This window comes from Bifidobacterium tissieri, assembly GCF_002259645.1.
GTDB classification, from domain to species: domain Bacteria; phylum Actinomycetota; class Actinomycetes; order Actinomycetales; family Bifidobacteriaceae; genus Galliscardovia; species Galliscardovia tissieri.
In genome coordinates, this window is sequence record NZ_MWWV01000004.1 from 288,358 (window position 1) to 346,028 (window position 57,671).

At 58.1% G+C, this 57,671-nt stretch carries 46 protein-coding genes and 2 pseudogenes (2 of these 48 only partly in view); 25 read left to right on the forward strand and 23 right to left on the reverse strand.

What is annotated here, in order from left to right; genetic code table 11:
• The 3 genes from BTIS_RS04080 to BTIS_RS12035 form a co-directional block, all read left to right on the forward strand.
• Positions 1-428: the final stretch of an AEC family transporter gene (locus BTIS_RS04080; protein WP_094662884.1), read on the forward strand. It extends 520 nt beyond the left edge of the window; the window shows 428 of its 948 coding nt (coding positions 521-948); its start codon lies off the left edge, out of view; it ends in the stop codon at positions 426-428.
• A 95-nt stretch (positions 429-523) separates the two neighbouring features.
• Positions 524-2,758: a hypothetical protein gene (locus tag BTIS_RS04085; protein ID WP_143248861.1), complete on the forward strand. Its 2,235-nt coding sequence runs from the start codon at positions 524-526 to the stop codon at positions 2,756-2,758.
• A gap of 85 nt (positions 2,759-2,843) precedes the next feature.
• Positions 2,844-3,551 (forward strand): cupin domain-containing protein, encoded by a 708-nt coding sequence (locus BTIS_RS12035; RefSeq protein ID WP_245819266.1) that lies wholly within the window; start codon positions 2,844-2,846, stop codon positions 3,549-3,551.
• 704 nt (positions 3,552-4,255) lie between these two features.
• Here BTIS_RS12035 and BTIS_RS12040 read toward each other — a convergent pair.
• Both BTIS_RS12040 and BTIS_RS12285 read right to left on the reverse strand, forming a co-directional pair.
• On the reverse strand, positions 4,256-5,485 hold the full coding sequence (locus BTIS_RS12040) for an HNH endonuclease family protein (RefSeq protein ID WP_245819297.1): 1,230 nt from the start codon (positions 5,483-5,485) through the stop codon (positions 4,256-4,258).
• Positions 5,486-5,521: 36 nt separating this feature from the next.
• A pseudogene (locus BTIS_RS12285) lies at positions 5,522-6,208 on the reverse strand (DUF262 domain-containing protein); the annotation flags it as partial.
• A gap of 819 nt (positions 6,209-7,027) precedes the next feature.
• On the opposite strand from BTIS_RS12285, the gene BTIS_RS04115 reads away from it, so the two are divergent.
• The 5 genes from BTIS_RS04115 (at position 7,028) to BTIS_RS04135 (ending at position 13,606) form a co-directional block, all read left to right on the forward strand.
• On the forward strand, positions 7,028-7,345 hold the full coding sequence (locus BTIS_RS04115; RefSeq protein ID WP_094662894.1) for a hypothetical protein: 318 nt from the start codon (positions 7,028-7,030) through the stop codon (positions 7,343-7,345).
• Between the two features lie 142 nt (positions 7,346-7,487).
• Positions 7,488-7,856, forward strand: a complete 369-nt coding sequence (locus BTIS_RS04120; protein ID WP_094662896.1) for a hypothetical protein — start codon at positions 7,488-7,490, stop codon at positions 7,854-7,856.
• 634 nt (positions 7,857-8,490) lie between these two features.
• On the forward strand, positions 8,491-11,529 hold the full coding sequence (locus BTIS_RS04125) for a type I restriction endonuclease subunit R (protein WP_420807009.1): 3,039 nt from the start codon (positions 8,491-8,493) through the stop codon (positions 11,527-11,529).
• 3 nt (positions 11,530-11,532) lie between these two features.
• The gene (locus BTIS_RS04130; RefSeq protein WP_094662900.1) at positions 11,533-13,038 is read left to right on the forward strand and encodes a class I SAM-dependent DNA methyltransferase; all 1,506 of its coding nucleotides are present in this window, start codon (positions 11,533-11,535) and stop codon (positions 13,036-13,038) included.
• 118 nt (positions 13,039-13,156) lie between these two features.
• Positions 13,157-13,606 (forward strand): restriction endonuclease subunit S domain-containing protein, encoded by a 450-nt coding sequence (locus BTIS_RS04135; RefSeq protein WP_143248862.1) that lies wholly within the window; start codon positions 13,157-13,159, stop codon positions 13,604-13,606.
• Here BTIS_RS04135 and BTIS_RS04140 read toward each other — a convergent pair.
• Positions 13,575-14,705 (reverse strand): restriction endonuclease subunit S, encoded by a 1,131-nt coding sequence (locus BTIS_RS04140; RefSeq protein WP_094662904.1) that lies wholly within the window; start codon positions 14,703-14,705, stop codon positions 13,575-13,577. The two genes, BTIS_RS04135 and BTIS_RS04140, sit on opposite strands and share 32 nt — an antisense overlap.
• Positions 14,702-16,360: a tyrosine-type recombinase/integrase gene (locus tag BTIS_RS12345; protein ID WP_245819271.1), complete on the reverse strand. Its 1,659-nt coding sequence runs from the start codon at positions 16,358-16,360 to the stop codon at positions 14,702-14,704. Before BTIS_RS12345 ends, BTIS_RS04140 begins: the two co-directional genes overlap by 4 nt.
• Before the next feature lie 233 nt (positions 16,361-16,593).
• On the opposite strand from BTIS_RS12345, the pseudogene BTIS_RS12055 reads away from it, so the two are divergent.
• The 9 genes and pseudogenes from BTIS_RS12055 to BTIS_RS04185 all read left to right on the forward strand — a co-directional run.
• A pseudogene (locus tag BTIS_RS12055) lies at positions 16,594-16,789 on the forward strand (IS256 family transposase); the annotation flags it as partial.
• 791 nt (positions 16,790-17,580) lie between these two features.
• On the forward strand, positions 17,581-18,672 hold the full coding sequence (locus BTIS_RS04150; protein ID WP_245819273.1) for a LacI family DNA-binding transcriptional regulator: 1,092 nt from the start codon (positions 17,581-17,583) through the stop codon (positions 18,670-18,672).
• A 302-nt stretch (positions 18,673-18,974) separates the two neighbouring features.
• The gene (locus tag BTIS_RS04155) at positions 18,975-20,279 is read left to right on the forward strand and encodes an ABC transporter substrate-binding protein (protein ID WP_094662906.1); all 1,305 of its coding nucleotides are present in this window, start codon (positions 18,975-18,977) and stop codon (positions 20,277-20,279) included.
• Positions 20,280-20,385: 106 nt separating this feature from the next.
• Positions 20,386-21,327 (forward strand): carbohydrate ABC transporter permease, encoded by a 942-nt coding sequence (locus tag BTIS_RS04160; protein WP_094662908.1) that lies wholly within the window; start codon positions 20,386-20,388, stop codon positions 21,325-21,327.
• 42 nt (positions 21,328-21,369) lie between these two features.
• The gene (locus tag BTIS_RS04165; protein ID WP_094662910.1) at positions 21,370-22,248 is read left to right on the forward strand and encodes a carbohydrate ABC transporter permease; all 879 of its coding nucleotides are present in this window, start codon (positions 21,370-21,372) and stop codon (positions 22,246-22,248) included.
• Between the two features lie 141 nt (positions 22,249-22,389).
• Complete coding sequence (locus tag BTIS_RS04170) at positions 22,390-23,511, forward strand: glycoside hydrolase family 172 protein (RefSeq protein WP_420807010.1); 1,122 nt, start codon at positions 22,390-22,392, stop codon at positions 23,509-23,511.
• Positions 23,512-23,743: 232 nt separating this feature from the next.
• Complete coding sequence (locus tag BTIS_RS04175) at positions 23,744-24,880, forward strand: hypothetical protein (protein WP_094662913.1); 1,137 nt, start codon at positions 23,744-23,746, stop codon at positions 24,878-24,880.
• 211 nt (positions 24,881-25,091) lie between these two features.
• Positions 25,092-25,547, forward strand: coding sequence for a hypothetical protein (locus BTIS_RS04180; RefSeq protein ID WP_143248863.1), 456 nt, complete (start codon positions 25,092-25,094; stop codon positions 25,545-25,547).
• A 114-nt stretch (positions 25,548-25,661) separates the two neighbouring features.
• A complete protein-coding gene (locus BTIS_RS04185; protein ID WP_094662917.1) occupies positions 25,662-26,399 on the forward strand; it encodes a DUF559 domain-containing protein in 738 nt (245 codons plus the stop codon).
• 313 nt (positions 26,400-26,712) lie between these two features.
• Here BTIS_RS04185 and BTIS_RS04190 read toward each other — a convergent pair whose 3' ends face one another.
• Both BTIS_RS04190 and BTIS_RS04195 read right to left on the reverse strand, forming a co-directional pair.
• Positions 26,713-27,750 (reverse strand): hypothetical protein, encoded by a 1,038-nt coding sequence (locus tag BTIS_RS04190; RefSeq protein ID WP_094662919.1) that lies wholly within the window; start codon positions 27,748-27,750, stop codon positions 26,713-26,715.
• The gene (locus BTIS_RS04195; RefSeq protein WP_245819275.1) at positions 27,734-29,179 is read right to left on the reverse strand and encodes an SWIM zinc finger family protein; all 1,446 of its coding nucleotides are present in this window, start codon (positions 29,177-29,179) and stop codon (positions 27,734-27,736) included. Before BTIS_RS04195 ends, BTIS_RS04190 begins: the two co-directional genes overlap by 17 nt.
• A 156-nt stretch (positions 29,180-29,335) precedes the next feature.
• On the opposite strand from BTIS_RS04195, the gene BTIS_RS04200 reads away from it, so the two are divergent.
• The gene (locus BTIS_RS04200) at positions 29,336-29,782 is read left to right on the forward strand and encodes a hypothetical protein (RefSeq protein WP_094662921.1); all 447 of its coding nucleotides are present in this window, start codon (positions 29,336-29,338) and stop codon (positions 29,780-29,782) included.
• 450 nt (positions 29,783-30,232) lie between these two features.
• Here BTIS_RS04200 and BTIS_RS04205 read toward each other — a convergent pair whose 3' ends face one another.
• The 4 genes from BTIS_RS04205 to BTIS_RS04220 form a co-directional block, all read right to left on the reverse strand.
• A complete protein-coding gene (locus BTIS_RS04205; RefSeq protein WP_094662923.1) occupies positions 30,233-30,820 on the reverse strand; it encodes a GAD-like domain-containing protein in 588 nt (195 codons plus the stop codon).
• Between the two features lie 47 nt (positions 30,821-30,867).
• Positions 30,868-31,770: a nitrilase-related carbon-nitrogen hydrolase gene (locus tag BTIS_RS04210; RefSeq protein WP_245819277.1), complete on the reverse strand. Its 903-nt coding sequence runs from the start codon at positions 31,768-31,770 to the stop codon at positions 30,868-30,870.
• Between the two features lie 71 nt (positions 31,771-31,841).
• Positions 31,842-32,738, reverse strand: a complete 897-nt coding sequence (locus BTIS_RS04215; protein WP_094662927.1) for a serine/threonine protein kinase — start codon at positions 32,736-32,738, stop codon at positions 31,842-31,844.
• A gap of 38 nt (positions 32,739-32,776) precedes the next feature.
• Entirely contained in the window at positions 32,777-33,274 is a 498-nt protein-coding gene (locus BTIS_RS04220) for a zinc ribbon domain-containing protein (protein ID WP_094662929.1), read from the reverse strand.
• A 535-nt stretch (positions 33,275-33,809) separates the two neighbouring features.
• On the opposite strand from BTIS_RS04220, the gene BTIS_RS04230 reads away from it, so the two are divergent.
• The 4 genes from BTIS_RS04230 (at position 33,810) to BTIS_RS11670 (ending at position 38,309) form a co-directional block, all read left to right on the forward strand.
• Complete coding sequence (locus BTIS_RS04230; RefSeq protein WP_094662932.1) at positions 33,810-34,592, forward strand: radical SAM protein; 783 nt, start codon at positions 33,810-33,812, stop codon at positions 34,590-34,592.
• 279 nt (positions 34,593-34,871) lie between these two features.
• Entirely contained in the window at positions 34,872-35,045 is a 174-nt protein-coding gene (locus BTIS_RS11845; protein ID WP_158216834.1) for a hypothetical protein, read from the forward strand.
• A gap of 355 nt (positions 35,046-35,400) precedes the next feature.
• The gene (gene hypD, locus BTIS_RS04235) at positions 35,401-37,827 is read left to right on the forward strand and encodes a trans-4-hydroxy-L-proline dehydratase (RefSeq protein ID WP_094662934.1); all 2,427 of its coding nucleotides are present in this window, start codon (positions 35,401-35,403) and stop codon (positions 37,825-37,827) included.
• A gap of 137 nt (positions 37,828-37,964) precedes the next feature.
• Positions 37,965-38,309, forward strand: coding sequence for a hypothetical protein (locus BTIS_RS11670; RefSeq protein ID WP_143248864.1), 345 nt, complete (start codon positions 37,965-37,967; stop codon positions 38,307-38,309).
• A gap of 433 nt (positions 38,310-38,742) precedes the next feature.
• Here the strand turns inward: BTIS_RS11670 and BTIS_RS04240 are convergent, their stop codons facing one another.
• The 13 genes from BTIS_RS04240 to BTIS_RS04300 form a co-directional block, all read right to left on the reverse strand.
• Positions 38,743-39,621 (reverse strand): DUF559 domain-containing protein, encoded by an 879-nt coding sequence (locus BTIS_RS04240; RefSeq protein WP_158216835.1) that lies wholly within the window; start codon positions 39,619-39,621, stop codon positions 38,743-38,745.
• Between the two features lie 234 nt (positions 39,622-39,855).
• Positions 39,856-40,986, reverse strand: coding sequence for a proline racemase family protein (locus BTIS_RS04245; protein WP_094662938.1), 1,131 nt, complete (start codon positions 40,984-40,986; stop codon positions 39,856-39,858).
• A 186-nt stretch (positions 40,987-41,172) separates the two neighbouring features.
• A complete protein-coding gene (locus tag BTIS_RS04250; RefSeq protein WP_094662939.1) occupies positions 41,173-41,751 on the reverse strand; it encodes a TetR/AcrR family transcriptional regulator in 579 nt (192 codons plus the stop codon).
• A 317-nt stretch (positions 41,752-42,068) separates the two neighbouring features.
• Positions 42,069-42,806 (reverse strand): D-proline reductase (dithiol) protein PrdB, encoded by a 738-nt coding sequence (gene prdB, locus BTIS_RS04255; RefSeq protein ID WP_094662941.1) that lies wholly within the window; start codon positions 42,804-42,806, stop codon positions 42,069-42,071.
• A 73-nt stretch (positions 42,807-42,879) separates the two neighbouring features.
• On the reverse strand, positions 42,880-43,068 hold the full coding sequence (locus tag BTIS_RS04260) for a CBO2463/CBO2479 domain-containing protein (RefSeq protein ID WP_094662943.1): 189 nt from the start codon (positions 43,066-43,068) through the stop codon (positions 42,880-42,882).
• A gap of 58 nt (positions 43,069-43,126) precedes the next feature.
• Positions 43,127-44,953 (reverse strand): D-proline reductase (dithiol) proprotein PrdA, encoded by a 1,827-nt coding sequence (gene prdA / locus BTIS_RS04265; RefSeq protein WP_094662945.1) that lies wholly within the window; start codon positions 44,951-44,953, stop codon positions 43,127-43,129.
• A gap of 79 nt (positions 44,954-45,032) precedes the next feature.
• The gene (locus tag BTIS_RS04270) at positions 45,033-46,238 is read right to left on the reverse strand and encodes a proline reductase-associated electron transfer protein PrdC (protein WP_094662947.1); all 1,206 of its coding nucleotides are present in this window, start codon (positions 46,236-46,238) and stop codon (positions 45,033-45,035) included.
• A gap of 238 nt (positions 46,239-46,476) precedes the next feature.
• Positions 46,477-47,280: an amino acid ABC transporter ATP-binding protein gene (locus tag BTIS_RS04275; protein WP_275542042.1), complete on the reverse strand. Its 804-nt coding sequence runs from the start codon at positions 47,278-47,280 to the stop codon at positions 46,477-46,479.
• Between the two features lie 209 nt (positions 47,281-47,489).
• The gene (locus BTIS_RS04280; protein WP_094662949.1) at positions 47,490-48,389 is read right to left on the reverse strand and encodes a substrate-binding periplasmic protein; all 900 of its coding nucleotides are present in this window, start codon (positions 48,387-48,389) and stop codon (positions 47,490-47,492) included.
• A gap of 142 nt (positions 48,390-48,531) precedes the next feature.
• Positions 48,532-49,197 carry an amino acid ABC transporter permease gene (locus BTIS_RS04285; protein ID WP_094662951.1) on the reverse strand — a complete coding sequence of 222 codons (666 nt, stop codon included), beginning with the start codon at positions 49,195-49,197 and terminating at the stop codon, positions 48,532-48,534.
• 1 nt (position 49,198) lies between these two features.
• Positions 49,199-49,843 (reverse strand): amino acid ABC transporter permease, encoded by a 645-nt coding sequence (locus tag BTIS_RS04290; RefSeq protein WP_094662953.1) that lies wholly within the window; start codon positions 49,841-49,843, stop codon positions 49,199-49,201.
• A gap of 331 nt (positions 49,844-50,174) precedes the next feature.
• Positions 50,175-50,882: an oligoribonuclease gene (gene orn, locus BTIS_RS04295; RefSeq protein ID WP_094662955.1), complete on the reverse strand. Its 708-nt coding sequence runs from the start codon at positions 50,880-50,882 to the stop codon at positions 50,175-50,177.
• 55 nt (positions 50,883-50,937) lie between these two features.
• The gene (locus BTIS_RS04300) at positions 50,938-51,978 is read right to left on the reverse strand and encodes a LacI family DNA-binding transcriptional regulator (RefSeq protein ID WP_094662957.1); all 1,041 of its coding nucleotides are present in this window, start codon (positions 51,976-51,978) and stop codon (positions 50,938-50,940) included.
• 530 nt (positions 51,979-52,508) lie between these two features.
• Between BTIS_RS04300 and BTIS_RS04305 the strand changes: the two genes are divergently transcribed.
• The 3 genes from BTIS_RS04305 to BTIS_RS04315 form a co-directional block, all read left to right on the forward strand.
• Positions 52,509-54,266: a glycoside hydrolase family 13 protein gene (locus BTIS_RS04305; RefSeq protein ID WP_094662959.1), complete on the forward strand. Its 1,758-nt coding sequence runs from the start codon at positions 52,509-52,511 to the stop codon at positions 54,264-54,266.
• Between the two features lie 168 nt (positions 54,267-54,434).
• Positions 54,435-55,700 (forward strand): MFS transporter, encoded by a 1,266-nt coding sequence (locus BTIS_RS04310; protein WP_094662961.1) that lies wholly within the window; start codon positions 54,435-54,437, stop codon positions 55,698-55,700.
• Between the two features lie 395 nt (positions 55,701-56,095).
• Positions 56,096-57,671, forward strand: partial view of an aryl-sulfate sulfotransferase gene (locus tag BTIS_RS04315; RefSeq protein ID WP_094662963.1) — the 5' portion only. It continues 77 nt past the right edge of the window; 1,576 of the gene's 1,653 nt are visible here — the first part of the coding sequence; it begins with the start codon at positions 56,096-56,098; its stop codon lies beyond the right edge, outside the window.

Here is a 57,671-nt window from a genome sequence, read left to right on the forward strand (position 1 = left end):
TCGGCATCGTCACGTCGGCCGTCAGCGATGCCGTGGGCTGGTTCGTGGTACCGAGTTATATCTACGATCCGATCAACATCGTGGGCAATTCCGCGGTTCCGTTGATCCTCATGGCGTTCGGCATGTCGTTGCGCGGGTCCAAGCCGCTGGGCAAGGACACGAACCGTGCGGCAACGATCACCGCGGCGCTGCTGAAGAATGCGGTGATGCCGATGGTGGCGTTCCTGATCGCGTATTTCCTGATGGGATTCCGCGGCCCGGAACTGTATTCATGCGTGGTTCTCGCCGCACTGCCCACCGCGCAGAACGTATACAATTACGCGGCCCGCTACGATGCCGGTACCACATTCGCCCGCGACGGCATCCTGCTGAGTACGCTGTCGTCGCCGATCTTCATTTTCGTGATCGCCGGACTGCTGGGATCGTGACACCACACGCACCCCGGATTCCTCTACGATGGAAGTCGTCATACGACTGACAGAGAGCCCCACCACCATCAGCGAGCAGAAGCGGCACAGGAACCATGGTCAACGACAGGGATGAACAACGATCGACAGCGAAACCACAGCAATGGAGACAACCATATAACTATTACGGGCTCCGCAACATCACCGCCCAATTCCACGACGACAGTCAACTGGAATTAGGACATAAATGTGCCATGCTGTTGCTGGGCATGCACCAGTGGATTAACCAGCAGACCACTGAGGTCACGTTCACTCCGGATGGCAATCTCACGTATCGAATCGAAGTCCGTACAACGTTGGATCCCACCAAACATATTCTGTGGGGCAACGACGAAAATGCGGATAACCCCTATATCGCGGTCCCGGTCTGTTACCTGGACAACGGCTATCACACCAACCGCGATCTCACGGATGGGGACGGTCGCAGACTGGTGACCTCCTCATACTCCGAAACCAACTTCATCACCGTTCAGGCGCTCAATTACTGCTGGCATCAGATATCAGCTCCGTGTCGGGAACAGCTTCAGCAGCATATTCGTAAGTGGACTGACACCATCATCACCGTTGATTTTACGAATGCAAAAGGCGAATTCGATTTCACCAGAATGCAGGAAACCATATGGAAGAGTATTACGTCCGATAATCCCAGGAAGGATATCGACGAATCCGACCAACCCAGTATCCAGCATTGGCAAAACGAACGGCTGGCCGAGTTGGCGTACATGCTGGTGGATCCCCAAGTGGCCGATATTACCCTGACACGGGATTATGCAAAAGCACTCAGGACGGCCTGCGAACGCAAGCTCAAGAAGTATTCCGCCAAAGTCAAAGCCTCTCCCGCTACGGACAGCAACGCCGAGCAGAACCGTACCAATCTCGATGGTACGCGTACAAAGCACACGAAACGTGAGGAAAACTTCACCATACTGACGTTCGCCTATTTCCTTGGCATCGCCGATTGCATCACGTCGAATCCCGAGTTGCGTCTTCCGCCGGACAAGAGAACTCATTGGCACTACGAGGAGACCACGAGCAACAACGACACCCAAGCCCTGCTGGCCCTATTGTTGCTGCTGTCGAATCTGTGCGAACAGTATCCGCTGATCGCCTATGTTCCGGCGGACGAGATACAGCAGAAGATGATCTTCGACGTTCGTTTTGACGAACGATACGCCAATGCCGATCGTGGACGAGTCCTTCCCTTGTACGAACGTCTGGGCCGTCACCTGATCGGACCGACTCGGTTGGAGGACCATATCGATCTGGCATTCCAATCCTACGTGTCACGATCCGCAACTCTGGAAATCGCGCCCATCGAGCATGCCGATATCGCCGAGATCAAGGAAATCACCTCGCTCGGCACGGTTGATGAGAAGCATAAAATCAGGGCAAGGGCAGTGGCCGGCCGTATCCAATGCACGCGCAACATCATGCAGCACGAACCGGTCAGCCGTATTCGACTCACCGTTCTTCCCGACTGGAGAACATTGCGGTATTCGTTCCATTGGTCGTTACTGCTGGCACTGCTTTCCATGCTCAATATCGTTGCGTTGTTTGCGAATTCCCCATTATCGAAGCACTTCTCCGAAGATAATCCGATCACGCAATTATCTTCCGCGTTATCGTCGCTGTTCACCGGCGATAATCTGATCGCCGGATTATCCATGATCTTCACGCTGTGGCTTGCCAAAACGTTGTCCGGCATCAACAATTCGATCGGCGATCATATTCGGCAAAAACTGGACGACACGATTTCGAGAGAATTGATCCTGTATTCAGCGTCCTATGCGGCGACGTTTTTGGCAGTCGGATTCCAGAACCAGTCCGATCATTCCAAGGACGCCCCCTCGCCAATCACAACCGTATTGGGCATCGGGTCTGCGTCCATTGCAGTGATTGTTTCCGCGCTGGCTATCGCGATATGGGTCAAACTGATCGTGTGGCGTCATCAATGGAAGGATCTGGACAGGACGGGGAAGGACGGGACGAGTGAGACGAACCCGAAGGAGGGAACGAACCCGTTCATCAACGATGGGGATTGTACGATTGATTCTCTTCCCTCTTCTGGTACGGCTTCCGGTACGGCTTCCGGTACGGCTTCCGGTACGGCTTCCGGTTCTTCCGATACACCATCCGATACTGCTTCCGGTACGGTCGCGGAAACAAGCGACGTACTGGAAAAAGCGCCCTTCGGTATTCTCACCACGCATGAGCATTACGACTATATGCTTGCACAGGAGGACGCTTTCGTCCGCAGCAAATGGACCTGGCAACCGCAGCATATTTCGTAGCGTTCACGGCATATTCCGGAGCGTATTCCGCACTATATTCCGGAGCATATTTTGTAACACCCGAACATGTCAAGGAGCAGATAGCATGATCAACCGGCACGACAATAACAACAATCATGAAAACAATTACGAGAATAGCTACGAAAACATTCCCGAACCTGTGCATGATATTCCGCCGTTGAGCGAGTATGCGAAATCGGTGATCGCGCGACTGGGGTTGGAACCGCATCCGGAGGGTGGCTGGTATGTACGCGACTGGCAGTCGGCGTCGTTCGCACCGGCCGATTTCGCGTCGCCGACGCAGCATCCCGGATTCAGCATGATCACCGGCAACCGTCCGCTGGCGTCGCTGATCTATTTCCTGCTGCCGACCGGCGACTTCAGCGACTGGCATCAGGTGGACGCCGACGAACTGTGGCTGTGGCATGGTCCGGGCAGTGTGACGCTGGAGTTGGCGGGTAGCGGCGACGCACCGGATGCGGCGCAGTCCGAGCGTATCGTGTTGGGGTCGGGACTGACCGGTTCGGGATTAGTGAGGTCGGGACTGGCGGGTCCGGGACTGGCGGGTCCAGGACTAGTGGGCTCGGGACTGACGAGCGCGGCGAATACCGATCCGACCGATACCGATGCTGACGTCGACAGCACGGCCACCGACCCTGTGATCGGTCATGCGATCGTGCCCGCCGGAGTCTGGCAGCGTACCATTCCCGGTGATGCGGATGCGCTGGTCTCCTGCGTGGTCTCCCCCGGCTTCACCTTCAACGGCTTCAATCTCGCGAACGACAACCGCTGACAACGATCACCGACAACATTCTCTGTTTTTCGTATCCGGTTTACCTGTTTCTTCGCCATATCTCGGTTGTACGTCATCGAGAACGGGCGGCATTGACCGCCCGCATAAGAACAAGGAGAAAACGATGGGACGAGTAAACAAGATTGTTGCGGTATTCGCCTGCATGGCAGCGGTGGTCTCTCTGACAGCTTGCGGTCAGCCGAGACGCGACGCCTGCGCTTCCATGTCCACCATAGATGAGTGCTCAGATCAGATGAGGCGCGATCTGGGAATCGAAGGAATGCACTGCGCCCCTGACAGCACGCAGGCTGAACTGAAGGCATGTGGAGATCGAGTCGCCGAAGAGCTGGGAACGAATGACTAAGTCGACGGTCACCCCCTCTCATTACCCCCTATACTGACAATCATGAGAAGAATGTCTAAGGTGGTTACCGCAGTGTGCGCTGCGGCGGCGGTTGTCAACGTCATCACGACCATCATCCACATCGTCAACGGCGAGAAGTCGCGAGCCATAATCTGGGGTCTGACCAATTAATCGGGTCTGGGTATTTCCATGTCACGAAGGACGGTAAATCCCTCTCTTCGTGACATGGTTATACCCAGAGCGCGTACTCATGACCCGGTTTGACCCAGAGCCATGTCCGGATTGACCCAGAACTTTGTCCGTCTAGACCCAGATCCATGTCCTGTATGACCCTGAGCTGTTACTCTGTAACGTCCTCCGGGAAGGCAAAGAGCTTCACCACTTCGTTGGCGAGGAACTCCGTACGGCGCTGAATGTCTTGCGGCGTCCAGCTTGTCTTGGTCTCGATGGTCTCCCCGTTCGCGGTATCCGGAATACTCGCATTGAGACGGAAGGGATGCCTCATACCCACGAAATGACCATTGACGCGATAGTCGCGCTTGGACTTGTCGTACGATTCCATGCCGTCCTCATACGAATCCTCGGCGTTCACGAACGGCTTCTGCTTGAACTCGGAGTTGTACGGCGTGAGCGTGAGGTTGCCCAGCAGATGCACGTACTGTTCCTGAATGCTGGCAGCCGTTTCCGGATCCGGATCATCGGGAGAAATCATCTCCCGCCACCACTTCGGCAGATTCTCTCCCTCCGGCAGAATGTGCTCGATGGTCCAGATCGGCTTGCCATTGTCACCGAGTTCATCCAAATTGTCAGGATGTCCCTTGTCGAAGGAGCTGGTACCGGTCAGACCACGTTCGAGCGCGATCAGCACGTATCGTGCGGTCTTCGCGTTCTTGTCGTACAGTCCTTCCGACTTCAACGCTTCGAGGAACACCGAATCAGAGGAACTGATCTCCTTCAGCGTGGACGCGATCAGGTTGACCGCCGCCTTACCGCGGGGACCGGCCAGCGAGGTCAATTCGCGCACCAATCCCAGCATGCGACTACGTGTATTCGACGACTTCGGTACCAGCGTGATGTTACGACGTACGTAGAAGTCAATCAGTATGTCAAGAATCTGCGAAACATGATCATTGGTCAGTCCGAACGTCTTCTGATCAGCAAACAGCGACAGCAGCAGCGGAATCGCCTGCGTGGAATCCAACCGCTTCAGCGCATCCAGCTGACGGTCGATCCTGCCATCGGCATGGTGATGTCCATCGACCCGTGTGATCATGGCGAACAATTCCGCACGCGACAGCAAGGTATCCAGATAGTTGCTTCCACGACGGTATTCGTCCTGAATGACGGTTTCGTAGAGGCGCAGCGCCTTGCCCTTGGTGATCGACTTGGTACCAGTGGACTCGAAAACGTCGTAGTTGTTCAGCAGGAACTGAGTGACGATCGACACATTCACGTCCTCATCCTTGGCGGTGAATATGCCCACGAATTCGTCCCAGTCCTCAAGGGTCTCGCTTTTATCAATGCCCTTGCGACTGGCCTCACCAATGAACTGCCCCTTGAGCAGATCCACCAAGGTCAACGGCAGGCCCTTGGCATTTAGCGATGAGAACACTGAGAATGCGTCACTCAGCTCCGTGACGGAGATCTGCAAAATAGTCGTGGACAGAAGCTTGTGGTAGAACTGATCTACGGAACTTACATCGGGGAACTTTTCTTCGTCATTGAAGAGTTCACAAATGTGGCGATACCGGTTGTTGAACACCCTGTTTCCGGAAACTTTCTGGGGATTGTCGGTTATCTGGCTCAGCAGCGCATTGTAGTAGTCACGGTCCTCTTTCAGCGGGGTAATGCGTGGCGTCACTGGCTCGTCGTCTTTGTCAAAGATATACAGTCTATGCAGGATATAGTCCTGAATCTTGCCGATTTTCTTGATGTCCTTGCTGACGTTCAAAGTCTGTTCCTCATCAGAGGACTGTGCTTCACCGGACAGAGCCGACAACTGTCTCCACATTATTTCAAGCTTGTTCCAGATGCCCAGCAGAAGCAGTGAGGTCGTAATCAGTCGCTGTTGGCCGTCGATAACGTCCGGACGATCCTTATCCTCGGGATCGTTCGTCACCAACAGATTACCGATATAGTATCCTTCGTCCTCTTCCCAGATATCATTAAACAGTTGCTCAATCTGTTCGTTCTTCCACGAATACCGGCGCTGATACTCGGGAATAATGAATCCCTTTGTTGTCTCTACAGGGAACAGTTCAGCGAATTGCTTGGGATGTGAATCGATCTGCAAAGCTCCTCCTTTGGTCGAGCTTTCTTCTGGCGTGGGCTTTCCTGCAGGTCACATTGGCAGGAAGCCACTAGGAAAATCGTACCCGGAGATTGACGGACCTTGAAGGAGCGACTCACGGATGTGGAGGGGCGTCTGCCAGCGCCGTCACGACCATCATTCACATCGTCCACGGCGAGAGGCCGCAAGCTCTGCTCTACGGTCTGGCCGCAACCCTCGTGACCGCAATCATCGGTATCCGCCTGCATACGGAGCACGAACGCGAGCGCGACGAGATCGACTGATCGCATACTCGGCTCTGGGTATTTCCATGTCACGAAGGACCGTGGATTCCGTTCTTCGTGACACGGTTATACCCAGAGCTGATCGTCATCCCCCGGTTCAGCTCAGACTTCTCTGTCCGATTCGTCCCAGAACACCGTCTAACTAGACCAGACCGCGGACGGCTGGAGATGATTCCAGACCTCGACCATCGCGAAAAATGTCGAGTATAGACGAAACTTTGCCCTCATACTGGTACAAGTTTCGTCTATACTCGACACTTTTTGATACGGAATCAGCATCTCCTTTCACCATCGGAGACAGCAGCGCCACCATCATTCCCATATGCAGGCCCCATCCATATCCCAATCATCTCGAATGGCAAACTGCCCGGCAACATCCGCTCTCAGCAACATCTTCCACGCAACACGCCGATAAATCATTGCAATTGCAACGATTACAAACGTCACATGGCATTCGTCCGGTTCCTATTTATGTCCAAGAAACAACGCCGGCACGATTACAGGCCCGGCTGAGAGAACAGAAGATTCCATAAACAACATGAGCAACCACAACGGCAACCGCATTAGCAAGCACATTGACAAATCCACGATTCTGACCATCGTCATGATCGTGGTGATACTGGGAGCGTTTGGCGTCATGCTCGCGGCAAGTAGTCATGTCGGCCCGTTCGCCGGATGGGACACCGTTCAAGCGTCCACTGCCCGAACCACGACCAATGCCGATTCCACCGACAAGTGGAACGACAACACGAAGAGCGACAACGACGCCAGTAAAACCGCCGCCGCCGACAAGACGACGGATACGACCACCGACACGGCAACGAAACGTCATCCCCGGTCCCCTCTCCGACCGTGACAACCACGCCAGCTGATGTGACAGCACGCTTCCGATACGGTGCACAAGATGAACAATTTTGCGGAATACCAACCTGCACGACGATTCCCCTGACTCTGCCTACGACTTGCTTGTGCAATACAGAGATTCTTCTCCCTCATGAGTGAATAGCGACAACGCACTGACGGACCAGAACAAGGCAGAGCTGCACTTCGATGACTCGCAGACGCCGGAGGAATCCGCCGCTGCCATCAAGAATAAGAATATAGACGATGCCTTCGCTACGTGGGAGAGCAAGACATGGAAGCTACTCAATCATGCCATCTATGAGCAGGCGTCGGGAATGGCGCAATCCGCCACGAATCTGCAGCAGACCCACCCCGGCTATTGTTTGGAACTTGCCACGATCGTTAGGGACCGTCCCGCCACAGGCGAAACCAAGTCCACGTTCGAGGCACAGAACAACTGGTACAACCGCCTGTCCGACCAGTGGGTGCACTGCGAGGCCCGCGCCGCCGACCCCACGAAGTGACGATACGCGGATAAGTGGTTTAGATCAGTTATAGAAAGATTAGGTATCAGCAATATCGTGAATGCCAGTCTCCGGCAAAAGCTGGCCCTGTCGATAAAATGAGAGCTGAATGAACGATTCGGCAAACCTTTCGCATTCAGTAAATACAGCGTAGACATACAAAATACGAAGCCGTCTTGACGCTCTCTCTGTTATTGTTCCAGAGTCTCCTCGACGATCTAAATGTCATTGTGGACAGATGGCTACAGAGAAGTCCGTTAACATGAGCATGTTGCCTGGCGTTATTGTCACAGCCGTCAATGGTTTCCACGGACACGGGCTGGACATCGTCCTTTATCGACGCCATTAACGCCATCCAAGCCGCCTGCCCCGTTAGCTAAGGGCTTTAGTTGACAAGCCAAGTAAGGATACTGCATTGCAGTAATATGAAAGAAACAGCGCGATAGCGACAATCTTCGTATTGCCGTACCCGCATAGTTGAAAGCATTCCCGGTGCTTTCCCGAATTGCTATTGAGGAGCACATCCATGATCGGCGAGCGAGTATCTGCAATGAGCCAAGGTACCTTAGCAGCAAACATCGATGTTTCTGCGAATCCGAATACCGACAAGAAAATTTCCGTACTTGATGAAGCGATGTTCGAGCAGGCAGTCATCCAGCACCTGCAAGTCTTAGGCTATGAATGGTTGTATGGCCCGAATGTGAAGCGTGCCGATGAGACGTATCGAGATGCTTTACTTCCGGGCGTGCTGGAAGACTGTCTGCGACGGATCAATCCTCAAGCCCATTCGGCAGCGCTTGCTGAGGCACTGCGAAAAATTTCGGATATTGAGGGTGTGGATCTTTTATCCCGCAATATCCAGTTCATGGATTATCTCCAGTCCGGTGTTGAAGTGTCATTCTTCGATGGAGAGAAGACTGCCACTGATCATGTGAGAATCGTGGATTTTGAGCACCCGGAGTTGAACGTGTTCAACGTGGTCAATCAATGGACGTATGTCGAGTATGAGGAGAAACGTCCCGATGTGATTGTGTTCGTGAACGGTATGCCGCTGGTGGTGTTCGAGCTGAAGTCACCATCCCGTGAGAATGTCGATGCTTCGGACGCTTACCTACAGCTGCGGAATTACATGAAAGTCATTCCTACGTTGTTCGCATATAATGCGTTCTGCGTCATGACGGATATGAGCGATACACGTGTAGGTACCATTACGGCCAGTGAGGATCGCTTCATGCAGTGGAAGACTGCTGACGGCGATTACTCGAAGATCGCCAACAAGATTGCCGTCCGATGGACCACATTGCTCGACGGCATGTTCCCGAAGGAACGATTGCTTGACATTCTTCATAACTTCATCTGTTTCTCCAAGTCCGAGAACGGGAACGTGAAGATTCTCGCGGCATACCATCAGTATTTTGGCGTGCATAAAGCAGTCGAGAGTACCTTGCATGCCATGCACAGTGACGGCAAGGCCGGCGTGTTCTGGCATACCCAGGGGTCAGGCAAATCGTTGTCGATGGTGTTCTACGCCCATCTGCTTGCCGAGCAAGTGAATAGTCCGACAATTGTGGTGACCACCGATCGCACTGATTTGGACGGGCAGCTGTATGGTCAATTCGCGAAATGTGCGGATTTCCTACGACAGCGACCCCAGCAAGCAACGAGCCGTGACAATCTCATCGAACTTCTGGATAATCGCCAGGCGAACGGCATCGTATTCACGACGATGCAAAAGTTCAGCGAGTCCGATGAGCCATTGTCCGAACGCCGCAACATCGTGGTCATGGCCGATGAGGCGCATCGCAGCCAATACGGATTGGAGGTGAAGCTCCATTCGGACGGCACGCATTCGATAGGTGATGCGCTGAAGGTGAGGCAGGCGCTTCCGAACGCCTCCTATATAGGGTTTACCGGCACCCCCATTGAGACGCAGGATAAATCCACGCGTGAGATATTCGGCGATTACGTGGACGTATACGATATGACGCAATCGGTCGAGGACGGGGCCACCCGGCCGGTGTTCTACGAGAGCCGTGTGGTATCACTCAAACTGGATGAGAACGTGCTCCGTGAATTGGATGAGGAGTACGAGAATCTCTCGGAGAATGTCGATGAGCTCGCCATCGATCGCAGTAAGCATGATCTGGCGACGATGGACAGCATCCTCGGAGCTCCGAAAACCATTGATTCCCTGTGCCGTGACATCGTGAACCATTATGAGGACAACCGCGCGGACGAACTGACCGGCAAGGCGTTGGTCGTCGCCTATTCGCGCCCCATTGCTATGCGAATGTACGAGAAGTTCCTCGAACTGCGCCCTCAGTGGAAGGACAAAGTACATGCGGTCATGACCTCCTCCAATCAGGATCCGGAGGAATGGCATAAGATCATCGGCAACAAGACCCATAAGACCGAGCTCGCCAAAGAGTTCAAGGATGACGACAGCCCGTTCAAGATCGCCATTGTGGTGGACATGTGGCTGACTGGCTTCGATGTGCCGTCGTTGTCCACGATGTACGTGTACAAGCCCATGAAGGGCCATAATCTCATGCAGGCCGTCGCGCGAGTGAATCGCGTGTACAAGGGCAAGGAAGGCGGCCTGATCGTCGACTACATCGGCATCGCCGGAGCACTGAAACGCGCGATGCATGATTACACCAAGCGCGATCGCGAACGCTATGGCAATATGAATGTGGCCGATACCGCCTACCCGTTGTTCCTCGACAAGCTCGGAGTCTGCCGCGATTTTCTGCATGGGTTGGATTACCAGGAACGCATTCATACCGGTTCAGCGGAGCAAATGGCCGAAGTCATCGCCGACGGTGCCGATTATCTGCTCGACCCCGAGCGCGAGGAGAATCGCAAGGACTTCGTGAAAAGCGCCAAGGAGATGGCACAGGCATTCGGTTTATGCAGGAGCATGGTGCCCGACGACCTCAAACTTGAGGAAGCCTATATCGATGTGCTGCGTACACAATTGCTCAAGGTTCTGAACGCGAACCCAGGCAATCCTCGCATGTCGTTAAACGAGGTCAACAAGCGCATTGCCGCCATCATGGAACAGGGCGTGCATAATGAGGGCGTCATCAATCTGTTTGAAGACTGGAACGTCGAAGTATCACTGTTCGATGAGTCGTTCCTCGCCGAAGTCGCACAGATGAAGCAGAAGAATCTCGCCGTCGAGTTGCTTCGTAAACTCATCGACGATCAGGTCAAAGCGTACCGCAAGAAAAGCGTCGTCAAAGCCGGGAAATTCTCCGAAATGCTACAGCAGTCAGTCAACTCGTATCTCAACGGCATGCTCACCAACGCGGAAGTCATCCAGCAGCTGCTTGACATGGCCAAGGAGATCATGGCCGCACGGCAGGAAGGCAAGACGCTGGGCCTTGACGACGAAGAACTCGCCTTCTACGACGCGCTCACAAAACCACAAGCCATCAAGGACTTCTACGGCAACGACGAGTTGGTCGCTATCACTCGCGAGCTGACTGACACCCTACGCAGAAACCGCACGATAGACTGGCAGAAGAAAGATGATGCCCGCGCCCGCATGCGCCGATCGATCAAACGCCTGCTGAAAAAGCACAAGTATCCGCCGGACGAGGTGCCGGATGCAATCGATACGGTGATGCAGCAGTGCGAACTATGGGTTGACTACGGAGAGGACGACTGATTCATGGCGAAGAAAGCAAGCACCAAGGCCCTTGGATTTGAGGAACAGATCTGGGATGCCGCCTGCAAACTGCGTGGCAATATCGATGCCTCCGAATACAAAAACGTCGTGCTGGGCCTGATTTTCCTCAAATACATCTCGGACAACTTCAAGGCGAAGTACGCCGAGCTGGTGGCCGAAGGCGAAGGATTCGAGGAGGACCGTGACGAGTACACGTCCGAAAACATCTTCTGGGTGCCAAAGGAAGCTCGATGGGAGAACGTGGCCGCTGCCGCGCACACACCTGAAGTGGGCAAGGTCATTGACGAGTCGATGCGACTAATTGAACAGGAGAACAAAAGGCTCAAAGGAGTGTTGCCCAAGAACTTCGCCCGACCGGAACTGGACAAGCGCCGACTCGGGGAAGTCGTCGATCTGTTCACTAATGTGAAGATGGCCGAAAACGGGGACACCCATGATCTGCTCGGCCGCACCTATGAGTACTGCTTGTCGCAGTTCGCTTCCCAGGAAGGCAAGAACGCCGGTGAATTCTATACGCCGAAATGTGTAGTGAAGACACTAGTCAATGTGCTCGAACCTTTCAAGGGCCGCGTCTATGATCCGGCATGCGGCTCGGGTGGCATGTTCGTGCAGTCCGCCGAGTTCGTGCGCAACCATCAGGGTAATATCAACAACATCTCCGTCTATGGTCAGGAGTCGAATCCGACGACATGGAAGATGGCCACGATGAATCTCGCTATCCGTGGAATCGATGCTGATTTGGGGCCGAAGAACGATGACACGTTCTTCAACGATCTGCACCGCACCGAACGATTCGACTATATCCTCGCGAATCCGCCCTTCAACCTGTCCGATTGGGGCGGCGACAAACTCAAGGACGATCCTCGATGGGAGTATGGCGTACCGCCCGAGGGCAACGCTAACTTCGCGTGGATGCAGCATATGATCCACCATCTATCCCAGTCGGGTCGTATCGGGCTGGTACTCGCTAACGGCTCGTTGTCGTCTCAGACGAACAACGAGGGTGAAATTCGCAAAAACATCGTGAACGCCGGACTGGTTGAGGGTATCGTCGCCATGCCGACACAACTCTTCTTCTCCACCCAAATTCCGGTATGCCTGTGGTTTCTGCGCAAGGGACGTGCGACCGATTCCAAGACACTATTCGTGGACGCCCGCAACATGGGCACCATGATCAGTCGCTCGCAACGCACGCTCACCGATGACGACATCAAGAAGATCGCCGGCACCTTCGACGCATTCCGCGACGGAACACTTGATGAGGAAAAAGCCTTCTGCGCCGCCGCCAGCATGGAGGAGATAGCCGAGCAGGATTACATCCTGACACCCGGCCGCTACGTGGGCATCGCTGAACAGGAAGAAGACGATGAACCGTTCGATGAAAAGATGAAACGTCTGACCAGCGAACTGACCAAATGCTTCGAGGAGTCTAACCGACTGCAAGCTGAAATCAAGAAGAATCTGGAGGCAATCGGATATGGGATGTAGGTACTCCCTAGGTGAATTGTGCTCGTTCTACCGGGGGGCAAGCACACCGCGTGCGCGTATGTATGACGAAGGCGATTATTTCTACATTCACTACGGCGAGCTGTACAAGGGGTTCGACGTGTCCATCGATATCGAAAACCCCCAGAAACCGATACCGCGTATCCTCTCTTCAGAAAAGCTACGCCCAACGCAGTTCCTTCAGGATCAGGACATCGTGTACGTTCTCACTTCCGAGACGGTGGATGATCTTGGGCATGCCTACCTATTTAATAACCCTCGGCACCTTGAGGCGGTAGCCGGCACAGAAACGACCATCATGCGCGTTGAACGACGCGACATCGTCATGCCGGCATATCTCAACTATCTGGCTCAGACACCTCGTTTCCAAGCGTTGCTCAGACAATACGTCAAAGGGATGAAGGTATTTCGCGTCCATCCGAGTGACCTAGCAAGAATTGAGGTCGACCTCCCCAGTCTCAAAGAACAAAGTAAAGTCGTTACACTTATGGATGCCATACGCAGCGAAGAATTGAATCTCAATCGCACAAATGGCTATTTGCCTGCGTAGGCAGCTCAACCTTCGAGACGGCGATCTCCCCGGACATGAGCTTGGGAAGAAGGGCATCACGGAGCTCAGCCAGTGCCTTCGCCTGATGACTGTTGCTTGAGACAAGTGCGAGCACATGATTAGCTTGACTTGCTAACTGCTTGAGAGATTCATCGAATGTGGGGATGCCATAGTGCATTGCTTGATTCTTGTCTCCACGAGGCATTTTGGTGCCCTTGGATCCAGCTACCAGATGCGCAAAGAAATCGTCATTATACAGCGTGAAGAACAAAAGGGACTTGTAACTGGGATTCTTCGCCCGAAATACGAGTACATCCGTAGAGCAAGTTCCATCCATATCTGCGAACCATATCTTCTTAAAGTATGGACGGATGTTCGATACAAGAGTATCTCCAGCTTTGTAGACAGTCACTTTCCCAGACTTAGGCAAGCTTGCCGCAAGTTGTCGTCCTCCTTTACTTGCTATCAGGCTTTCAGTCGAGACATATGTACTACTTTCGGCATTCAATGCCGACGTTTTATCGCCGACATACGAGCAAACGGCATTCAATGCACAATCGCGCTCATTTCCGAATACACTTTTTTTGCAGCGTGCGTCCATCATCTCAAGCAAATAGCCATTTGTCTGATTGAGATTATAAATAGAGTCATCAAATGTCGTTAAAAGAATGGCAGCTCTATCCTGAACTCCTCTTGGAGGCAAAGTAACGGTCTGCTTAGCTAGGGTCTTGACGGAAAGACCTGGCTGAGCAGACTGAGCAGACAGCTGTCCAAGATGCATGGTTGAAAGAAGCGCAGCAAGGTAGCGAGTGTTGACCTTTTCATTGCCTTGAACGACAACAGCATGCTCAGTCATGTAGGCCTTGCCTTTGAAGAAGCGGGTGTTACCGCAATTCGCGCCTTGGCGTCCAACGACAGCACACTCACCATCAAAATTGTAAGTTTCTGTTCGTCCTCGTTCTCCGTTGCCGCCTATTACCGGGTATGCGCCGTTACCAGTAAGTTCACTCGATCGAATTACCTTACCGCTGCTTAATCTGTCGCAGACTTCGGCAAGTTTCCACTCCTTGAAATTACACACGTCACCCAGCTGTGTCATCCCAAGTACCTCCTGTGCGATGCCTTCACGCTGCTCTGGTTGACGAGCGCGTACTCCATAGTCGTGTCTATCTTAACGTGGCCAAGAAGCTTCTGTACCTGTTCTACTGGCATTCCGCGGTTGATGGCGTTAGTGGCCATGGTTCTGCGGAACTTGTGGGGATGGATCCGTGGCAGCCTGAGCTTGCGTCCAAGGGAACGAAGGCGGTCTTCGACGGCACCTACGGTGAGCCTGCCGTGTTTGCCGTAAAGTCCCACGAACAAGGCCTGGTCGTCATCCTCTCGTGCGGCCAAATACTCGGACAGGTGAAGTTTGGCACGTGCATCGAAGTATGCCAGCCGTTCCTTGTTGCCTTTGCCTTGGACTACGCATTCTCTCCCTTCAAGGTCGATACTGTCCCGGTTCAGTCTCACCAGTTCGCCCACGCGCATGCCGGTAGAAGCAAGAAGGTCAATCATGGCGAGGTCGCGCAGGGCCGCGCAGCCGTCTCGGAGGCGTTCCATATCCTCATCCGAAATGACTTCCTTCACTCGGATTGGCGCCTTTACGCGGCGTATCTTGCGAGCCGGGCTTTTGACGATGTAGTCCTCATCCTCCAACCATGAGAAAAATGAGGCAAGGATGCGCCGGATATTGTCTATCGTGACTTTGCCCACGGAATGGGTGATCTGGTAGTTGGTGAGATAGGCGCGAAGCTGCTCGGTATCCACTTGAGGTAGCGGAATGCCGGTGGTCTCTTTGAGATAATGTGTGAGGGTTGCCTCGTAGTACTTCAATGTGCGTCCGCTGCATCCCTCGAGCTCTTTGGCGGTGAGGAATGAGCGAAGCAGGGTCTCCGATTCACTGCTATCGGCGCTTATGGACTCACCAGCAAGCTGGGCCGACAGAACCCCTTTCAGCTGTTTGAGCTGATATGCGTTCAATGCATGCTGCATCGCCTTCAGTATCGATTCGATGGTACTGTGTCCTACCATTGTGGAGCCTTTCATCCAATGCTTGTATCCGATCCGCATAAGTATCGCAAGCCACGGAAAAGAGAGACCATGGGCAAGCAAATGGCTATTTGCTTGCGTAGGCAGCTCGACCTTCGAGACGTCGATCTCCCCGGACATGAGTCTGGGGAGAAGGGTGTCACGAAGCTGATTAAGGGCGTTCATTTCATTAGTATTTGACCTGACTGCTGCATAATAAGGCTCAACCTGGGCATCAAACTTTAAAAGCTCAGATTCGAGTGGGACAAAAACAGGCAGAGCGTCAAGAATTTTGACAGTCATGCTGGGTACTGCAGACCCAGCATTCATTGATGCTAGATCAAGGCCACGCAGAAACTCGTATGTATACTTCGCTGCACCTTTAGTTTGTTGAATTGTAAAGAACATTGTGTCAACAGTCCAAAAGGACTCGTTAACGTACATTACGTTATTCAGGCTGCCCTTTCTTGGCACCAAGACGGACTCGCCCTCGTAGAGAGGTCTATCAACCGAGCGCATGTAGCCGCCCGAACCGTACACAGGGTATGTTCCACTGGCTAGCTTCTTATGGTCTTTCCCATACTTAACAGATAGCAACTCGGAGAGGGTCCCTTCATGCCCAAACCCTTTATTACTAGTTACGTTCCTAAATTCCTTCCACAGTGCGTTCGCACACTCAAGCAAATAGCCATTTGTTCCTCAGTCATTCATTTCGTCGTCCGATGTCAGTAGTTCGCCATCGTGTCTGCCGCTCAGACACGATGGCTCTGGAGAACAAGGAAGTCAGCGACAATCAACGAATCTTGTCAGCGCCCCAAGATGGCGCAATATCAACGAAAATGGGCTTAACGAATCTTAGTTGGACCAAAGAAACAACCACTCAAAAACAGCAAGAGACTACTCAGTCGTCCGGTTAGAACACCCGGTTCCGACGTTCTATACGGGCGCAGGGCACTTCTCAACGAGCAGGCCGCGTTCAAATGCCTGTACCTGACCGTCAAGTCGCTGGACCCCACCGGCAGAGAACAGGTAATATGGACGTCAAGATAGAAGCCCGCATTGAACGCGTTCATCATCGCCTTCGCCGACCGCTGGTCGGACGACAGGAACTGACAATAAAACTGCCAGTCACACACTTAAAGAGACAGTCCCCATCCATGCGCTCGTGTTCGATGAGAGCGAAGTATTTCTCATCGAGCAGCACTTCTTCGCCCTGCAACGTGTACGCAGAATTCTTTATATCAGGATCGCGGAATCTGATCCGTTTGATGTCAGGCAATGGCGTACCATCGGGCCAAGTAACTGACAGTCGAAGACGGTCTCATATTCCCGACTCGGGTTCTCGATCACAACAAATCCCAAGGTGTCACCGAGTGTCTCGTATACACCGAACGAATCGTTCTCATGCTCACGCCATTCGCATGGACGGATCGTCATCTCACCATCTCAGTTACCAGTCTGGAGGGTGGACCAAAAATCAGGCTACATCGTCAAGGTACGTTGGCAAAGATGTACGCACTGTCATCCTTGCCATTTATCAGCGACTTCGCAACCGATAACTCAGCCAAGAAAACTTACGAAGCGTGGATATATGGTAAGGCACCACGTTTAGGACTGCAGCCTAGAAAACGCCACATCCCTCTTGTCTTCCAACCGACGCAAGACCCCATCGACAGCGTCGGCGTGTCGCATGGTTGACAATTCGAAACGTTTCGATATAGGATCTTAGCGAAACGTTTCGACAGTGAGTGTCGGCAACTGTTTCGCCATCGAATCGGCGGTGACGCCGTGAGGATGGGATACTATCGAGGAAGCAAATCGCCGCGACACCATTGCGATGGGTTGCGTCGTTCGCGACCGACGCCGATGGCGTGCGTCGATCCTGGAAGTGCGGAAAGGAGGCGATGATGACCGGAATCAAGGACGTGGCGAAAGCCGCCGGAGTGTCGGTCAGCACCGTATCCTATGTGCTGTCGGGGAAACGCGCCATCTCAGGAAAGACCGCGGACAAGGTGATGGAGGTGGTTCGAAAGCTCGAATATACTCCCGATGCGTCGGCGCAGAAGATGCGCGGCCTTCGCAACCGGATTCTCGCCGTGAGCGAGCCCATCCGAGGCGACATCAACGAAGCGAAGTACAATGCCTACTTCCTGTACACCGCCTGGCAGGCCAAAAACGCCGGCTATGACGTGCTATTGCTGACCGGCGAGAACGCGGTGGACGACATTCAGCGCGTGACCCGTAGCAACATGGTGGACGGCGTGCTGTTGCTCGACGTCGTCGAGGATGACGATCGCGTGGCACAGGTGGATTCGTACGACAAGCCCTGCGTGGCCATCGGTTATCCGGCGGACCGCGGGGACTGCGCGTGCGTCGATATCGATTTTGCGGCCGCCGGAACACTCGCCATGGATTATCTGTACAAGCGAGGCCATCGGGATGTGTTGCTGCTGCGCGACAACGAGCGGGACTATGAGCGTCGTTCCGGCTATGTGGTGGCGTTGCGCCGACACATGCTGGACCGCGCCCACGAGCTGGGCGTGAGGGTCGTCGAGTCAGGCAAGAACGAAGCCGGACGCTTCGATGCAGCGGCATTTGTCCGAGATCTGAAAGCGATGGATCCACGTCCCACGGCAATCGTCAACCAGGCCGATGCCGCCGTCGTGAACATGGTGGTGCAGGAACTGGACGATGCTGGCTTGAAGGTTCCCGATGACATCTCGCTGCTATCCGTTGGCACGTTCTTCGAGAACGATCTGGTCCGCCGGCCGGTCACCGAGATTCCCGTCATGCCGAAGCTACTGTGCGCCAAGGCCGTCGGACTGCTGCTTTCCGCGGTAGAGGATGGCCGTCGTATCTCAGCATCCGGCGAGCTGATCTCCCCCGTGATGCAGGATCATGGATCCGTCGCCACAGTCATCCCATCCGTCGCGTCGACATCCGATGCGACCGGCTCCCCTTCCCCGCATACCTCCCCCAGGAAAAAGCGGACGTAATGCAATGAGGTTTACATCTGCTTTTCCATCAATGTAATCGAATCGTTTCGATTACATTGAAATGCCCCGGCCCTAGGCCGGCCATCACGATATCGGAACTGGACGGCGGTCGACTTCCTCGGCCGGACCGGCCGGACCGTTATCCGTCCCGTTGTCGAAACGTTTCGACAACAAGAATGTACGATCTGGACCGTTCCCACGACGCCGGATGACGGCCGATGGTTTATAGGTCCGGGACACGAGGAAGAAATTCCAGAAAAACCGTTGCCTTCGGCAACATCAGGAAAGGTAAGGAGACAACAATGAACATCAGGCGCGGTATCGCGACGCTGGCCGTGGCGGCGATCTCCCTGACTACACTCGCAGCGTGCGGCAACAGCAGCGCGCAGGACGAGGACAACCCAGACAGCCTGTCCTTCTGGTACTACGAGGAGGAGGACGCGGGACAGACCCAGGCCTGGAAGAAGGCCGCGGAACTGTTCGAGAAGGAGACCGGCGTCTCGATCAAGTTCGAGCGCAAGTCCTTCACGCAGATCGCGCAGAACGGCAGCCAGTTCCTCAACTCCGACGAGGCGCCGGACCTTATGGAGTCCAACCGTGGTAACGGTTCCGCGGGTGTGCTCTCCACGATGGGTCTGCTCACCGATCTCGGGGATTACGTCGACCAGTACGGTTGGGACAAGAAGGTCACCGGATCCAACGCCGAAACAGCCAAGTACGACGAGAACGGCATCATGGGCGGCGACACCTGGTACGGCATGTCCAGCTACGCCGAGTTCCAGCGTGTCTACTACAACAAGGATCTCTTCGCCAAGTACGGCATCGAGATCCCGACCACATACGACGAATTCGTCGACGCCTGCCAGAAGTTCGTCGACGCCGGCGTGACCCCGATCGCCGCTGACGCGCAGGAATACGGCGTGATGTGGCTGTGGTGGCAGCTGGTCTCCAAGAACGCCGACTCCACGTTCATGAACAACTGGCACTTGTACAAGGGCAAGGTGGACTGGAACTCCAAGACCCTGACCAACGCCACCGAAACGATCGGCGACTGGCTCGACAAGGGATTCATCTCCAAGAACGCCACCGGCATGAAGGCCGAGGACACCACCCAGGCGTTCATCAAGGGCGAATACCCGATCTACCAGACCGGCACCTGGAACCAGGGCCGTTTCGCCAAGCAGATCGATTCCTTCGACTGGACCGCCGCCGTCATGCCCGAATCCGAGTACGCGGTCGGATGCGCCGGCAATCTGCTGGTCATCCCCGAACGATCCAAGCACAAGGACCTCTCCGCCAAGTTCATTGACTACGTGCTCTCCGACGAGGTCCAGAACTACCTTGGCAACGCCGGAGGCATCCCCGTCGCCGCCGATCCCGACAAGATCACCGACGAGAAGAGCAAGGCCATGATCGAGGAGTACAACTCCTACGCCAGCGCTAATAAGCTCAGCTACTACCCCGACTACGCCGCATCCAGCCTGACCGATGCCATCCCCGCCTCGTTCCAGGAACTCGTGAACGGCACCAAGGACACCACCGCCGTTCTCAAGGACATCCACTCCAAGTACGACTCCGGTGTCGAGGAGATGGGCTTCTCCAACTGATCCGGCACTGATCGGCCGCATCCCATTCCACGAACGTGGGGATGCCGGGCGCGGCGGGAACCCGCGCCCGGCCCTCCTTCAACCACACGCAGCAAGGAAACAGCAAATGTCAGGCAACAGCAAGCATGTCCGCAGGGAGTCGACCTCTCGACTGCCCGGCAACAAGTCCTCACGTTTCGTGCCCTACCTTATCCCGGGCATTCTGGGCTTGACCATCATCGTCATCATTCCGTTCATCTGGAACATCTACCTCAGCTTCACGCGCTGGCGTGGCGTCGGACCGGTGCGCTTCATCGGCCTGCAGAACTGGCAGCGCCTGTTCAGGGATTCGACGTTCTGGATCTCGTTCCTTAACTCATTCTGGATCATCGTCGCCATCGTGGTCATCCCGACCATTCTCGGCCTGTTCATCTCCTCGCTGCTCACGGACGTCATCCAGAAGAAGTTCGGGGGCAGGACCGCATCCCTCCTACGAGCCCTGTTCTACCTGCCACAGCTGTTGCCCGTCGCCGTCGCCGCGATCATCATGGGCTGGATCTTCCGCCCGGAGGACGGAGCCGTCAACGCGCTTCTCGAACAGATCGGCCTCGGCTCGCTCACCCACAACTGGCTCGGCAGCCCCAACAGCGCACTGCCGGTACTCATGTTCATCCTCGTATGGATCCAGCTCGGCTACCCGATCGTCATCTTCATGTCCGGCCTGCAACGCGTGGACCCGGAACTGTACGAGGCGGCCAGCCTCGACGGCGCCAACTGGTGGCAGAAGTTCCGCGTGGTCACCCTTCCGTCGATCATTCCCGAACTTCTCGTCGTCATCCTCACCGCCACGATCGGTGCATTGAAGACCTTCGCCCCGGTGTACCTACTCACCAAGGGCGGCCCAGGAACCGCAACCACCGTCCCCTCCTACTACTCGTACAACCAGTTCTTCCAGGTGCAGCAGGTCAGCTACGGTGCCGCCATCTCCACCGCGCTCACCATCGTCATCATCGTCTTCTCCGTCGTGTTCACGATCGTGCAGAAGCGCGTCGAGAAGAACCTGGTCTGACACCAGCCACAGACACACCGATTCGAAAACGAGGACCGAACCATGACGCAATCCATGACCGCCGCCGAGGCGAAAAGAGCCTCCCGAAAGACCCAGCACGTACGTTCCACAGGAGACTGGGTGGCGCTCATACTGCTGATCGCCGCAGCGCTGATCGTCCTGTTTCCCCTGCTGGTACTCACCGTCAACGCATTCAAGACTCAGGCCGACTACAACGCCGCCGGACCGCTGAGCCTACCGAAGACCTTCACAATGGAAGGCATCGTCTCCTTCTGGACCACAACGAACTTCCCACTGAAGTTCCTGAACTCCCTCATCATCTCGCTGGTAGTGGCCCTGGCCGCGGTCGTGCTCTCGGTGCTCAACTCCTTCGCTCTGGGCATCGGCAAGGTCAAAGGCAACACATGGATCGTACTCGCCATCATGCTCGCGAACATGATGCCGCAGGAGGCCCTGCTCTACCCGCTGTACACGATGTTCAAATCAGCCGGACTGTATAACACCAAGCTCGCGATCATCATCATCTTCACGATCATTCAAAGCGCGTACGGAACCTACCTGCTCTCCAGCGTATACGGCACGTTCCCGCAGGCTATCCTCGAAGCGGCCGCGATCGACGGAGCTTCCCGCTGGCAGGTGCTGCGCAAGGTCGTACTACCCATCTCCTGGCCGACCATAAGCGTGCTGTTCGTGTTCTTCTTCGTCTGGACTTGGAACGAATACATGATCCCCATGGCGTTCCTCATGGGCGACGACGTGCAGACCATCCCGCTGGCACTCGCCACACTGCAGGGACAGCACACGATGGAGGCCACCACCCTGGCGTCCGCCTCGCTACTGAGCATCATCCCCACGATCATCTTCTTCATCATCTTCCAACGTAAGCTGTCGCAAGGCATCACCGCCGGAGCCGTGAAATAACCGGAAACGAACCCGGGAAGCCCCCGGCACCCCGGACACCACCGAACCCTAATCGCGGGCCGACGAGCCAGTCGGCCCGCGACAACGAAAGCGACATACGCACACCACACGAAAGGAAGTGATCACATGATCAATGGGAATATGACCAATACGAGCCTCGGATTCGGACAGGGAGCACTCGACGCGGTGACGATGCGTTCACAGGGACGCACAAGATGCATCAACGCCGAGAACCCGAACGGCGGGAAGGGACGCGCCGCCATGACACCCAGCGCCCTCGGTCCCTCCCGCAAGGGCAGCCCCTGCATCCGCACGGTCAAGGCCGGGGAAACGGTGACGTTGATGGACGTCGAAGGCCCCGGCGTCATCCGCCACATCTGGATGACGGTGACTGACAAGACCTCCCCTACCGGGCCGGACGTGCTACGCAATCTGATCCTCGAATTCTACTGGGATGGCGAAAAGACCCCCTCTGTGCAATGTCCGATAGGCGACTTCTTCTGCTGCGGACACGCACAGTCGTGCACGATCAACTCGATCCCCGTCATGGTCAACCCGAACCGCGGATTCAATTGCTATTTCGCGATGCCATTCGAGCATGCGCGCATCGTGCTCCGCAACGATCACAACGAGGATGTACCCGCATTCTTCTATCAGATCGACTACACCGAGTACGATGCCCTGCCGGACGATGCGATGCGGTTCCACGCGCAATGGCGCCGCGAACGAGTTACCGAACTCGGCCGCGACTACGTCGTGCTCGACGGAGTCAAGGGACATGGAACATACGTCGGCACATACCTCGCACTCACCGCACTCGAAAGCCGATGGTGGGGCGAAGGCGAATTCAAGTTCTACATTGACGACGACGGCGAATACCCGACATGGTGCAGCACCGGTGCCGAGGACTACTTCGGCGGCGCATGGAGCTTCGCCGACTTCGACGAGGACGGCCGCATGTACGAGCGGACGTTCACCGGCCCCTACCTCGGATTCCCGTTCTACTCGCAGAACCTATCCAACCGCGAAAGTCGATACTGGGACACGGCCACACCGGTGACACGCGGCCTGTACCGCTGGCACCTGCCCGACCCGATGTACTTCGAAAAGAACCTGCGCGTCACCTGGCAGCAGATCGGCACCGAGGAAGGCGGCAACTTCGAACGCCAAGACGACGTCGCATCCGTCGCCTACTGGTACCAGAGCGAACCCCACAACCCATTCCAGCCAATAGGCGACCGCCGGTTCCGACGTCCGAGGTGACTATTTGATAAGAGCGGTCGGACTATCGTCAAATCCGGCCGCTCTCTGCATGATCCGCATCGGCACAAGGGGCCCTTCGCTTTCGCTGATGGAATTTAGCGACACAATCACTCATGCATGCGTGAAGCACCTTCGCACTCATGACCGCCTATCGCCTCAACGACTACGGGATGATTTATATACGGCGCGCAAATACAATTTCCCGAAGAGAGCAACAGCGGAAGGATGGACCGTGACCGACAGCAACGACGACGAAACCACTCGCAACGCCATCGCGGCACCAACGGATTCCGAAGACGGATCGATATCAGAAGCCAAGGCCACGCGGAACGACGACAGCGCTAATGAAGGCAACAGCACCAACAAGGACGGCAGCTCGGCAAAGCATCCCAGACGGAAGGCTATTGCCGCCGGTGTTGGTATCGCGATCATGCTTGCGTTGGCCGGTGGTGTCTATGCTTACATGTCCCGCTCCGCACACGAAGCCGCGCTCTCGGACTGCGAGGCAAGCATCTCCACGGTCACGAAGACCATGAGCCTGTGGGATGACGCCAGGAAGGATGCCGACGAGACGGCCACGATCACCGCGGATCAGGTCGCGGACTCCGCCACAGTCGACACGCTGGCCAAGCTCTACACCACAAAGGATGCCAAGCCGCAGGCGTGCAATGCCTCCGACTCCACGTCGACGCTGCGCGAAACCACCGACCATAACAAGAGCCTCGCCGGAAAGTATTCCGATCTGGTCAAACGCATCGATCCCGCGGTCGACGCCGTACAAGCCAGCCAGGCGCTCAAGACGCTTACCAACACGATCGGCAACGGCCAGTCGCTGCTGGATTCCAGCAACGGTCAAGTGAAGGACGAATCCACTCGTGGCGTTCTGCAGACCGCGATCAACGAGGCCAACGACCTGAGCAAGAACGAAAACGCTACGACACAACAGCTGAGTGACGCGAAAATCAAGCTCGACGATGCCATGAACGCGGTCAACCAGAGCGTGCAGGAGCGTCAAGCCGATGAACAGGCCGCAGCCGAGGCCGCCACCAAGGCCGCCGCGCAGGCGCAGGCCAAGAGCCAGATGTCCACCAACAATTCCACGACCGGCAGCAGCACCGCCAATAACCGGACGACCACCAACAGCACCACAAGCAATGGCCCGTCGGGAAACTCCAACAGCGGTTCCAACGCGGCATCCGACACAGGCACATCCAATGGAACCCAGAACACGACGCCCAATCAGTCAGGCAGTCAATCGTCCGGGAACGGTACGTCCACGCAGCCGCCATGCAACGGCACGCTGGAGAACGGCCACTGCTGGGTCGACTTCGGCCCCGGATGGTCGGGAGACGGCTGGAAAATCGACTGAGCACCAATTGCCGGTATCGATTGCATGCCATGCAATTCATCTGTCCCCACGAGCATCCGGCGGTCCATCCACGATCTCCACGATCAGGTGGCGAAATTTCTCCTCACGAACGCCGCGACGGGTAGCATTGGGCACAAGTGCGGACCGTCTCGTCGCGGATGACGACACACGGAACCGTCCGCATCAGACAAGACCAATGAAAGAAGGCATCATGAGCGCAACAGTCCTCGCATACGCCGAGCCGAAGCCAGACGACAACGGCGAGGTTCCCAGCATCGATCCCGACAAGACGATCGAAGTGACTCCGGTACTCGTGTCTGGGGACTCGTTCACCGGCGACTATTACTTCTTCGATCTGACCACGAACCGCGCGCTGTCCTTCATCCCCGGAAGCGCAGAACAGGGCAAACCACAGTGGCTGCTGCGCTGGTTCGATCCGCTCGAGCCCGACGACGGCGAGCACATCTCCATCGAGCACGAGGGCGAATTTCTCGACGATTACGAGGATGCAGACCGTCAGGCCGCCGACGCCGTACTGGCGAAATACGGATTCCGTCTCGGCGAGGGTATGGATTCGATATTTGCCGACAAAAGCATGTGTATGAATGGCGCCATCTACGACTACTGGACCCTGGAACCGGCGGACGCGGCACCCACCAACGCGTGACCGACGCCGCGCGGAAAGGGGCGCTGCTTCCGACAACATGGTCGGCCATTCCAAGGTAAGCCGCGCCCCGAAAATATCTAATTTGTCTAATTCATAAACTCTGTCTGGAGAATCATGCATCCGGAGACTAGTGTCACTGCAATCATTGAGAAATATCAGATTCCCGACATCGATCAATACGACGGTGATTGCCTGCATGACAAGCTGCTATCCTACATGGCCGCCGAACGCCGGAACACGCCTTGGAAGTATTTGCGCGAGACCAGCAAACGCAGTGACTACCAATCCGAGTGGAATACGGACATGCGGACATATTTGGAGATGATTTTCCCCGGAGACGAATTCGTATATGACAAGTCGATTCCAGCCGATATCCAACGCGATCATGGTGCGACAACCGTACGACGGTATCGTCCCGATGCCCGATGCGAAAAGCGGAAACTCATCGTCGAGTTCGACGGCTTACCGCATTATCAGGAACTGCATTCCATCTTCAATGACCGAGAACGCGACACATGGGCGCGGGATCTTGGCTATAAGGTTGTACGCATCCCCTACTGGCTTCCGCTGAATGTCGAGGACATCGACTTTCTATTCGGTGTGCATGTGCCGGAAGGCTGTCCACTGAAGTTTGGATTGTTCGACAATCCCAATCGTGACTATGGCATCGGCATCAGTCCGGCATCCTTCTGCGAACAGGGAGCCTTGCGCTTTGCCCGTGAATTCGAACAGCTCCCGGCTGTCACGCAGGAGATGCTGCTGGACGACCTAGCGCTCGTTACAGAAGCAAATGCGTACGGTATCGACGCACTTCCCTCCTGCATCAGCTATCTACGCTACGGAGATAACTGAGTCTGCCGTGGATTTCTTCATGGAAATGAATGAGTCCACGCGTGTCCCAATACAGGCTATCTGCGGTTCGCTGGGCGGATCGGGGGCTTTGCGGACGCCTAGCCACGCTTCGCTAGGCACTTGCCCGAGTAGTCGACCGCCCACAACGGCGGAATCATCACGCACCCGGATACGGAATACCTCGCCTCTCCAAACCAAACGACCCAGCGAAGCGTGGTTAGGTGCCTGCCGAACCCGAAATCTGCCTAGCGAAGCGAGGATAGGTCGATGATAAGTAAGGATTCATCCCCCAACGGCACCTAACGGCACCTCCCTACGGCTGAACGTGTTCAAGCAGCTTCTTCAGCTCCGAGCGCAGCAGCTGCCGGTGTCGATACATGCCATACAGGCGCTCGCATTCCTCGCGGACCCGGTTTCCCACATATGGCAGACACTTCCGCAACACCGTGATGATCTGCGTCACGCGTTCCGGCGAATCGTTGCTCAACATCGGGGAATCGGCATCGTGCAACGGAGCGAGCAGGATATCGCAAGCCTCCTCGGCATGACGCTCCGACACAACATCAAACATACGCTCCATGAGCTCGGCGGCCTCACTGGCCAGCGTATAACGCGAGTGACAGCGAACCTTGCAATACCGCCAGGCCGCGTCGCTCAGCCGCTCGGACAACAGCAATTCCTCGTAGGCGAGCTGTCGGCCGGAGAGCATCGGATCCCGATAATACCGCTGATGCACTTCCACCATTCGGCGCACGTCCTCCGGCCAATGCTCGCCGGACAGTGTCTTCAGCTTACGCACGTAATGCGCACTATCGATCTCACGCTCATGCCTCGGAACCCGGCTCGGCATCTGACTCCTGCGATGCCACGGTAGCCGGTCGGTAACGATGTAACAGGCATAGATGCGTCGCAGACCTTCCTCGTCTCCCAAACACTCATACGCGGCTTCGAGCAACGTCCACCATCCTTGCGGCAATCCCGGGGGTGCGGGTGAAGGAACGGCATCCGGCAGGCAACTGTCGGCCAGTTTCCCCATCTCCCGATCCCGAAACACCTGCACGGCGTCGTCGAGATCGTCCATGGCCAGATATCGCTGCAACAGGTCACGGACCATCGCCCACTGCTGATCATCCATGATCAGCCGGTAATCCGATTCGCGCATATCATCCGAATGGTATCGGGCGAAACTGCTCCACACATATTCCAATACGGCACGACCCGCCTCGCCGTCGCCGATATGCCGGAATCCATCGCTGTTGTTGACTTCCGTGTTCACATTCGAGTCACTGCCAGGCGCGCCATTTCCAACAGCCTCAACGCCATTACGCTCAGCATCATTCATCATCGGCATCCTCCGATTCCTTCCCTGACCCCGATTCCGCATCGGGCGCACCCGGCAAGGAATCGCCCTCAGCCCCGGCAGCCCCGATTCCGTTCCCAATTCCGATCTCGGAATCGTTCCCGCCGTTGTCCAAATCCGATTCGTCGTAGTCGTCGAAATCAGGAGGCTCGTTCACTTCCGCAACGTAATCGGCAAGGCACTCGCGCAGTTCCTTCCGCTGCAGGAACATGCCGACGATGTGCTCGGACAACGCACATACCTCGTCGTAACCGATCACCGTGTCAAGCTTGCGCATCCACCGCCCCACACGTTCTGCGGAAGCCTTGTCCTTGTGCTTGTAGATATCCGAATCGGGATCCTTCAGCACGTTACGGAAATACCGCAACGTGTTCTCCCGAGATTCCGGATCCTGCACGATCACGTCGAGCAGGCGCATGGCGATGTCGCCCATCCCGCCAGACCGACAGTAGTCAAACGCCTCCTTGGACAACCGGTCCTCACGCAGCAATCGCTCATACGCGGGATTGACCGCCGGCATCGGACCAAAGCGACGGCACTTCGTCTGCAGGCGGATGATTTCGGCTCGATCCTCCTCCCAGTGCTCGCCGCTGATCGCACGCAGCCGACCCACATATACGGCCTCCGGATCCGTCTGCGCAATAAGAATGTAATACGAGTACAGTAGGCGCAATCCTTCGGCATCATGAAGATGCTCGTATGCGGCTTCCAGAATGGTCATCCACGTATGCGGCAGCTCGTCCATGTGCGATATACCGACGCCCGGCACGAGAATTCGCATGTTGGCGAAATTCCGCTCGACTTTGTTACCTGGGTGCCGCTTTCGATACAACGTCTCACGATGCTGAGTCAACGTCTCGGTCGACACCTGTCCGGAATATCGTCGGCGTCGGCGTTCCTCCCGATCTTCATTCCGGAACAATTCAAGTTCCATCCGCCGAAATATCGTCTCCAAATCAGGAAGACGATACAGCGTTTCAAAGATGTGCTTGACGACACGCCAATCGTCGTCCGTCAGTCGAGGCGCGGATGAAAACTGACTGCTTGCATACCAATGCACCACATCCGACGCATCCCAAGGAAACCCGGGTTCAGTCCCCTGCGCCCGGTCACGCTGACGTTGCAGCCATTCCGACATGGAAATCAATGCGGCCGCCACATGCTTGCAATACGCCGAATGCTGTGCATACGGACAGCTGCACGCCGCCGACACCACCTTGCCCCGGCGCAATCGCACATCCACCTGATAATCATCATTGCCACGGACCACGGTATGCCATAGTCCGTCCACGATCTCCTGGGGAAGGTCCACCTTTCCCGCCGCGTAATAGGCCCGTCCCCGTTCGTAGACATGCGGCTTGAACAGGTTGTAGTAGCTCCCTCGCAGGAACTCGTCCAGATCGGCATCAGACATCGGCATGATCACAACTCCTTCGCATCGCCTCTTCGCAATGTGGTTTTACAGTGTGATGTTACGCTCATCGTACGCCAGCACAGCAATCACAGAAGCGCAAGACACCCGTTTGCACTTACGCATGTTAAGCAGAAAGACCATGGAATGATCCATGGATGTGCGATGGCCAGCCGCAATCGCGACAGGAATCGGAAGGTGCTGGGCAATGCGTTCATCATACCGGGACGGATCCCGGTTGACTCGATCTTTCCCGGAGCCATCGTGCCGAATACGACGCCGGGGCAGACGGGCAGTGGCAGTGGTGATGGTGCTGACACTGTTGGCGGCGGCACGAAAGCCAAAGATCATACCGGACGCTGGTTTCTGCAACATCGTGGTAACGTCTCTCTGGATTTCATCAGCTCCTTCCTCGACACCGGAGAAGAAGTCAACGCCATCGTCAGAATGTTCGAGATGGAACCAGAACAGGCGATCCGCATGTTCCTCGACACCAGCTCACGGCAGGGCAGGCCACTGGACTACCTGAGCGCCATGTTCACGCCGATCAACGGCAGTGAGGAATTCGTGTCTCCCATTGCGGCTTTCCGTTCATCGTCCGCCACGGACTGAGCCAACGGGTTGTCACAACAGGTGGGCCAGCGCAACGCACTGGCCCAACGCACTGACCCATATGAACACCACGAATACAGGCTATCTGCGGTTCGCTGGGCGGATCGGGGGCTTTGCGGACGCCTAACCACGCTTCGCTAGGCACTTGACCGAGTAGACGACCGCCCACAACGGCGGAATCATCACACTCCCGGATGCGAAATACCTCGACTCTCCAAACCAAACAACCCAGCGAAGCGAGGATAGGTGTCTACCGAACCCGAAATCTGCCTAGCGAAGCGAGGATAGGTGATTCACCACTAGCAACCACATTGCCAGAGACACTGAACAAGCCTGAACTCCGATCAATTGCTCACCGACACCACCGTTTTCATGCCCAACTTCCGCCAGTTATTCATCGGCCGGCATGAACCGTTGCGGATCCCCGACATAACGCCGCCGCACCTGCCGTCAGGACGGAAACCGCATGGTGTTCTCATCCAGCCGGTACCCGGTGGCGCGTATTGACTCTAGGTAGTCGCGCATGCCGGCGATATGAAGGTTGCCGGCGCGTTCGGGTCCGCCTTGGCAGATGAGCGGCGAATACGCGTAGCATTCGCCGTACTGCGGAATGGGCAGGCGCCGTCGGACCGTCTTATAGCCACGCATGCCGAGCACCTGGCGTTGGAAGTGTTCGTCCGGAATGTTCGCGAAATAGTATTCGATCATGGAACTGCGGGTCATGCTGTTGCGGAACTGCAACGTCTCCACGCACCGCATCTGCCCGTTCCACACGATCAGGTCGCCGAACGCGGTCGCCAGTATGGGGGTTACCGACTGTTTGAGCCAGAACGGCTGGTACAACAGGTTGGTCAGAGCCATCCATTCACCGGGGTCGATGGTGCGCAGGTAACCGTTGCAGAATACGCCGAGCCCCCAGCGTCGCCAGACGTCGATGATTTGGACGGGAAGGTCCCGCCAGCGGTCGAATGCGCTGGCAGGCATTGGGGCAGACGGGGCGAAGTCGTTGAAGCAGCTGCGATCGTTTGGATCGACCATTCGTGTCTCCCCTCTCGGCGGTTGTACCACTGCAGTTGATTATCCGCCTATCGCAACACCGGATCCGCGAACCGGCGGTTGTCCAGCACGGGAAGCGTTCGGCGGGCATCGGCGAGCGCGGCACGGTCCAGCGTTGCGGTAATCATCTCCGCTTCGGAATCTCCCGCCTGCGCGATCACCTCGCCAAGCGGTCCGATAATGCGACTGCAGCCGATGTTGCGCTTGCTCACCTCGCTGCATGCCAGCACGTAGCAGGTGTTCTCCACCGCCCGGGCCGCGGTCATCAGCGACCAATGGTACTCCTTGGCGGCACCTCGCACCCATGCGGCGCTCACCACGATCGCGTCGGCGCCGCGCACTGCCAGCGAGCGCGCGGTTTCGGGGAATCGCACGTCGTAGCAGGTCATCACGCCGATCTTCCACCCGTCGATATCCACGATTGGCGGTAGTTCGGTTCCGGGCCGGACCACGTCGGATTCACGGGCGGCGAACGCATCGTACAGGTGCAGTTTGCGATACGACGCAATGATCTCGCCGTCGCGGATCACCAGGAACATGTTGGATACGCGGGGACTCCTTGCACGCAGGGGCTCCTGTCCCAGCTCCTGTGCCTGGTCATCGCCACTCCCCACATCCCCAGCGTTCTCCGCGCTCCCATCCGCCTTCACGTCCGGAGCCTCGAGTGCATGCACGGTCCCCATCAACGCAATCCCTCGCTCGGCGCTGATCCGGCGCAACCCCCGCACGAACGACCCGTCCAACGGCTGCGCGTGGGCCGCCGCGAATCCATCGTCATCCCCATCACGCGCGATCAGCCCTTCCGGCAACACCAGCAGCCGAGCACTTCGTGCCGCGGCATCGCCGGCGAATCCGTCGATGATCTCCAGATTCCGATCCGGATCCTGCGCCACCGTAAACTGTGCCACCGCCACTGCCAACCGATTCGTCATTGCCATACACCCATAGTATGACCATGCCAGCGGTATGACCGTGCCCACGAAGCCATAAGCAATCCGCAGACCTACGCCCACGACGCGAACGCCGAACGGAAAGCTTCCGCGGCTTCGGGGGTGCTGCCGTAGGGGCGGCCGATGCCGATCAGGCGTTTGAGGCATTGCATCTGCGGGGCAGTGAGATCGAGTTCGTCGTACCATGCCGTGCCACGCGCGCGTCCCGACTGACGTTCGAGGCCGTCGCACGAATACATGAGATACAGCAGCACGTCGGCGAATCGGGCATGGTCGATGTCGATGCCCATGCCGATGCCGCTGGAATCCGACATATCCGACATGTATCGTGCCAATCCGAAGTCGATCAGCGATACGCGCTCGCCATCGTCCATGATGTTCGACAGGCTGATGTCCCCGTGGATCACGCTACGACTGTGGATATAGGTCAGCACGTCGAACATCTGCGTGCCGATGCGATGGATTTCGGCGCGGGAGAATGATTTGTGCCGGTCGAACAGCCAGGTTTTCAGCGTGATGCCCGGCTGGCATGACAGCACGAAATAGTATCCGCTGCGGTCGTTGATCACGCCCAACAGTTCCGGCACGGACGGGTGTGACAGTCCGGAGAGGATCACCGCCTCGTAATGGTTGTTGCCGGCATTGCGTTTATGCATCCGACGACGGAATCGTTTGAGGACCACACGACGACCGTCCGAACCGTCCGAGTCATCCGAACCGTCTACGCCGCCCGAGTTGGCCGAACCATCCGAACCGTCCGATGATTCCGCCAGCAAACACACGCCGTATCGGCCGCCGCCCAGACGACGGATCACGCGGTATTCACCGATGGAATGGTTGGATCGGCCGGGAACGGGTAATCGGGCGAACGCCCGGGAACGCAGGTCGTCCAGCAGATCGAGCAACAGCCCGAACGTGCTGGACACGACGACAACGATTCTGGACAACATCGATATAAGTCATACTCCTGCGGTTCCGAGGAAAACGCTCACTGTTGCGACGGGGCCCCGCATTCCATGCAGAACTTGGCGCCCGGGCTCAGCGGCTTGCCGCAGCTGCCGCAGAACGTGGCGTTCGCCGTCATCTTCGCGCCGCAACCGAGGCAGAACTTGGATCCGGCGGGAACCACCGTGCCGCACTGCGCACAGGTCAGACCGGCGGCCGAACCGGCACCGGCACCACCGGGCAGACTGCGATGCTGCGGCGTTGCGGGAACCTGCGGCTGCGCATACTGCTGCGGGGTCTGCTGCTGCGTATATCCCTGCGGATACTGCGGACGCTGGCCCTGCGGATACTGCTGATATCCCTGCGGATACTGGGGATACCCCTGTGCCGGATACTGCTGCGGATAGGTCGCATATCCGGCGTCGGAACTCGACATGCTTCCGAACATGCCGAACAGACCCTTCTTCCGGTAGTGATTGCGTCCCTGATACCGATTCGGATACCTTCTGCTACTGCTTGATCCGAAGAAACCACTCATCATGCCCTCCTAACGATTGCGCGACCGGCTCGCAACAACATATCGTCACGAATACGCACCGCGTCGCACATCGGAATGTACGCGGACCATTGCGCACCCCCAATTACCCGTATTGTAACCCACTGTTCGAAATACGAGACCGCAGTACTCTGATCGCGGACATGGGCCACGTCCGGCATACCTCGTCATCGTTTCACTGCGGGTTCGGCGACGAATGGACAGCAACCCGCAGCACAGACAGGGCTACACTGCAGGTCCAACACAATCGATCAACAAACCCGCAGTAAAGGCCGGTCTACACTGCGGATCCGACGCATTCGATCGACAAACCCGCAGCGGAGCATACTCCCACAGCCCCATTCCATTCCACCCCTATCATCAAGGGAAACGCTATACGTCAGATAACGCCGTCCTTCGCTATTTCGTGACGTTGATTACAGGCCGATCGGCCACCGTGTCGAGGACATATCCCCGAACGCACACGGACCTATCCTTGATGCCAATCCGAACACAAAGACAAGGAAAGGAGGTCCGACCGATGAGCGGAAGAACCCCATACGTGTTCAACATCCAGCACTTCTCCACGCACGACGGCCCCGGAGTACGCACCACAGTGTTCTTCAAAGGCTGCCCGCTGCGCTGCGAATGGTGCCACAATCCGGAAAGCCAGCTGTTCACGCCGGAGATCATGACCGACAAGGACGGCAAGATCGAACACATCGGCAAACAGTACACCATCGACGAACTCATGAAGGACGTGCTCAAGGATCACATGATCTACGACCAGTCCGGCGGCGGCGTCACACTGTCCGGCGGCGAGGTGCTGGCCATGGATCACGACTACATCATGGAATTCGTGCGACGGCTTGACGAACAGGAGATCAGCATCGGCATCGACACATGCGGCGTGGCGGCCAGCAAAACCGTCGAAGAGATGTGCGATTACGCCGATTTCTTCCTCTACGATCTCAAATTCATCGACAACGATCTGCACAAGCGGTACACGGGCGGCTCGAACCACCTGGTGCTCAAGAACCTGAAGATCCTCGCGGAGAACAACGCGCGCATCTTCCTGCGACTCATCATGCTGCCCGGCATCAACACCGGCAAGGACATGATCGAACGCACCATGCTGTGGCTGCGCACGAACCACATCCCCGTCGAACAGGTCGACATCCTGCCCTACCACAAGTTCGGCATGGACAAGTACGCCAAACTCGGGCGCAAGGCGATCTACTTCGAGGTGCCGAAGGACGAGCAGATGGAGGAGATCAAGACCGAGATCGAAAAGTTCTACGACAACGTGACCATCGGAGGATGACGCCGGCGGGCGGGAGCAGCAAACGAAAAGCACGGCCGTGTCTCGTACCCATAGGCGATCACCATGGCGAACCAGGCGGGCATAGGCACTCGCCGTCACCTCGTCCAGCATGTTGCCGAACTGTAACATGAAAACGTCGCACGACACATAGAACGGTTCCGTACCGCGCTATGATGACGGCAACGATCCGATGAAACGACCGGGCACGACCCGGCACGGACCAACGGACCAACACATAACCTGACAAACAGCAGACAATCACAACGAAAGGGGGCACGGATGATCACCACGACTGACCAGCGCAACGAGCGCGACGATTTCAGCGGCCACGGATGCAAATTCCAGTCCGTGCGCTCCGACGCATGTTCCGGAAACGGCAACGTGCTGTACTCGCGCAAGCGCAGCAAGGCGCATCCCGGCGCACGCAGCGGGGCTGAAACCATTCTCAAATAGGCGTGATCCGTGCGACGAGGCGCGACACGATCCTCACTTCCCATGGCATTCGGACGATTCAACCGAAATCAACAACTGAAATCAGCAATCCGAATGATCCGAATGCACTCCGGCACAGTACGTATGCAGTACACGTTACGTATGCAGTGCACGTATTGAATACGACGATTCTGATCGGCAATCCCGTCTGAGCGGTTTCAGTCCTTTGAGGTCCCTTGAGGCTCTCAGGGCTCCAGTTCTCAGACCCCTCGGTCGTCCGTCAAGATCCACCGCATCACACGAGCCGCATACGTCTTCCGCCGATCCTCGATACTCACCAACCAGCAATGCTCATTCTCACGAAGGGGAATCCATCATGACCACCGCAACCATCACGCCGACCGACACCGTCACCGGCATCGACTGGAACGAAAAGCGCGGCTCCACCATGCGCACCAAGCGTCTGCGCGAGCTGAGCGAAACCACGCATCCGAGCATCTCGCTCGAACGAGCCCTCATCGAAACCGACGTCTACAAGCAGTACGAGGGAAAGGTGCCCACGCCCGTACTGCGCGGCCTGTTCTTCAAGACGCTCATGGAGCAGCGCACGCTGTACCTGGGCGACGACGAGCTGATCGTCGGCGAGAAGGGCGTGGGACCGCAGTCCGCTCCCACGTTCCCGGAACTGTGCTGCCACAGCCTCCAGGACTTCGACAACATGAACAACCGCGAGCACGTTTCCTTCTCCGTCACCGAAGAACAGAAGGAGATCCAGCGCGATGTCATCATCCCGTTCTGGCAGGAGCGCGCCACCATGACTAAGATGATGGACGCGCTGCCCGAATCCTGGCACCTGCTGTTCGAGGGCGGCATGTTCACCGAATTCATGGCCCAGCGCGGACCGGGCCACACCGTGGCCGACGGCAAGATCTACCACACCGGATACCTCGACTTCATGAAGCGCATCGACGACGAGCTCGCCGCCATCGACTACAACAACGACATGGAAGCCGAACACAAGGAGGCCGAGCTCAAGGGTATGCGACTGGTGTGCGAGGGCATGATCATTCTCGGCCAGCGCTACGCCGCGCTCGCACGCGAGAAGGCCGCCGAATGCGACGACCCGGTGCGACGCGAGGAGCTCGAGCAGATCGCCGCGGTGTGCGACTGGGTGCCCGCCCACGCGCCGCGTACCTTCCGCGAGGCCATCCAGATGTACTGGTTCACCCACATCGGCGTGACCAGCGAGATGAACAACTGGGACTCCTACTCCCCCGGCAAGTTCGACCAGCACCTCGAGCCCTTCTACAACAAGGAGATCGCCGACGGTACGCTCACCCGAGAACAGGCGCGCGAATACCTTGAGTGCCTGTGGGTGAAGTTCAACAACCAGCCGGCACCGCCGAAGGTGGGCATCACGCTCAAGGAGTCCGCCACCTACACCGACTTCTGCAACTTCAACACCGGAGCCCTGCGCCCGGACGGCACCTGCGGCGTGAGCGACGTGAGCTACCTGATCCTCGAAGTCATGGACGAGATGAAGCTGCTGCAGCCGAGCTCCAACGTGCAGATCAGCCGCAAGACCCCGGAGCACTTCCTGCACGAGGCCGTGAAGATCAGCCGCAAGGGATGGGGACAGCCGGCGTTCTACAACTCCGACGCCATCATCCAGGAGCTGCTGAACATGGGCAAGTCGCTCGACGACGCCCGCGAATCCGGCATCGCTTCCGGCTGCGTGGAGACCGGCACCGCCGGCAAGGAAGCGTACGTGCTCACCGGCTACCTCAACGTTCCGAAGGTGCTCGAACTGGTGATGTACCGCGGCTACGACCACTACACCAACAAGAAGATCGGCATCGACTGCGGCGACCCGCGCGACTTCGCCAGCTTCGACGAGCTGTACGCCGCGTTCGAGAAGGAGCTCAAGTACGTCACCGATATCAAGGTGGCCGGCAACAACTTCATCGAGCGTCTGTTCATGGACACCATGCCGGTGCCGCTGCTGTCCGTGATCACCGACGACTGCATCGCCAAGGCCAAGGACTACAACTGCGGCGGCGCTCGCTACAACACGAGCTACATCCAGTGCGTGGGCATGGGCACGATCACCGACTCGCTGACCGTGTTCAAGAAGCAGGTGTTCGAGGACAAGCGCTTCTCCATGGGCGAGGTGCTCGACGCCTGCGAGGCCGACTTCAAGGGCTATGACGACATGTTCGATCAGGTGTTCAACCACACTCCGAAGTACGGCAACGACGACGACTACGCCGATGACGTGCTGCGCTCGGTGTCCGAGTCCCTGCAGAAGATCGTGGCCGGTCGTCCGACTCCGAAGGGCTCCAAGACCATCGTGGAGTTCCTGCCGACCACCTGCCACGTGTACTTCGGCCAAACCATGATCGCCTCCCCGAACGGCCGTCACGAGCACATCGCACTGCCCGACGGCATCGCCCCGGAGAAGGGCGCGGATGTCAACGGCCCGACCGCAGTGATCCGCTCCGCGGCGAAGATGGACCAGCTCAAGACCGGTGGCGCGCTGCTCAACCAGAAGTTCACGCCGCAGGTGGTGGCTGGAAAGAAGGGCATCCTCGGCATGAGCGCCCTGATCCGCAGCTACTTCGCCATGGACGGACACCACATCCAGTTCAACGTGATCGACCGCGCCACGCTGATCGATGCGCAGAAGCACCCGGAGCAGTACAAGGACCTGATTGTCCGCGTGGCCGGTTATTCCGACTACTTCAACAACCTGGACAAGGCCCTGCAGGACGAGATCATCGCCCGCACCGAGCAGTCCCTGTGACGCACCACCGGCATTCAGGATCGGCACCGAGCTGAGATAAGCATCAGGTGCTGCAACTTCATGTTGTACGCCGTGTAAAGTGCCGGAATCAACTCGTAACCAGTTCCGGCACTTCTCAGGCCAGAAGAGACAGCCGAATGAAGACGATAGCTTCACACGCGAAACAGCACCGTCTTCATTCGGCTGTTTCTTTTCTCGTAAAGGCAAGAAACAAGAAAGGAGAAGACGACATACCCAAGTCCAAGTCCCAGATCAGGGCATGGCACAAGGCTCCCCAAGGAAGATCCCAATCCGAATCGAAAGTGCGACTTCCGGCAACGACCTGCCATAGCACAGGCGATCACGAAGGCTTGAAGGCGGAACAAATCCATGCGGTTTCGGATAAGTCACTAGGCTATTCGGCAATCCAATTAGGAAAAAACAACCGCAACAACCGCAATTCTTCGCAGCAATACCATATTCATTCGGCTTTTACCTATTGAGAACTGATCAATCTGCGAGTTCTGTGCGGATTCCGCGTCGTGCAGACACCAATCTGCGAGTTCTGTGCGGACAATTCTTAATATTTGAAGTACGAACCTTGAAATTCCAACGCTCATACTTCAAATATCACTCTTACAACGCACAGAACTCCGAGATTGGTGTCTGCAACATTAAGAAATCCGCACAGAACTCGAAGATTGCCTGCTAAATCCCCTAGCGTTCAGGTTCAACTCCAGTGATTCCGAGAATTTACCCACCACCTTGCCACCGGAGCAAGCACCCGCTCTTGACTACACCTACCGGCATGTTCCCAGACATCGACGCCATCGACCAGTCGCAGCATTGCAGTTCGGCGTACCGCCTTCTTTTCCGCCTTCCTTTACCCTTATGCTTTGTGAACATGCCATAAGGTCCACAAGGCAGCCATATCTCCTACGAACGCACCCCATATCTCCATAGACGCCCATCAGCCAGCTGCTCCAAGCTCCGGTATTTCAGTGGAACGGGCTTCCTCGTCACCTGTTCGACACGACTTGCTACCCTTTGGGCCAATCTCCCCTTGGCTTCCTCATCACGTAAATCCTCATGAAACACCGTGATGATCATCCAACCCTGTTGTTCCAAAGATTCCCTGCGCCGACTGTCTTCCTTCCAGGAATATCGATGGTGTTCCCCGTCATATTCAATCCCGATCCTCCATTGCGGGTACGCCATATCCAGATATCGAGTCTCCCCGTTGACTTTGACCGGATAGTTCACTTCCGGACAGGGCAATCCGAATTGCATTGGCACCAATCGGGTCCGAGTCTCCCACGAAGAATCCGTTCCTTCCTTAGCGAGTCGGAGTGCTTGCAGACAACGCTTCTTGCCACGAAACCGCCCTGCGGATTCCAGTTCGCGAACCAGATACTCCAAGGTAAGACGACGGAGCCTCCCATCACGACGCATCAGCGCATCAGTCAGAACCACCAACTCCTCCAAGGACAAAATGGCAGCATAATGCATCCATACATCCGCAAGCGCCACACAACGAAACCGACGTTCCACCAAAACCGTGGAGAACGGCCTCGAATAGCAATGCCAGCGAACTCCTCGCAACTCATGCCGTTCACGGGTATTACGCACCGCAACATGACACATGGTCTTGTTCAGAGTTTGTTCTTGAGGAAGCTCCACGGCTTGCAGCTCAAGCGATGTGCACAAGTCAAAGACCAGCTCATCTTTCGTGCGCTTGGCAGTATCCTCGCATGCCTGCATTCTGCCATATTTTATGGCGGTCAAATTCTTCAACGATAAGGATTCTGTGCTCATATCCTGCACGCTACTGGTCCTGCAGATGCACTGCCAATGCATCCATGCAATGTGAGCGAACAGACACCCCTTGAAGTAAACGGAATGAACTTCGAGTCTTACATTCTATTACGATGCAATCCGCTCCGTCTTCCGTTCACTCCAACATGGAACCTGACAGGACTCAGCCTCCGGCAACCCAGCCCAGCCCGTCCACGCCCCCCATTCGCCACCTCACAACACCCAGCCCGAGAATCACACCAGGAAGCCGCGGGGGTAGATGTCGGTGGCGTCGAGCTCGAAGGTGCTCACACCGGTGATGAACGCCTTGCCGGTGATCTGCGGCACGATGGCGTCATGCCCGGCCACCGTGGTGCGCGAGGCCGCGCATCCGAGGAACTTCGACCCGGTGATGGACTCGAACACGCGGGTCTCGCCAATGCTCATATCGCCGCGCGCCACCAGGGCCGCGAGCTTGGCACTGGTGCCCGTGCCGCATGGGGAGCGATCCACCTGCCGCCCGCCGAACACCACGCCATTGCGGTAATGCCCGGTTTCGGCATCGAACTGCCCGAATTCGACCAGATCCACGCCGCTGATGTCCACGAGCGGATGCCGCACATCGATCTGCTCCCGTGCCGCGCGAAGAATGGCCATGCCAACGTCGGCGATCTCCTGGGAGTGCGCGGCCTCGATGTCATATCCGAGTCCAAGCGAATCGAAGTCAACGAGCGCGAAGAAGCTCCCGCCGAACGAGATGGTGGCATCCACGTCCCGCACGGGGATCCCGGGTTCATCCACATGAATCGTCACGGAATCCATGGCCACGAATGCCGGCACATTGGTGAGCGTGGCATTCTCCACCTGGTGACCCCGCACGTGCACGGTCACGGTGATCAGCCCCGCCGGGGTGTCGAGATGCACGTCGATGTCATCGTCGGCGATCTCGGCAAACGAGTCGTATCGCCCGGTCACCAGCCCGGATTCCACGGCGAACGTGGACACACCGATCGAACCATGCCCGCACATGTTGAGGTATCCGCCCGAGTCGGTGAACACCGCGCCCAGATCGGCGTCCGGACGGGTGGGCTTGAACAGGATCGCCCCGAACATGTCACGATGCCCGCGAGGTTCGAGCATGAGGATTCGTCGCACGTCGTCGTACTGGTTGATGAGCTTGTCCCGCACCGCGATGGCGCTGGGTTCCGCGTCGACGACGGACAGTCCGCTGACCAGAATGCGCGTGGGCTCGCCCTGCGTGTGCGATTCGACGGTCACCAGCCGCGGGCTGTCCCGGAACATGGTGTCGTTGAGCACCGCCTGCGCTGCGGCAAGGGTGCGGGTGTGGAAATTGGATGGGGCTTGTATGGTACCGGCCACGTTCATGATGCATCTCCTCGGGATTTGGAATCACGCTGATCACGCTTCATTGCGTGCCGAAGGATCGATGCACAGGCTTACGATCAGCCAGTCGCTGCGGTCAACCGGCAACCAACCGTTGCGGCTAGTCGCCAATCAACCGCCAGCCACCCGCCAGCCGCCATGCAACAGCCAGCCACCCGCCCAAGGATCTCAGATGCGCCGCACGAATCGCGACAGCACCTCCGCCACGATCCTCGTGGGCTCCCCCACGAGCGGCTGTGACCCCTGATGCAGGCACCAGTCATAGAGCATCGATCGTTCCGCCATCGCATAGAAGCGGACGATGTCGTGCGTGGAATAGTCCCGCGTGATTTCCCCACTCTCCTGCCCGCGGGCGAACAGCCTGCGGTGGATGGCGAAATAGAAGCGGTCCTGATTCACCAGTGACCGGTCTCCACGCTCGTTGAGCTGCGACGCCAGCTGGGCGCTGAGCAGTTCGACCGGCACATGCTGTTCGATCCATCCGAACATCTGCACGTTGAGATACCGCACCTGTTCGGCAACCGTCCCCTCCGGATCGAGCGTGGCGTCGAGTTCGCGATACTTCTCGTCGAACACGTCGCTCAGCGTCCCCAACAACGCCGACTTCCCCTGGAAATGGTGGTAGAACGTGCCTTTGGCTATGCCGGCCTTCTCGATGATGTCATCGATCGTGGTCTTCTCGTAGCCCTTCTCCTTGAACAGTTCCCAAGAGGCATCGATTATGCTGCTTCGTGCGTCTCGTACCATGGACTGGTTCCGCCTTTCATATCAGGTCCCGTATGGAGAAGTGACTCCATCATAGAACCGTATAGTTTGGACGTGTTCCGCGTCATCTGCACGAGTCCGCACGCGCCCGCACGCGTCGGATATTGGTTGGAACGGATGGATCTATTGCGAATCTATTGCGTAGTGAAAGGCCGGTGCGGCATCGGTCGGTTCCGACGTCGCACCGGCTGTCGCCCGGCCTGCGACTGTGGCTTTCGCGGCCGGACGAGTCCTGATTCCGTCACTTGTCGGTTCGGTCCGTCAGCTGGTCTGTCGGTTCGGTCCGTCAGACCAGACCGTCAGACGTTGTGACGGTATTCGTAGGGCAGCGCCTTCATCTGGCCGAAGTGGTCGAACTCCTCCATGGCGTTGAGTGTGTCCTTGAGGATGCCCATCTGCATCTGGGGGTTGTTCGGCTCGCCCGCGTTGGACCCGATCGGCACGAGCGGCGCGGTGATGCGCGGCGCTCCCTGCTGTCGTGCGATCGGCGGCAGTGCCGCGATGATGCAGGTGCTCATGCCGGCCGCCTCGCAGCAGCGTAGCACCAGCGTGCAGGATCGGTGGCAGGTGCCGCAGCCGCCGGTGGCGAGCACGATGTCGGCGCCTTCGGCCTTGAGCTTCTTGGCGATCTCCGGCCCGGTGACGTGTTCGAACTTGTCGACGTTGCCGCCGCCGCCCATGAATCCGAAGAACGTGGGCACCAGCGATCCGATGAATCCCTCCTTGACGAGTTCGCGCAGTCGGTCGATCGGCAGCATGGCGTTGACGTCCTTGTTGATGTCGGAGTTGTCGAATCCGCCGTGGGTCACCATGAGCTGGTCGGACGGGGTGTCGGACGGGATCTCGCGGTAGCTCCAGTCGCCGGCGGTGTTGAACGGCGTCTGGTCCTTCTTGTGGATGCCGCCGGAGGTGATGAAGGCGACCTTGCATTCGCTCAGCGGTTTGGTGAGCGGGGTCCAGACCGGCTTGGGTGTCCAGGGAACGTAGATTTCGGACTTGAGTCCCTTGGCGGTGGTCAGTTTGAATGCGGTAGGCATGATGTACTCCTTGGTTTCGGATGTGATGAATGATTACGCGGATACGGCCGGTCGGGGTCGGATGGCCCCGGCGTCAGATGACGTTGACGTAGCTGAGGTAGAACTCGCACTCCTGTCCGACCGCGAGCGGCTTGTCCGTGTAGATGAGCCGCAGCGGCAGCGAGAGTACGCCCATGCGCCCGTTGACGCCGATGCGTACGCCGACTTCGGTGACTTCCTTGATGACTCCTTTGAGCAGGAGTGGCTTGAGTTCCACCTGCATGCTGTGTCCTCCGTTCGGTTTGCGATTGCGATCCGTACCGGCTCAGATGCCGTTCCGGCTACTTGACGAGCTTCTTGTTGGCTTCGATCACGGCCTCGTCCCACTTGTGCTCCGGGGGCTCGATCGGGATGCCGGCCATCTTGGTCTTGAGCATGAGGATCGCGCGGGCGGCGTCGTCGGGCGTGGTGGTGTTGTCGGCGAGGATCTCGTTCTCGAATCCTTCCGGGTCCTTGTTGAGTTCGATCATCGCGTCCATGTACTTGTTGCCGACGACCAGCTGTCCCTGGTAGGCGGCGAAGGTGACGCCCACGACCGGCACTCCGCGCGAGCCGATGGCCGCGATGTTCTCGGAGAAGTCGATGTGGTTGTTGCCGAATCCTTCGGTGGTGATGATCGCGCCGTCCACCTCCATGGCCTCGATGAGCGCGCCGAGTCGTTCGGAGACGAAGGTCTTCTCGTCGTTGACCTGCGGGGATCCGATGAACACCACGCCGGTCAGGTCGAGTTCCTCATCGGTCTGCAACGCTTCGACGAGCGGCTCGCGGAAGAAGTGCCTGGTGATCTCCTTGGTGGCGGGGCCGATGCAGGCGAGCGCGTGGATGCCGCCGTCGAGCACTTCGTTCGGGCTGAGCACCACGGGCACGTTGCCGAGGTCGACGTTCTTCTGTCCGCCCTTGACACCGCAGGGTTCGGTGGGGACGAGCAGGTTGTCGTGCATGGCTCCCTGACCCATGATCTCCTTGACCAGCACCACGCGCGGACGGTCGGCGCGCCTGACGTCCTTGAAGGTCTCCTCCTTGATCGGCTTGACGCCGTCGAGGTTCTTGATGGCCTCGCGGCAGGCGTGCACGATCACGTCGCAGGCACTGTGTGCGGCGAACGGTCCACGGCGTTCCATGCCGGTGCCCTTTTCGATCTTCACGTCCACGCGGATCATGATGTCGTCGGCGTCGGGGCAGCCCGGGCGGCCGTAGCGGATCTTCTCGTCCATGTAGCCTTCGCAGGAGCCGAATTCGTGCACCTGTACGCCGGCCTCGTCCATGCCGGTGAGCACGAACACCGCGCCGGAGAGCACGTTGGTCACGCCTTCGCCGAGCTTGCCTTCGGCCTTGGCGGCCACGGGGATCACGTCCATGATGGTGTTGGAGTAGACGTGGCGGTCGGCGGGGTTGATCACGGTCATCTCCACGTCCTTGACCAGCGGGTCCGCCTTCTTGGCGGCGTCGACGAGGGCCTCATCCACGGTGAGCACGCCGTCGGCGTAGGAGGTTTCGCTGCCGATCACCACCTTGGTGACCGGGTAGTCCTTCTTGACGAGGGTGCGCAGCACGCGGTCCGCGGGAACGTCCTCAGCTGCGGGAGCCGGTTCCGCCGCCACGGGTGCGGGAACGGGCGCAGGCGCTGCAGCTGCGGCGACCGTTCCGCCCGCCGGGAAGACCAGGTCGAGTCCTTCGGCCTTGTCGAGGTGCAGGTGCACGTAGCCGGCGGCCGCAGCGGGAACGGCCGGTGCCGCCGGAACGGGAACGTCGGGTGCGGCACAGCACGAGCATGTGTCCGGTCCGCTTTCATCAGCGCTGGGCTCGGCCTCGTCAGCGGCCTCGTCAGCCGGCTCGTCGGTGTCGGCCGGCACTTCCTTGACGCCGTCGAGCAGGTCGGGCGTCAGCTGGGTCAGGGCCTCGCCGTCGTTGATCAGCGTGGCGCCGAGTGCCTGCTGGATGGTCAGGCCGCCTTCCTTGAGGGTCATGAGGTTCGAGTCGACGAGGTCGGGGAAGATCGTGGGGTCCTCGAAATCGGCGGCGCTGAGCACGGTGCCCGCGGGGCGGCGGCAGCACAGCACGGCCGGATCGTTGAGGTGGGCTTCAAGCGTTTCCTGGGAGAGAGACATTGCTGGTCCTTTCTGTGGTTCTGTGATTCTGTGGGTTACGGTTCGGTTCAGTTCGATTCGATTCGGGTTCCGTATTGCCTTACGCGGCCTTGACGGTCTTGCGGAAGGCTCGGATGATCGGTTCGTCTCCGGCGCGCATGAACGCATCGGTGGCGTGATGCACGCGCATGCCGAGTTTCGGTGCCACCTGCATCACGGTGTTGGAGCAGTCCGTGCAGTGGGAGATCAGTACGCTTTGCGCACCCTCCTTCTTGAGGGCGATGATGTTCTGCGCCTGCCCGGGGCAGATGCCTGGGTTGCGGCACTTGAGTCGCCCGTTGGGCAGACGGCAGGCGTTCTTGCACAGGCGGACGTCGACCAGCGCGGCGCCTTTGGCGGCCACGATCGCGCGGAGTCGGTCCTCGCTGGCACCACATGCGCAGACGATGATGCCCATGGGTCCGGCGTCGGCAAGTTCTGGACCGGCGATGATGATGCCGCCGGAGGTCTTGGAGATCGTGTCGTCGAGGGTGCCAAGATGGCCCATGTACGGTCCGCCGATCATGATCTGTTCGTCGTCGGTCGGCTCGTGCACATGCAGGGCGGCGAGCACGTCGCGTACGCTGGTGCCGATCGGCACGTCGTAGACGACCAGACTGATGTCGTTGTCGTATCCGCTGCCTTCGATGTGTCCCGCCACGGTGATGTCCTTGGTGGTCACGGCGAGGTTCTCCACGACGGCGTTGTGCACGCGCATGAGCGATTCGACGTTCATGACCACGGCTCCGGCCGCGCTGGGTATGGCGTCCGGCGGCAGCAATGTGCCGAGTACGTCGCGCACGATGGCGCGTTCGTCGCCCGCCGGGTAGCGGTCCTTGAGGAATACGATCTCGATGCCCGGATCGATGTCAAAGTCGTAGGCTCCCGCCGCAGCGGAGTCGAGCGCCGCCTGCAGGCTGCGCACGGCGTTGGCGTTCTTGGGCTTGATCGCCACGATGCCGCGCGAGGCCCCCACTTCGCGCATGGCGATGGTGAGTCCGGAGAGTATTTTTTCGGGGTCGGTCTCGGCCCTGGCGGTGTTGTGTTCGAGCAGCGGTTCGCATTCGGCGGCGTTGGCGATCACCGTGGTGCAGCCTTTGCCGAACTTCAGCTTTTTGAATGTCGGGAAACCGGCCCCGCCCATGCCGACCAGCCCGGATTCCTCGATCTTCTCCAGCGGAGCCGCGTCGGTGTCGATCAGCGTTGCGACCGGCACATCGGCAAACAGTTCCGTGGATCGAATGACGTGATGGAGACGTGCGGTCATGAGATCCACCCCTTTCTTCTGACGATCACGTTCTGGTCAGCATCAACTATTTATATTCAACGTTCTAGAACGTGTTCTATTTTTAAAGTATATGAATCCTTGTTACGACTGGTTTTTTGTCTGTGTTAGCACTGCATTACATGACGAAACATATAGAACATAGTCCAATAGAAAATGCAGTCTTCCCCTATGGGAAGACTGCATCGGCACAATCGAATCCGTCACCCGGCCGTCGTCGTCAACGACCAACGGCGCTGAGGAACTGCTTGGTCCGCTCGTTCACCGGATGGGCCATGATCTCCTTCGGATCACCCTCATCGATGATCGCACCGTCGGCCATCACCACCAGATGATCGCCGACGTCCCTGGCGAAGCTCATCTCATGCGTGACCACGCACATGGTCATGCCGCCCTCGGCAAGCTCCCTCATCACATTGAGCACGTCGCCGCTGACCTCGGGGTCCAGCGCGGACGTCGGCTCGTCGAACAGCATCACGGCCGGATCAAGCGCCAACGCACGGGCGATGGCCACGCGCTGCTGCTGGCCGCCGGACAGCTGCGACGGCTTGTGGTCGGCGCGGTCCTCCAGCCCCACGCGCTTGAGCAGCTCCATGGCACGCTCCTCGGCCTCCTCCTTGCTGCGGCCGAGCACATGCTGCTGGGGGAACACCACGTTCTTCAGCGCGCTCATGTGCGGGAACAGGTTGAACTGCTGGAACACCATGCCGCACTTGCGACGCAGCGCCATAAGGTCGCCCTTGGTGAGGTTTTCGGTGAAGTCCACGAACTGCCCGTCGATCATCATGTTCCCGTCGTCGGGCTGCTCCAGCAGGTTGATGCATCGCAGCAGCGTGGACTTGCCGGCGCCGGACGGGCCGATGATCGAGCACACCTCGCCGCGCTCCACACGCAACGACACCCCGTGCAGGATCGTGTTGCCGTTGTATGACTTGACCACACCACCCAGTTCGATCATGTACTTGCTGTGGTCCTCGTCCTCGGTGGAGGACACCGTTTCCGAAACCAATGATGCCAGTGTCATCGTCGTCTCCTTGTTGTCGCCGTTGTATCGTCGTTGGTCATTTGCCGGTTGCCGTGGGGCGATACGCACCTACGGAGGCCTTCGATCCCCGATCCCACCCTTAGCGGGCCGACGATCGAAGGCGACCGTCCGTTCATATCGCAGACGTCATAGCGTCATAACGCTTCGTCGGAACGTTTTGTCATAACGTGGACGTCATCCATGAATCCTCACTTGGTAATCGGCACCACGTACTGCGTGTCACGAATATCGGCAAGGCCTTCGTCCAGTCCGTACTTCTTCAGCGTGGGCTTGACCTTGTCGTCCTTGATGATCTTCTCGATGCCCTTGTCGAACGCCTGGCCAAGCGAGCTGTTGCCCTTGGTGTACGGGTAGCTCACCTCCGGGGGCTCGACCAGCGAGTTGATGCGCTTGTCCGGGTTCTTGTTGGCGTATTCCACGACGATGTTGCTGTTGCCCTTGAACTCGTCGACCGCGGTGCCGTACGCCTCCATGATCATGTCGACGCGTCCGGCCTCAAGATCCTGCTTCATTTCCACGGAGCTCGGGTAGGTCTTCACCTTGTCACCGAACACCTTCTTCATGTCCTCGAGCCAGCCGTAGCCGTCGCCGATGCCGATGGTCTTGATGCCCTTGGCGTCGATGTCGTCGAGGGTCTTGATGTCCGTGTCCTTCTTGGAGGCGTAGCCCACGCCCTCGAGGTAGATGGACTTCGGGAAGTCGACCACCTGGGCGCGCTTCTCGGTCACGTTGATATCGCCGGTGGCGGTGTCGATCTGGCCGGACGCGATGGCCTGCATGGCGTTGGCGAACGAGGCCTGCTGCCATTCGACGTTCAGGCAGTTGGCGTCGGCGATCTGCTTGATGAAGTCGATGTCCATGCCCTCGGGGTTGCCGCCGTTGTAGCTCGAGTACGGCGGCTGATCGATCACACCCACCGTCAGCGTGCCGGACTTGATGGTGGTGATATCCGATACCAGCGGCGTACAGTCGCTCTTGGCGGAGCTGGACGAGCCCGACGAACCGCTGCCGCATGCGGCGAGCGCGCTGACGCTCATCAACGCGGCACAGGCCGCGGCCATCAGCTTCATTCCTCGTGAGATCTTCATGATTGTTCCTCTCTGTGTGCGGTCGAGGTGTCGCCACGACCGATGACCTTGATGTGGGGACGGCGCGCGCAGGAAGGTCGGGCCTGCGGCATGTCGTGGTGAGAATTGCGGGATTGCAAGAATTCAGCGGCTCAATGCCGATTCAGTAGCTCAATGCCAGACGGCGTTCGAGCCAGCGGGTGATCCAGGATGCGGGAAGCGTGATCACCGCGTAGCACAGTCCGGCGAGTACGAAGACGCGCAGATACTGGAATGTGGTCGATCCGTAGGTGTACGCCTCCTTCATGAGCTCCGGCACGGCCACGGTGTAGGCCAGCGACGTGTCCTGGAACAGGAGGATGGTCTGGCCGAGCAGTGCCGGGATGATGGATCGGAAGGCCTGTGGCAGGATCACGTAGAGGAACGTGGTGCCGCCGTCGAGCCCGAGCGCATCGCCGGCCTCGTTCTGTCCGTTCGGCACCGCCTGGATGCCGGCTCGGAAGATCTCCGAGCAGTAGCAGGAGTAGTTCCACGCCAGGGCGATGATGGCCGAAGGGAAGCTGTCGAGCAGCACCCCGAAAGTGGGTAGACCGAAGTACACGAGGTACAGGATGATCAGCGCGGGCATGCCTCGTCCGATTTCGACGACGACCAGACCGAGTGCGCTGACGAACCGGTTGTGGCTCATCACCATCATGCAGAACAGCAGTCCGAGCGGCAGGCCGATGATCATGGACACTCCGGCGAGCGTCACGCTGACCTGCAGTCCGTGGAGCATGCCAGGCAGTCCTTCGGACCAGAACTGCAGCAGGGGTTCCTGTGTCGTCATGTCAGATCACCGCCTTGCGAAGGTTGGCGTCGAGCTTGCGCGACAGCATGGCCACGGGAATGCTGAGCACGATGTACAGCACGCCGGCGATGGCATAGGGCAGTACGCCTGCCACGGAGTTGATGTTCTGCCGGGCGTATCCCTGTGCCATGAACACCATTTCGGCCACGGCGATGGTGGACGCGATGGACGAGTTCTTGAGCAGTCCGATCAGATACGTGGCGATGGACGGGCTGACGATACGTGCGGCCTGCGGCACGATCACGCCGAAGAACGATACCGTGCCGGGGATGCCGAGCGCCGCGGCGGCCTCATATTGGCCTTTGGGCACCGCCTGCAGTCCACCTCGGTAGATGTCGGCGAGATATCCTGCCGAGATGAGTCCCAGTCCGACGATCGCGGCCTCCAGTGCGGTGATGCGGAACGCCGGTGTGGACAGACCGAATTTCAACAGGAACAGCCATACGATCATGGGAATGCCGCGCAGCAGGTCCACGATAAGGCGGACGATCCAGCGGATCGGCGCTATGCCTGTTCTGAGGCCCAGCGCCATGGGGATTCCGAGTACCGCGCCGATCGCGAATGATGCGACGGTGATCAGCAGTGTCATCGGAAGTCCGGAGAGCACCACGAGAAGCGGCTCCATTCGAGCCCCCTTCCTCTAGCGAGTCGACTTTGAAGGGGTCGCGAACGGGAATTCGTTCGGAAACGGTCCGGCTGTATATCGTGATCGAGATGATGCGGATTCGTGACGACATCGATGATGTCGTTCAACGTTCCCAACCCCTTACGTTGATTCAGTATTTAAGGGGTGGAACAATTCCCGGAATTTGCTCAGTTGTAAACGAAAGTGAACCGCGGTCTGATTCGTAGTCTATTTGTAACGCCGTGGAATGCCAATCGTCATTAACATTCCACGGCTTGTCCTATCGTTCTCATCGTCTCACCCTTGAGATGATGGGAATCGGCGGCGTGGTTTAGTAGTCGGCCTTCTCCGGGGTGTTGGCGTCCTCCACCGGGTTGCCGTTCTCCTCGTACTTGCGCAGCAGGCTGGTGGCCTCGATGTCCGCGGCGATGGCACGTGCCTGTTCGGCGTCCGGACCGGGCGCGGGCTTGAAGAACGCCTCGCGGTAGTAGCGCAGTTCGTCAAGCGATTCGATGATGTCGGCGAGCGCGCGATGGCCGCCGTGCTTGGCCGGCTTGTTGCGGTACACGTCCGGATACCAGCGGCGGGACAGCTCCTTAAGGGTGCTCACGTCGATCACGCGGTAGTGCAGCAGGCTCATCAGGTCGGGCATGTAGCGGTCGAGGAACTTCTTGTCGCTGCCCACGGAGTTGCCGGCGAGGTGTGCCTTGCCCTTGGCTGGCAGCCACTGCTTCACGTATTCGACCACCTGGCGCTGGGCCTCGTCGAGCGGCAGGCCGTTGGCGTTCCATTCGTCGATCAGTCCGGAGCTGGTGTGCATATGACGTACGAAGTCGTTCATCTGGGCGACGGCGGCGTCCGACGGCTTGATGACGAGGTCGATGCCTTCGTCGAGCACGTTGAGGTTGAAGTCGGTGGGCACGACGGATACCTCGCACAGTTCGTCGTGGAAGATATCAAGTCCGGTCATTTCGCAGTCGATCCAGATCATGCGTGATTCGGACGGATCGAACGTTTCGATGTCGTTATGCGATGCCATATTCAGCCTTTCCCCTATCTATGGAACAGGTAAGCGTACCGCGACCGCGGGATTTTCAGTCGTCTTCGGGGGCGGGACCCGTGGTGCCGCGCAGCACGAGCGAGGTGGGCACCACGCCGTACGGATCGGAGAGCGTTTCCCCACGCATGAGTGCAAGCGCCTTGTTGCCGGCGGAACGTCCAAGTTCGGTGGGGTCCTGATGCACGGTGGTGAGGTCGAGGATCGGCGCGCGGGTGTCGTCGTCGAATCCGATGACCGACATGTCCTCCGGTATTTTCACTCCCACGCGAACCAGTTCTCGTACCAATGCGACGGCGACCTTGTCGTTCTCCACGCAGACCCCGGTCGGACGCGACGGCGAGCCGACCAGCTGGGCGGCGATGCCGGAGTAGGCATCCATCTGACTGCGCATGCCGGTGTAGACGATGGCGGGAACCGTCATGATCTCGTCGTCGGCATAGCCAAGTTCGCGTGCGGCCGAGACGAATCCCTGGGAGCGGATGCGGGATGAGCTGACGAACGGGGAGGTGTCGGGCTGTTCCACGTAGGCCAGACTGTGGTGTCCCAGCGAATGCAACAGTCGGACGGGCGCATACATGGAGGTGTTGTCATCGATGCGCGCGGTGGCACCGTACCCGTCATCGCTGGGGGTGTTGACCCCCACCACGGGCACGGTGAGTTCCTTGAGCACCTGTTTCTTGGCGTCGTCAAGGTCGAAGGAGAACACGATCACGGCGTCGACGTTCTGATTGCCGGGCAGGGTCTGGAAGAAGTTGTCCAGGGACTGTTCGTCCCAGATCACGTAGGGGATCACATCATATCCATGTACGGACAGTGCCTCGTACACACCTTCGAAGGCGTGCGAGTTGAACCATCCGCTGATGCGATCGGCCAGCAATACACCCACGCGCATGGTTTTGCCGCTGGCGAGCGATGACGCGCTCTTGGAGAAGGAGAAGTGGAGCTTTTCCGCGGCATCCTCCACTCGTTTACGCGTGGACGGGTTGACCTTGTCCAGTCCGCGCAGTGCACGCGATACGGTGGAGACGGATACGCCAGCCGCTTTGGCCACCTCTGAGATCGTGGTTCGTGCCATAATCGTTCGCCTCCTTATATATATGTCTACCGCCTTCATGGTCATCCACGGATGATGGACCACGGAACGGTCGAAAAGGACGACCGACCATTCGTATGGTATATCACAGGCACACGCCCGCCACATCGCGGTCGCATTCACCCCATGGGTACGTTCACATGATCAGTATAACCCATATACAAACGTTTTTGCTCATTTTCATAAAAGCGCTTGCAAGTCATCAAACACTTGTATTTCCAACGATTTCTAGTACTTAGAAATACGACACGCCGATAACGTTTTGACATAGTTAATGCAAACGCTATTATGAATACCAACACAACACCTCATCAACCACGGTGAGGGATGGGATACCACCTAGGCCAACGAGTCAATAGGGAGACAAGGAAACCTAGGCAATATACGACTTTCAACCGAACGGTCGGTTTGCGCGCATCAAAAGTGCAAGCGCTTTTATTGACCGCTCGGAGAGCGTCAATGGAACAAGCCGGTGCAAACCGACTCGACAATGGGAAACAAAGGAGTATTTCATGGCAGAGAACGCGCTCAATGATCCGGCACTGTGGTGGAAGCAGGCCGTCGTCTATCAGGTCTACCCCCGCTCGTTCAAGGACTCCAAGGGCTCCGGACTCGGACAGATCGCCGGCGTGACCGAGAAGATCGACTACCTCGCCAAGCTCGGCGTCGACGCCATCTGGCTCAGCCCCTTCTACCCCTCCCAGCTCGCCGACGGCGGCTACGACGTGGACGACTACCGCAACGTCGACCCCAAGCTCGGCACCATGGACGACTTCGACGAACTCGCCAAGGCCGCCCACGCCCACAACATCAAGGTGGTCGTCGACATCGTCCCCAACCACAGCTCCAACCTGCACGAATGGTTCCAGGCCGCACTCAAGGCCGCCCCCGGCTCCCCGGAGCGCGACCGCTACATCTTCCGCGACGGCAAGGGCCCCAATGGCGACCAGCCCCCGACCAACTGGGACAACCACTTCGGCGGGCCGGCATGGACCCGCGTCCCCGACGGCCAGTGGTACCTCCACATGTTCACCAAGGAACAGCCCGACTTCAACTGGAAGAACCCCGAAGTGCGCGAGGACTTCATCAAGACCCTGCGCTTCTGGCTCGACCACGGCGCAGACGGATTCCGCGTGGACGTGGCCCACGGCCTGGCCAAGGACCTCGACCGTGACGACCTCGACAACTACGTGGTGTGGTGCACCTCCGACCAGCCCGACGACGGCTCCCACCCGGTGATCGACCGTGACGAGGTCCATGAGATCTACCACGAGTGGCGCAAGGTCTTCAACGAGTACAACCCGCCGGCATTCGCCGTGGCCGAGGCCTGGGTGCAGCCCAACCGCCAGTACCTGTACGCCAGCCCCGACGATCTGGGCCAGATCTTCAACTTCGAGTTCGCCAAGAAGGACTGGATCCGCGACGCCATGCACCAGGCCATCGATGAGGGCATCGCCAGCGCCGAGCGCTCCGGCTCCTCCGCCACGTGGGTGATGAGCAACCACGATGTGGTCCGCCACGCCACCCGCTACGGCCTGCCGCAGGTCCCCACCAGTGAATACCACCAGCTGGCCAAGGACTGGGTGCTGCGCGACGGCACCACCTACCCGCTCAACAAGGAACTCGGCACCAAGCGCGCCCGCGCCGCCATCCTCATGGAGATGGCCCTGCCCGGATCCGTCTACGTGTACCAAGGCGAGGAGCTCGGCCTGTTCGAGGTCGCCGACATCCCGTGGGATCGCGTGGAGGACCCGTCCGGCCACCGCACCTCCCAGGCCGCCAGCACCAAGGGCCGTGACGGCTGCCGCGTGCCGCTGCCGTGGGTCGCCGCCGACGCCCCGAAGCTCGCCAACCCGGACGATGAGTTCGGCACCGACGGATCCTTCGGCTTCTCCCCCGCCGACGCCACCGAAGAGCCGCACCTGCCGCAGCCGGCTTGGTACAAGGACTTCGCCGCCGACGTGGAGGACACCGATCCGGACTCCATGCTGAACCTGTACCGCAAGGTCATCGCACTGCGTCACCAGCTGCAGACCACCGACCTGTCCATCGAATGGCTGCCCGAGGACCGCTCCAGCGGCAAGCCCGACGGCGCCAACGGCTTCACCGGAGGCACGATCGCCTACAAGCGCGCCAACGGCTGGGCCTCCATCACCAACTTCGGTGCGGACCCGGTCGATCTGCCCGCCGGTGAGCTGCTGCTCACCTCCGGCCCGCTGACCGAGGATGGCAAGCTCCCGCAGGACACTTCCGCCTGGGTCCAGCTCTGATCCGCGATCCGGGCCACGGGTGAGCCGGTCAGCCGGCCGACTCACCCACACCAGACTTACCCTTCCCTTCCCTAACGATTGTGCCGGGCGTTTCCCCATCCCCGCCCGGCACAATCCCCATCAACTCTTACCTCTCCACATAACCGATCTCAAAGAGGAGAAAAGAAAATGACCGTAGCAACAGCGACTCCCACGAGTCCCAACAAGACCAATAAGTGGCGGTACACCGCCGGCTTCATGGCCTTCGCCATCCTTTCCGGTGTGGCGTTCTTCGGCACCATGTCCGTGCTCGTGCCGCAGCGCCTGCGCGCTGACCTCGGCATGGGCGCCACCGAGTCGACCGCAGCACTCGGCGCCATCAACTCGGCAGGCTCCATCGCCTCCATCTTCATCGCGCTGTTCATCGGCGCCCTCTCCGACCGCACCGCATCCCGTTGGGGCAAGCGCACCCCGTGGATCTTCACCGGCGCGTTCATCTACGGCATCTGCTTCTGGTCGCTGAGCCGCCCGTCCACCGCCGTGCTGATCGGCGTCTTCTACGTCATCGCCCTTATCGGCCTGAACATGGTGCAGGCTCCTATCTACGCACTGATCTCCGACCGCGTTGAGGAGGAATCCCGCGCAACCGTGTCCGCAGCCATCGGCGGTGGCGGTGTGATCGGTCAGGGTATTGGTACCCTCATCGGCTCCCGCTTCATCGAGAACGTCGAAGTCGGCTTCATCTGCACGGGTCTGTGCGCACTGGCCGCCGGTGTGCTCGCCGTACTTATCGCCCCGCGTGAGCCCTCCTCCAAGGACATGGTGAAGGACACCAGCAAGTCCACCTGGAAGGTCATCATCGAGTCCCTCACCCCGCCGCTGAAGGATTGCGGCGACTTCTACCGCGCCTTCATCTGCCGTACCTGCCTCATCGTCGCCTACCAGATGATCTTCAGCTACCAGCTGTACATCCTGACCGACCACATCGGCGAATCCACCCAGCAGGCCGCCGTGTCGATGTCCGTGATCTCCGTGCTCACCATGGTCGCCTCCATGATCGCATCCCTGATCTCCGGCCCGATCGCCGACGCCCTCCACCGCCGCAAGGCCCCGATCGCCGTCGCCTGCGCCGTGTTCGCCATCGGTCTGGCCATGCCGTGGATCTTCCCGACCCAGATGGGCATGTTCCTCTTCGGCGGCATCGCCTCCTTCGGTTACGGCATGTACCTGTCCGTCGATCAGGCTCTGAACGTCGACGTGCTGCCGAACAAGGAGACCGCCGGTAAGGACCTCGGCTTCATGAACATCGCCACCTGCGCCGGTCAGGCCATCGGTGTGGCGATCACCTCCAGCATCGTCGCCGCCACCAGCTCCTACAACTTCGTGTTCCCGACCGCCATCGTGATGGCCGCCATCGCCGCCATCTCGGTCCTCGGCATCAAGCGCGTCAAGTAACCCCCAAGGTGTGGTTTCGAGACATCATCGAGGCCACACCCCTTGGCAAAAACCGAACTACTCTCCATCCTCCTTCCCCAATCCCCCATGGTTCACAAGACCGTGGGGGATTTTTCATATGCCGGCACAAGGTCTAGTGATCCGGCAGTCTGACGGCATCACCCACCATCGTCATTCCCAAACCGCGCACACGACTCATCCCGCAGCGCAGAATCATCCGTAAAGATGATTGCAATCTGCCGTTCATCGTTATTAGAATATTTGGCCTGTTTTTTCACTGTCCTTTCAGGAACGATCCAGACGCAACGAAGCGCCCGATCATACATTGTCAGTGGTTCGGCAGCGATCCAGTCCGAATCACCTTTTCAACAGACTTCCCCCTGAAAGGCCCTGCCATGAAAACCACGGTTCAGACCATATGCAGCGCAATCGTCGTTGCGATCCTGATCGCAACCATGGGCGCAGTGACATTCCTCTCCCCGCACACCGCATCGGCAGGATCCGACGTATCGGCGAAGATCGCCAAGATCTACACCGAGGACTATCAGAACCAGGTGCAGAGCACACTGGACGCCAAGAAGGCACGCGGAGGCTGGACCGTCGACAACATGCTGGTCGAGGAGAATCCGTACGGCACCAACACCACGTCGCTGTACGTGTATTTCACCACCAACGACGTCACCCAGGTCTCCTACACGGTAAGCACGCCCGACACCAGCTATCCGGACTTCTCCGCCACACCCGTAGGCGGCAACGACTACTCCACCGAACATGAATTCCAGGTCATCGGACTCATTCCCGGCAAGGACAATGACATCACCGTCACCCTCACCTCACAGAACGGCGAGACCGTCACCCGCACCATTCACAAGAAGGCCGCGGCGACCATCGGCGGCGAACAGGTACAGCTTAATCATTCCGTCACCCAGACCGGTGCCAAAACCGAATACGCCGGCACGATGGGCAACGGCCTGTACGCCGTGCTCGGCAACGACAGCGCCGAGCAGGATCTGGTCTATCTCTACGACGACTACGGCGTGCTGCGCGGTGAGATCCCGATCCTCTACTATCGCGCGCAACGATTCGTGTTCCGTGACGGACTCATGTACTACAGTACGTCCACGCACGACATCGTGGCCATGAATCGTCTCGGCCGCATCGAGAAGTTCTACAATCTCGGCGATCAGTACATTCTGCATCACGACTACGTGTTCGACAACAGCGGCAATCTGCTCGTGCTCGCCACCGACATGACCAGCAACACCGTGCAGGATCGCATCGTGCGCGTGAACCTTGCCACCGGCAAGACCACGCTGCTGGTCGACATGGGCGATCTGCTCGGCGACTACAAGTCCACCACCAAGCATGACGACAACGCCAAGGCCACCTCCACCGACAGCGGTTCGGACGCATGGGACTGGATTCATCTCAACACCATTCAGTACGTGCCCGACGACAACAGCATCATCGTCAGTTCGCGTGAAACATCGTCGATCATCAAGATCGACGACATTGACGGCACTCCCACACTCAAGTACATCATCGGCGAGAAGACGTTCTGGGATGAGACCGCGTATGCGAACTACAATCTCACGAAGATCGGCGACTTCCCCAGCTCCGGCGGACAGCACACCGTCACGTACGTCAAGGACGATTCCCTGCCCGACGGCCAGTACTACATCTACATGTTCAACAACAACGGCGGCGTGAGCGCCACGAACGACTACGACTGGTCGCAGATCCCCGGCATGGTCACCACGCTCAACAGCAACGCCACCGACGTGCATTCGTACTTCCAGAAGTATCTGGTGGACGAGAAGGCCGGCACCTATTCGCTGGTCAGCAGGTTCGAGGTGCCGTTCTCCGGTTACATCAGCAGCGCCGAAGAGTATAAGGACGGCACGATCATCACCGAGTCGGGTATCAAGGGCGTCTGGGGCGTCTACACCACCGACGGCACGCTGCTGCGCA

What these genes read in the sequence shown, in the direction of transcription:
- BTIS_RS04085 (WP_143248861.1), top strand. Translation starts at nt 524, where the DNA reads ATGGTCAACGACAGGGATGAACAACGATCGACAGCGAAACCACAGCAA.
- BTIS_RS12035 (WP_245819266.1), top strand. Translation starts at nt 2,844, where the DNA reads ATGATCAACCGGCACGACAATAACAACAATCATGAAAACAATTACGAG.
- BTIS_RS04115 (WP_094662894.1), top strand. Translation starts at nt 7,028, where the DNA reads ATGAGCAACCACAACGGCAACCGCATTAGCAAGCACATTGACAAATCC.
- BTIS_RS04125 (WP_420807009.1), top strand. Translation starts at nt 8,491, where the DNA reads ATGTTCGAGCAGGCAGTCATCCAGCACCTGCAAGTCTTAGGCTATGAA.
- BTIS_RS04130 (WP_094662900.1), top strand. Translation starts at nt 11,533, where the DNA reads ATGGCGAAGAAAGCAAGCACCAAGGCCCTTGGATTTGAGGAACAGATC.
- BTIS_RS04140 (WP_094662904.1), bottom strand. Translation starts at nt 14,705, where the DNA reads ATGACACAGCTGGGTGACGTGTGTAATTTCAAGGAGTGGAAACTTGCC.
- BTIS_RS04150 (WP_245819273.1), top strand. Translation starts at nt 17,581, where the DNA reads ATGATGACCGGAATCAAGGACGTGGCGAAAGCCGCCGGAGTGTCGGTC.
- BTIS_RS04155 (WP_094662906.1), top strand. Translation starts at nt 18,975, where the DNA reads ATGAACATCAGGCGCGGTATCGCGACGCTGGCCGTGGCGGCGATCTCC.
- BTIS_RS04160 (WP_094662908.1), top strand. Translation starts at nt 20,386, where the DNA reads ATGTCAGGCAACAGCAAGCATGTCCGCAGGGAGTCGACCTCTCGACTG.
- BTIS_RS04165 (WP_094662910.1), top strand. Translation starts at nt 21,370, where the DNA reads ATGACGCAATCCATGACCGCCGCCGAGGCGAAAAGAGCCTCCCGAAAG.
- BTIS_RS04170 (WP_420807010.1), top strand. Translation starts at nt 22,390, where the DNA reads ATGACCAATACGAGCCTCGGATTCGGACAGGGAGCACTCGACGCGGTG.
- BTIS_RS04180 (WP_143248863.1), top strand. Translation starts at nt 25,092, where the DNA reads ATGAGCGCAACAGTCCTCGCATACGCCGAGCCGAAGCCAGACGACAAC.
- BTIS_RS04185 (WP_094662917.1), top strand. Translation starts at nt 25,662, where the DNA reads ATGCATCCGGAGACTAGTGTCACTGCAATCATTGAGAAATATCAGATT.
- BTIS_RS04190 (WP_094662919.1), bottom strand. Translation starts at nt 27,750, where the DNA reads ATGCCGATGATGAATGATGCTGAGCGTAATGGCGTTGAGGCTGTTGGA.
- BTIS_RS04195 (WP_245819275.1), bottom strand. Translation starts at nt 29,179, where the DNA reads ATGCCGATGTCTGATGCCGATCTGGACGAGTTCCTGCGAGGGAGCTAC.
- BTIS_RS04200 (WP_094662921.1), top strand. Translation starts at nt 29,336, where the DNA reads ATGGCCAGCCGCAATCGCGACAGGAATCGGAAGGTGCTGGGCAATGCG.
- BTIS_RS04205 (WP_094662923.1), bottom strand. Translation starts at nt 30,820, where the DNA reads ATGGTCGATCCAAACGATCGCAGCTGCTTCAACGACTTCGCCCCGTCT.
- BTIS_RS04210 (WP_245819277.1), bottom strand. Translation starts at nt 31,770, where the DNA reads ATGACGAATCGGTTGGCAGTGGCGGTGGCACAGTTTACGGTGGCGCAG.
- BTIS_RS04215 (WP_094662927.1), bottom strand. Translation starts at nt 32,738, where the DNA reads ATGTTGTCCAGAATCGTTGTCGTCGTGTCCAGCACGTTCGGGCTGTTG.
- BTIS_RS04220 (WP_094662929.1), bottom strand. Translation starts at nt 33,274, where the DNA reads ATGATGAGTGGTTTCTTCGGATCAAGCAGTAGCAGAAGGTATCCGAAT.
- BTIS_RS04230 (WP_094662932.1), top strand. Translation starts at nt 33,810, where the DNA reads ATGAGCGGAAGAACCCCATACGTGTTCAACATCCAGCACTTCTCCACG.
- BTIS_RS11845 (WP_158216834.1), top strand. Translation starts at nt 34,872, where the DNA reads ATGATCACCACGACTGACCAGCGCAACGAGCGCGACGATTTCAGCGGC.
- hypD (WP_094662934.1), top strand. Translation starts at nt 35,401, where the DNA reads ATGACCACCGCAACCATCACGCCGACCGACACCGTCACCGGCATCGAC.
- BTIS_RS11670 (WP_143248864.1), top strand. Translation starts at nt 37,965, where the DNA reads ATGAAGACGATAGCTTCACACGCGAAACAGCACCGTCTTCATTCGGCT.
- BTIS_RS04240 (WP_158216835.1), bottom strand. Translation starts at nt 39,621, where the DNA reads ATGAGCACAGAATCCTTATCGTTGAAGAATTTGACCGCCATAAAATAT.
- BTIS_RS04245 (WP_094662938.1), bottom strand. Translation starts at nt 40,986, where the DNA reads ATGAACGTGGCCGGTACCATACAAGCCCCATCCAATTTCCACACCCGC.
- BTIS_RS04250 (WP_094662939.1), bottom strand. Translation starts at nt 41,751, where the DNA reads ATGGTACGAGACGCACGAAGCAGCATAATCGATGCCTCTTGGGAACTG.
- prdB (WP_094662941.1), bottom strand. Translation starts at nt 42,806, where the DNA reads ATGCCTACCGCATTCAAACTGACCACCGCCAAGGGACTCAAGTCCGAA.
- BTIS_RS04260 (WP_094662943.1), bottom strand. Translation starts at nt 43,068, where the DNA reads ATGCAGGTGGAACTCAAGCCACTCCTGCTCAAAGGAGTCATCAAGGAA.
- prdA (WP_094662945.1), bottom strand. Translation starts at nt 44,953, where the DNA reads ATGTCTCTCTCCCAGGAAACGCTTGAAGCCCACCTCAACGATCCGGCC.
- BTIS_RS04270 (WP_094662947.1), bottom strand. Translation starts at nt 46,238, where the DNA reads ATGACCGCACGTCTCCATCACGTCATTCGATCCACGGAACTGTTTGCC.
- BTIS_RS04275 (WP_275542042.1), bottom strand. Translation starts at nt 47,280, where the DNA reads ATGACACTGGCATCATTGGTTTCGGAAACGGTGTCCTCCACCGAGGAC.
- BTIS_RS04280 (WP_094662949.1), bottom strand. Translation starts at nt 48,389, where the DNA reads ATGAAGATCTCACGAGGAATGAAGCTGATGGCCGCGGCCTGTGCCGCG.
- BTIS_RS04285 (WP_094662951.1), bottom strand. Translation starts at nt 49,197, where the DNA reads ATGACGACACAGGAACCCCTGCTGCAGTTCTGGTCCGAAGGACTGCCT.
- BTIS_RS04290 (WP_094662953.1), bottom strand. Translation starts at nt 49,843, where the DNA reads ATGGAGCCGCTTCTCGTGGTGCTCTCCGGACTTCCGATGACACTGCTG.
- orn (WP_094662955.1), bottom strand. Translation starts at nt 50,882, where the DNA reads ATGGCATCGCATAACGACATCGAAACGTTCGATCCGTCCGAATCACGC.
- BTIS_RS04300 (WP_094662957.1), bottom strand. Translation starts at nt 51,978, where the DNA reads ATGGCACGAACCACGATCTCAGAGGTGGCCAAAGCGGCTGGCGTATCC.
- BTIS_RS04305 (WP_094662959.1), top strand. Translation starts at nt 52,509, where the DNA reads ATGGCAGAGAACGCGCTCAATGATCCGGCACTGTGGTGGAAGCAGGCC.
- BTIS_RS04310 (WP_094662961.1), top strand. Translation starts at nt 54,435, where the DNA reads ATGACCGTAGCAACAGCGACTCCCACGAGTCCCAACAAGACCAATAAG.